Source organism: Mesocryomonas lacus, assembly GCF_055730135.2.
In genome coordinates this window covers 1-56,578 of record NZ_JBUZWE020000018.1, presented here as the reverse complement: position 1 = coordinate 56,578, position 56,578 = coordinate 1, and the positions used below count along the sequence as shown (strand labels likewise).

General features: G+C 68.1%; 47 protein-coding genes (1 of these 47 cut by a window edge). 27 read left to right on the top strand and 20 right to left on the bottom strand.

The window, feature by feature from the left end; all coding sequences use genetic code 11:
* The 3 genes from holA to leuS form a co-directional block, all read right to left on the bottom strand.
* Positions 1–699, bottom strand: partial view of a DNA polymerase III subunit delta gene (gene holA, locus ACZLZY_RS22890; RefSeq protein WP_472936375.1) — the 5' portion only. It extends 351 nt beyond the left edge of the window; 699 of the gene's 1,050 nt are visible here — the first part of the coding sequence; the start codon lies at positions 697–699; the stop codon falls past the left edge of the window.
* A 64-nt stretch (positions 700–763) separates the two neighbouring features.
* A complete protein-coding gene (locus ACZLZY_RS22885) occupies positions 764–1,315 on the bottom strand; it encodes a hypothetical protein (protein WP_472936374.1) in 552 nt (183 codons plus the stop codon).
* Positions 1,302–3,908 (bottom strand): leucine--tRNA ligase, encoded by a 2,607-nt coding sequence (leuS, locus tag ACZLZY_RS22880; RefSeq protein WP_472936373.1) that lies wholly within the window; start codon positions 3,906–3,908, stop codon positions 1,302–1,304. The genes ACZLZY_RS22885 and leuS overlap by 14 nt, the downstream gene beginning before the upstream one ends.
* Before the next feature lie 482 nt (positions 3,909–4,390).
* Between leuS and ACZLZY_RS22875 the strand changes: the two genes are divergently transcribed.
* From ACZLZY_RS22875 to ACZLZY_RS22865, 3 genes are all read left to right on the top strand, one after another.
* Positions 4,391–5,068 carry a YggS family pyridoxal phosphate-dependent enzyme gene (locus ACZLZY_RS22875; protein ID WP_472936372.1) on the top strand — a complete coding sequence of 226 codons (678 nt, stop codon included), beginning with the start codon at positions 4,391–4,393 and terminating at the stop codon, positions 5,066–5,068.
* Positions 5,069–5,270: 202 nt separating this feature from the next.
* Positions 5,271–10,151, top strand: coding sequence for an NAD-glutamate dehydrogenase (locus ACZLZY_RS22870; protein ID WP_472936371.1), 4,881 nt, complete (start codon positions 5,271–5,273; stop codon positions 10,149–10,151).
* Between the two features lie 333 nt (positions 10,152–10,484).
* Positions 10,485–12,167, top strand: coding sequence for a heparinase II/III family protein (locus ACZLZY_RS22865; protein ID WP_472936370.1), 1,683 nt, complete (start codon positions 10,485–10,487; stop codon positions 12,165–12,167).
* A 6-nt stretch (positions 12,168–12,173) separates the two neighbouring features.
* Here the strand turns inward: ACZLZY_RS22865 and ACZLZY_RS22860 are convergent, their stop codons facing one another.
* Entirely contained in the window at positions 12,174–12,794 is a 621-nt protein-coding gene (locus ACZLZY_RS22860) for a TetR/AcrR family transcriptional regulator (RefSeq protein ID WP_472936369.1), read from the bottom strand.
* Between the two features lie 167 nt (positions 12,795–12,961).
* Between ACZLZY_RS22860 and ACZLZY_RS22855 the strand changes: the two genes are divergently transcribed.
* The 3 genes from ACZLZY_RS22855 to purH all read left to right on the top strand — a co-directional run bounded on the left by ACZLZY_RS22855 (position 12,962) and on the right by purH (position 15,569).
* Positions 12,962–13,354 carry a RidA family protein gene (locus tag ACZLZY_RS22855; protein WP_472936368.1) on the top strand — a complete coding sequence of 131 codons (393 nt, stop codon included), beginning with the start codon at positions 12,962–12,964 and terminating at the stop codon, positions 13,352–13,354.
* A gap of 57 nt (positions 13,355–13,411) precedes the next feature.
* Positions 13,412–13,582: a hypothetical protein gene (locus ACZLZY_RS22850; RefSeq protein ID WP_472936367.1), complete on the top strand. Its 171-nt coding sequence runs from the start codon at positions 13,412–13,414 to the stop codon at positions 13,580–13,582.
* A gap of 322 nt (positions 13,583–13,904) precedes the next feature.
* Positions 13,905–15,569, top strand: coding sequence for a bifunctional phosphoribosylaminoimidazolecarboxamide formyltransferase/IMP cyclohydrolase (gene purH / locus ACZLZY_RS22845; RefSeq protein WP_472936366.1), 1,665 nt, complete (start codon positions 13,905–13,907; stop codon positions 15,567–15,569).
* A 168-nt stretch (positions 15,570–15,737) separates the two neighbouring features.
* Here the strand turns inward: purH and ACZLZY_RS22840 are convergent, their stop codons facing one another.
* From ACZLZY_RS22840 to ACZLZY_RS22830, 3 genes are all read right to left on the bottom strand, one after another.
* Positions 15,738–17,510, bottom strand: coding sequence for a methyl-accepting chemotaxis protein (locus ACZLZY_RS22840; RefSeq protein WP_472936365.1), 1,773 nt, complete (start codon positions 17,508–17,510; stop codon positions 15,738–15,740).
* A gap of 559 nt (positions 17,511–18,069) precedes the next feature.
* Entirely contained in the window at positions 18,070–20,010 is a 1,941-nt protein-coding gene (locus ACZLZY_RS22835; protein ID WP_472936364.1) for a methyl-accepting chemotaxis protein, read from the bottom strand.
* A gap of 171 nt (positions 20,011–20,181) precedes the next feature.
* On the bottom strand, positions 20,182–21,594 hold the full coding sequence (locus ACZLZY_RS22830; RefSeq protein ID WP_472936363.1) for an MFS transporter: 1,413 nt from the start codon (positions 21,592–21,594) through the stop codon (positions 20,182–20,184).
* Positions 21,595–21,929: 335 nt separating this feature from the next.
* On the opposite strand from ACZLZY_RS22830, the gene ACZLZY_RS22825 reads away from it, so the two are divergent.
* On the top strand, positions 21,930–22,061 hold the full coding sequence (locus tag ACZLZY_RS22825; protein WP_472936362.1) for a hypothetical protein: 132 nt from the start codon (positions 21,930–21,932) through the stop codon (positions 22,059–22,061).
* Positions 22,062–22,447: 386 nt separating this feature from the next.
* On the opposite strand, the gene ACZLZY_RS22820 is transcribed toward ACZLZY_RS22825, so the two are convergent.
* Together ACZLZY_RS22820 and htpX are read right to left on the bottom strand one after the other, a co-directional pair.
* Positions 22,448–23,917, bottom strand: a complete 1,470-nt coding sequence (locus tag ACZLZY_RS22820) for an RsmB/NOP family class I SAM-dependent RNA methyltransferase (protein WP_472936361.1) — start codon at positions 23,915–23,917, stop codon at positions 22,448–22,450.
* Positions 23,908–24,870: a zinc metalloprotease HtpX gene (htpX, locus tag ACZLZY_RS22815; RefSeq protein ID WP_472936360.1), complete on the bottom strand. Its 963-nt coding sequence runs from the start codon at positions 24,868–24,870 to the stop codon at positions 23,908–23,910. The genes ACZLZY_RS22820 and htpX overlap by 10 nt, the downstream gene beginning before the upstream one ends.
* A gap of 243 nt (positions 24,871–25,113) precedes the next feature.
* Between htpX and ACZLZY_RS22810 the strand changes: the two genes are divergently transcribed.
* Complete coding sequence (locus ACZLZY_RS22810) at positions 25,114–25,341, top strand: DUF1674 domain-containing protein (protein ID WP_472936359.1); 228 nt, start codon at positions 25,114–25,116, stop codon at positions 25,339–25,341.
* 556 nt (positions 25,342–25,897) lie between these two features.
* Here ACZLZY_RS22810 and ACZLZY_RS22805 read toward each other — a convergent pair.
* Entirely contained in the window at positions 25,898–26,395 is a 498-nt protein-coding gene (locus ACZLZY_RS22805) for a CAP domain-containing protein (protein WP_472936358.1), read from the bottom strand.
* A 311-nt stretch (positions 26,396–26,706) separates the two neighbouring features.
* On the opposite strand from ACZLZY_RS22805, the gene ACZLZY_RS22800 reads away from it, so the two are divergent.
* Positions 26,707–27,153 (top strand): thermonuclease family protein, encoded by a 447-nt coding sequence (locus tag ACZLZY_RS22800; protein WP_472936357.1) that lies wholly within the window; start codon positions 26,707–26,709, stop codon positions 27,151–27,153.
* 13 nt (positions 27,154–27,166) lie between these two features.
* Here the strand turns inward: ACZLZY_RS22800 and tolA are convergent, their stop codons facing one another.
* Positions 27,167–27,715, bottom strand: a complete 549-nt coding sequence (gene tolA / locus ACZLZY_RS22795; RefSeq protein WP_472936356.1) for a cell envelope integrity protein TolA — start codon at positions 27,713–27,715, stop codon at positions 27,167–27,169.
* A gap of 190 nt (positions 27,716–27,905) precedes the next feature.
* Here tolA and ACZLZY_RS22790 point away from each other — a divergent pair, with 190 nt between their 5' ends.
* Positions 27,906–29,204 (top strand): class I SAM-dependent methyltransferase, encoded by a 1,299-nt coding sequence (locus ACZLZY_RS22790; RefSeq protein WP_472936355.1) that lies wholly within the window; start codon positions 27,906–27,908, stop codon positions 29,202–29,204.
* Between the two features lie 10 nt (positions 29,205–29,214).
* Here ACZLZY_RS22790 and ACZLZY_RS22785 read toward each other — a convergent pair whose 3' ends face one another.
* The 6 genes from ACZLZY_RS22785 to ACZLZY_RS22760 form a co-directional block, all read right to left on the bottom strand.
* Positions 29,215–29,604, bottom strand: a complete 390-nt coding sequence (locus ACZLZY_RS22785; protein WP_472936354.1) for a type II toxin-antitoxin system VapC family toxin — start codon at positions 29,602–29,604, stop codon at positions 29,215–29,217.
* The gene (locus ACZLZY_RS22780) at positions 29,601–29,873 is read right to left on the bottom strand and encodes a type II toxin-antitoxin system Phd/YefM family antitoxin (protein WP_472936353.1); all 273 of its coding nucleotides are present in this window, start codon (positions 29,871–29,873) and stop codon (positions 29,601–29,603) included. The genes ACZLZY_RS22785 and ACZLZY_RS22780 overlap by 4 nt, the downstream gene beginning before the upstream one ends.
* A gap of 837 nt (positions 29,874–30,710) precedes the next feature.
* On the bottom strand, positions 30,711–32,660 hold the full coding sequence (acs, locus tag ACZLZY_RS22775) for an acetate--CoA ligase (protein ID WP_472936352.1): 1,950 nt from the start codon (positions 32,658–32,660) through the stop codon (positions 30,711–30,713).
* A 192-nt stretch (positions 32,661–32,852) separates the two neighbouring features.
* A complete protein-coding gene (locus tag ACZLZY_RS22770) occupies positions 32,853–33,485 on the bottom strand; it encodes a TPM domain-containing protein (protein ID WP_472936351.1) in 633 nt (210 codons plus the stop codon).
* Complete coding sequence (locus ACZLZY_RS22765) at positions 33,479–34,405, bottom strand: TPM domain-containing protein (protein ID WP_472936350.1); 927 nt, start codon at positions 34,403–34,405, stop codon at positions 33,479–33,481. Before ACZLZY_RS22765 ends, ACZLZY_RS22770 begins: the two co-directional genes overlap by 7 nt.
* Before the next feature lies 1 nt (position 34,406).
* The gene (locus ACZLZY_RS22760) at positions 34,407–35,000 is read right to left on the bottom strand and encodes a LemA family protein (protein ID WP_472936349.1); all 594 of its coding nucleotides are present in this window, start codon (positions 34,998–35,000) and stop codon (positions 34,407–34,409) included.
* Positions 35,001–35,133: 133 nt separating this feature from the next.
* Here ACZLZY_RS22760 and ACZLZY_RS22755 point away from each other — a divergent pair, with 133 nt between their 5' ends.
* The 16 genes from ACZLZY_RS22755 to lpdA all read left to right on the top strand — a co-directional run bounded on the left by ACZLZY_RS22755 (position 35,134) and on the right by lpdA (position 52,914).
* Positions 35,134–35,400, top strand: coding sequence for a hypothetical protein (locus tag ACZLZY_RS22755; RefSeq protein WP_472936348.1), 267 nt, complete (start codon positions 35,134–35,136; stop codon positions 35,398–35,400).
* Between the two features lie 5 nt (positions 35,401–35,405).
* The gene (gene pdxY / locus ACZLZY_RS22750) at positions 35,406–36,296 is read left to right on the top strand and encodes a pyridoxal kinase PdxY (RefSeq protein WP_472936347.1); all 891 of its coding nucleotides are present in this window, start codon (positions 35,406–35,408) and stop codon (positions 36,294–36,296) included.
* A complete protein-coding gene (locus ACZLZY_RS22745) occupies positions 36,296–37,138 on the top strand; it encodes a DUF429 domain-containing protein (protein ID WP_472936346.1) in 843 nt (280 codons plus the stop codon). Before pdxY ends, ACZLZY_RS22745 begins: the two co-directional genes overlap by 1 nt.
* A gap of 219 nt (positions 37,139–37,357) precedes the next feature.
* On the top strand, positions 37,358–38,014 hold the full coding sequence (locus tag ACZLZY_RS22740) for a carbonic anhydrase (RefSeq protein ID WP_472936345.1): 657 nt from the start codon (positions 37,358–37,360) through the stop codon (positions 38,012–38,014).
* A 328-nt stretch (positions 38,015–38,342) separates the two neighbouring features.
* Positions 38,343–38,885, top strand: coding sequence for a protease inhibitor Inh/omp19 family protein (locus ACZLZY_RS22735; protein ID WP_472936344.1), 543 nt, complete (start codon positions 38,343–38,345; stop codon positions 38,883–38,885).
* A 217-nt stretch (positions 38,886–39,102) separates the two neighbouring features.
* Positions 39,103–40,284, top strand: coding sequence for a cell division protein ZapE (zapE, locus tag ACZLZY_RS22730; RefSeq protein ID WP_472936343.1), 1,182 nt, complete (start codon positions 39,103–39,105; stop codon positions 40,282–40,284).
* 653 nt (positions 40,285–40,937) lie between these two features.
* Positions 40,938–41,900 (top strand): malate dehydrogenase, encoded by a 963-nt coding sequence (gene mdh / locus ACZLZY_RS22725; RefSeq protein ID WP_472936342.1) that lies wholly within the window; start codon positions 40,938–40,940, stop codon positions 41,898–41,900.
* Between the two features lie 90 nt (positions 41,901–41,990).
* Positions 41,991–43,184: an ADP-forming succinate--CoA ligase subunit beta gene (gene sucC / locus ACZLZY_RS22720; RefSeq protein ID WP_472936341.1), complete on the top strand. Its 1,194-nt coding sequence runs from the start codon at positions 41,991–41,993 to the stop codon at positions 43,182–43,184.
* Between the two features lie 196 nt (positions 43,185–43,380).
* On the top strand, positions 43,381–44,283 hold the full coding sequence (sucD, locus tag ACZLZY_RS22715) for a succinate--CoA ligase subunit alpha (RefSeq protein ID WP_472936340.1): 903 nt from the start codon (positions 43,381–43,383) through the stop codon (positions 44,281–44,283).
* Positions 44,284–44,564: 281 nt separating this feature from the next.
* A complete protein-coding gene (locus ACZLZY_RS22710) occupies positions 44,565–47,585 on the top strand; it encodes a 2-oxoglutarate dehydrogenase E1 component (RefSeq protein ID WP_472936339.1) in 3,021 nt (1,006 codons plus the stop codon).
* Between the two features lie 70 nt (positions 47,586–47,655).
* On the top strand, positions 47,656–48,909 hold the full coding sequence (gene odhB / locus ACZLZY_RS22705) for a 2-oxoglutarate dehydrogenase complex dihydrolipoyllysine-residue succinyltransferase (protein ID WP_472936338.1): 1,254 nt from the start codon (positions 47,656–47,658) through the stop codon (positions 48,907–48,909).
* 151 nt (positions 48,910–49,060) lie between these two features.
* Positions 49,061–49,669: a LysE family translocator gene (locus ACZLZY_RS22700; RefSeq protein ID WP_472936415.1), complete on the top strand. Its 609-nt coding sequence runs from the start codon at positions 49,061–49,063 to the stop codon at positions 49,667–49,669.
* Positions 49,662–50,423, top strand: a complete 762-nt coding sequence (locus ACZLZY_RS22695) for an SDR family oxidoreductase (RefSeq protein ID WP_472936337.1) — start codon at positions 49,662–49,664, stop codon at positions 50,421–50,423. The genes ACZLZY_RS22700 and ACZLZY_RS22695 overlap by 8 nt, the downstream gene beginning before the upstream one ends.
* A 59-nt stretch (positions 50,424–50,482) precedes the next feature.
* Positions 50,483–51,007: a hypothetical protein gene (locus ACZLZY_RS22690; RefSeq protein WP_472936336.1), complete on the top strand. Its 525-nt coding sequence runs from the start codon at positions 50,483–50,485 to the stop codon at positions 51,005–51,007.
* A 46-nt stretch (positions 51,008–51,053) separates the two neighbouring features.
* Complete coding sequence (locus tag ACZLZY_RS22685; RefSeq protein WP_472936335.1) at positions 51,054–51,455, top strand: MAPEG family protein; 402 nt, start codon at positions 51,054–51,056, stop codon at positions 51,453–51,455.
* Positions 51,456–51,498: 43 nt separating this feature from the next.
* Positions 51,499–52,914, top strand: coding sequence for a dihydrolipoyl dehydrogenase (gene lpdA / locus ACZLZY_RS22680; RefSeq protein ID WP_472936334.1), 1,416 nt, complete (start codon positions 51,499–51,501; stop codon positions 52,912–52,914).
* Positions 52,915–53,028: 114 nt separating this feature from the next.
* Here the strand turns inward: lpdA and ACZLZY_RS22675 are convergent, their stop codons facing one another.
* The 3 genes from ACZLZY_RS22675 to ACZLZY_RS22665 form a co-directional block, all read right to left on the bottom strand.
* Positions 53,029–53,181 (bottom strand): hypothetical protein, encoded by a 153-nt coding sequence (locus tag ACZLZY_RS22675; RefSeq protein WP_472936333.1) that lies wholly within the window; start codon positions 53,179–53,181, stop codon positions 53,029–53,031.
* Between the two features lie 140 nt (positions 53,182–53,321).
* On the bottom strand, positions 53,322–54,386 hold the full coding sequence (locus tag ACZLZY_RS22670; protein WP_472936332.1) for a TraB/GumN family protein: 1,065 nt from the start codon (positions 54,384–54,386) through the stop codon (positions 53,322–53,324).
* Positions 54,387–54,570: 184 nt separating this feature from the next.
* Positions 54,571–55,515, bottom strand: a complete 945-nt coding sequence (locus ACZLZY_RS22665) for a tyrosine recombinase XerC (RefSeq protein ID WP_472936331.1) — start codon at positions 55,513–55,515, stop codon at positions 54,571–54,573.
* Between the two features lie 249 nt (positions 55,516–55,764).
* Between ACZLZY_RS22665 and ACZLZY_RS22660 the strand changes: the two genes are divergently transcribed.
* Complete coding sequence (locus tag ACZLZY_RS22660; protein ID WP_472936330.1) at positions 55,765–56,199, top strand: OsmC family protein; 435 nt, start codon at positions 55,765–55,767, stop codon at positions 56,197–56,199.
* Positions 56,200–56,578: the final 379 nt, after the last annotated feature.

The window sequence follows — 56,578 nt, the reverse complement described above, 5'->3', positions numbered from 1 at the left end:
CTTGCGCACCTCGCCGGTGGCGGCCGCATCGATCGTCTCCTCCAGCGTGTCGGCCGAGACGTCGCCGACGATCGCCAGGATATCGGCGGCTTCGACCGCCGACTTGCCGTAGCAATAGAGGCAGAGCTTCTGCACCTCGCCGCGCGAGGCCAGCCGGTTGGCGCCGAGGCGCGCGCGCAGCATGTCGCGGGTATCGCGGTCGATCGACAGGCCGGCGAGCTTCAGCTCCTCGTCGATCATCAGGTCGAGAGCCCTGCCTTCGTCCTGGTAGCATGGCAGCGCCATGGCGGCCCGGCCGCGCTCGACGGCGACGCGCAAGGGTGCGCTCTTCTTGAGATCACCGGCCTCGATGACCACGGCCGCATCGCGCGGCGGGTCCTTGGCAAGATCCGTGACCGCGGCCGACAGCGCCTTGCCGGAACCGGTGCCGGCCCCGCGGATGCGGATCAGCCGGCGGCCGCCGAACATCGAGATCGTCCGCGCCTCGTCGAACAGCCGGCCGATGTCCTTTTCCAGCTCGTCAGCATTGAGACTGATGAAGGCGAAGGCGTCCTTCGGATCGACGCCGGAGAGAGCCGCGACCTTGGCCGCCCGCTCCGAGACGAGCCCCGCATCGGGGCCGTAGAGCAGCACGATGGGAAAGCTCGTGTCAGGCCGCGACAGAAAGGCCTCGACCTCACCCGCCTTCTTTTCCGCCATCAGGCGCGCCGCAGGTGGTTTGATGCCGGCGCGCGGCGGTGCAACCGTTTTGCGCCGGCAAGGCTCACTTGCGCAGGTCCTTGCGGATGGCGACGGCGGCGCCGAGCTGGACCTTTTCGGCCACTTCCTTCGCCGCCAGCTCGCGGGCGTCGATGAGGGCGCGCGAGGAGGCGAAGAGCTGCTCGGAGCGGTCGAACGGCACCGAGGCAAAGCGCAGACCGGTGCCGATCACCTTCTGATCGGACAGGCGAACGACCTGGTAGGTCGCGTCCATCCGGTAAAGGCTCGCGGCGGGAACACCCGAGCCGCGCTCGATCGAGACAACGTTTTCCTGCCCGGTCACGGAGTACCGGATCTCGTAGACCGGAGCGGACGGCGTCGTGCCGCCGTTGAGGCGGAACAGAAGCGCGTTGCGGAACAGCTGCGCCGTGCGGCTGTTGGCCGGCGCCACGGCGATCTGGCCGCGGAGGTCGCCGAGGCTCTGGCCGCCGGTGCCGCTGGCGAGTGCCGCCTGGCTGGATGTGCCGTACATCGGCGAGACGGTGCAGCCACCGAGAAGGACGAGGGCGAGAAGCCCGGCGATCCGCGGACGGAGCGCCCGATCAGACGACGACATTGACGATCCTTCCGGGGACGACGACGATGCGCTTCGGCGTCCGGCCCTCGAGGGCCGTCTGCACGAAGTCGAGTGCCATGACGGCGCTTTCGATCTCAGCCTTGCCGGCCTTGACCGAAACGGTCAAGTCGCCGCGCTTCTTGCCGTTGAGCTGGACGGGGAGAACCACCTCGTCGACGACCAGCAGCGCGGGATCGATCTCCGGCCATTTCTGCTCGGCGCAGAGGCCGCTGCGGCCGAGCACCGTCCAGCATTCTTCGGCAAGATGCGGCATCATCGGCGCGATCAGCCGCACCAGCACCGACAGCGCCTCGGCGACGGCGTCCGCGACGCCGGTGACGTCGCGCGCGTCGCCGGCGGTCGCCGCGGTCAGCGTGTTGACGAGCTCATAGAGCCGGGCGACGGCCTTGTTGAAGGCGAGGCGCTCGATGTCGTCGGCAACGCCCGACGCCGTGCGGTGCGCAGCGCGGCGGATCTCGGTCGAGCGCGGGGCATCGGCGGTGTCGCCAACGGTGGCGGCGAGTTTCGGGGCGAGCTCGGCGACGAGGCGCCAGAGCCGCTGGACGAAGCGGTGCGCGCCCTCGACGCCGGACTCGGTCCAGATCACGTCCCGCTCGGGCGGCGAATCCGACAGCATGAACCAGCGGGCGGTGTCGGCGCCGTAGGAAGCGATGATGTCGTCGGGATCGACGACGTTCTTCTTCGACTTCGACATCTTCTCGATCGCGCCGATCTCGAGGACGGCGTTGTCCGCCATCCGGGTCGCAGTGCGAACGCCATCCACCTCGTCGATGCGGATCTCGGCGGGCGAGACCCAGTCGCGGCCGTGCCGATAGGTCTCGTGCACGACCATGCCTTGGGTGAACAGGCCCTTGAACGGCTCGTCGATGGCGAGATGCCCGCAGGCCTGCATCGCCCGCACGAAGAAGCGGGAGTAGAGGAGGTGCAGGATCGCGTGCTCGATGCCGCCGATATACTGGTCGACCGGCAGCCAGGCATTGGCGCGCTGCGGATCGGTCGGCTCATCGGCATGCGGCGCGGTGAAGCGGGCGAAATACCAGGAACTGTCGACGAAGGTGTCCATCGTGTCCGTCTCGCGTAGCGCCTTGCCGCCGCACTGCGGGCAGGAGGCGTGGCGCCAGGTTGGGTGACGGTCGAGCGGGTTGCCGGGGCTGTCGAAGTCGATGTCGTCCGGCAGCTTGACGGGCAGGTTCTCGCGCGCCTCCGGCACGACGCCGCAGGCCTCGCAGTGGAGGACCGGGATCGGGCAGCCCCAGTAGCGCTGGCGGGAAATGCCCCAGTCGCGCAGGCGGAAATTGATCTTGCGCTCGGCCTGCGGCCGGCCGCCGAGATCGCTCGCCGCCAGCCGGTCGGCGACGGCGGCAAAGCCCTCTGCCGGGCTCATGCCGTCGAGGAAGCGCGACTGGAACAGCGTGCCGTCGCCGACATAGGCCTCGGTTCCGACGCTGAAGCTTGCCGTGTCGGCATCCGGCGGCAGGACGACGGGGGTGACCGGCAGATCGTATTTGCGGGCGAAGTCGAGATCGCGCTGGTCATGCGCCGGGCAACCGAAGATCGCGCCGGTGCCGTAGTCCATCAGCACGAAGTTGGCGACGTAGACCGGCAGCTTCCAGCTGGGGTCGAGCGGGTGCACGGCCTCGATTCCGGTGCGCATGCCGAGCTTCTCGGCGGTCTCGATCGCCGCCGCCGTGGTGCCGCCGCGCTTGCAGGCGAGGATGAACTCGGCGAGCACCGGATTGTCGCGCGCCGCGGCGGTCGCCAGCGGATGGTCGGGCGCCACCGCAAGGAAAGACGCGCCGAAAAGCGTGTCCGGCCGGGTGGTGAACACGGTGACGTCGGCCGCTGCGTCCGGCGCCTTCTCCAGCGCGAAGCGCACCAGCAGGCCTTCCGACTTGCCGATCCAGTTCTTCTGCATCAGCCGGACCTTTTCCGGCCATTCCGGCAGCGTGTCGAGCGCCGACAACAGGTCCTCGGCATAGTCGGTGATGCGGAAGAACCATTGCGTCAGGTCGCGCTGCTCGACCTCGGCGCCCGAGCGCCAGCCCTTGCCGTCGATCACCTGCTCATTGGCGAGAACGGTGTTGTCGACGGGGTCCCAGTTGACCTTGGACTTGCGGCGATAGGCGATGCCCTTGGCGAGGAAGTCGAGGAACAGCATCTGCTGGCGGTGGTAGTAGTCGACGTCGCAGGTGGCGAACTCACGGGACCAGTCGAGCGACAGGCCCATCGACTTCAGCTGGCCGCGCATGGTGGCGATATTGGCATAGGTCCATTCGCGCGGATGCACCTTGTTTTGCATCGCGGCGTTTTCCGCAGGCATGCCGAAGGCGTCCCAGCCCATGGGATGCAGGACGTTGAAGCCCTTGGCGCGCTTGTAGCGCGCGACCACGTCGCCCATCGCGTAGTTGCGTACATGTCCCATGTGGATGCGGCCGGACGGGTAGGGGAACATCTCGAGGACGTAGTACTTCTCGCCCGGCGCATCGTCCTCAGTCTCGAACAGTTTCGCCGCGTTCCACGCCTCCCGCCAGCGGGGTTCGGCTTCGCGCGGATTGTAGCGTTCGATGGACATGCGGAGGGCTCGTCGGTTTACGCCAGGCCCGATCGAGGGGCCGACGTCGGAAGGGATTGCCGTCGTTCAACACCGCCTGCGCGCCAGCGTCAACCGAGAGGCGGCTCAGCGCTTCACGCTGGACGCGGCGGCGGCTGTTGCGCTGAGATGCAGGCGGAGAGTTTCGAGAGGGAAAGCAGCACGCCGGGCCAGCGGCGGACCGGGGAGAACGGGCTTCCCCGGCTGTGGCGACAGCCTCGCTCTCGAAGAGGAGGTGATGCGATGTGGTTTCTGCCGCTGAGCATCACGTTGGAGGTGAAAAGGACCCGGAGGGGCTGGCAAGTCTTCTTCCGGGTCCAATTCATCGTCTGACCAAGGGTGTCGGCCTCGAGGACCTTTGGTCGCTTCGGCCGGCACCCACTCCTTTCATATACGCCATTCCGGCCCATATTTCAAAGTCGCGTCCGTTGCTCCCGTCGCCTCTCGCTTCTCTGAAAGCCACCATGTCCGTCCAGCAATACCAAGCCGTCACCGCCGCCATTCGCGACGCCGAAACCGCCGCGGGCCGGGCTTCGGGGTCGGTGACCCTTGTCGCGGTGTCGAAGACCTATGCGGCCGAGGCGATCGCCCCGGTACTGGAGGCCGGGCAGCGGGTGTTCGGCGAGAACCGGGTGCAGGAGGCGATGGCGAAATGGCCGGAACTGCGGGAGCGGTTCGAGGGGATCGAACTGCACCTCATTGGCCCGCTGCAGTCGAACAAAGCCGCCGAGGCAGTCGCCACTTTCGACGTCATCGAGACCGTCGACCGCGAGAAGATCGCCAAAGCCCTGGCCGGCGAAATCGCCAAGCAGGGCAGGGCGCTTCGGCTCTACGTCCAGGTGAACACCGGCGAGGAGCCCCAGAAGGCCGGCATTGCGCCGGACGAGGCGGTGGCCTTCGTCGCACGCTGCCGCGACGTGCACGGCCTCTCCATTGAGGGCCTGATGTGCATTCCGCCGGCGGACGAGGATCCGGCGCCGCATTTCCGGCGGCTGGCGGAACTCGCGAAGGCAGCGGGCGTCGCGAAGCTATCGATGGGCATGTCGGGCGATTACGCCGTCGCGGTGGCGGAGGGCGCGACGGGCGTGCGCGTCGGATCGGCAATCTTTGGCGCGCGCGATTATGGCCACGCGGCCGGTTAAAGGCGTTGGAGGCCGGCGGAAGAGGGAAGTCCGCCGGCGGGCAGCACGGGCTGACGGAGCGCAGCTTGCATGCAAGCCCCATCCGGCATCCTCTCGTCATCTTCGTCCGGCACAACCATGGCGATTCGCGGCCGGTTGACCGGCCGTCATGATGAATCAAGGCCGCGACGATCCGCGGCCGGACTCAGCGGGAGCGACGACCATGGGCCAGGCGAAGGCGAACATTCTGACGGGAATCCTTGGCGTCCTCGCCGGCGGCAGCCCGGCGGCGAGCCTTGCACCGCTGCTGTTCGCACGCCCGCCGGCCGAGGATCTCGCGGTGTTCTCGCCGAAGACGCTGGCGCTGGCGGCCGAACGCGCTGCGGTGGCGCTCGATGCGCACCGCCCGGCGATGCCGGTGGTCACCATCGAGCCGCTGCACGGCCTTGGGGCGATGGACCTCATCACCGTCGTCAACGACGACATGCCCTTCCTGTTCGACTCGGTGATGGCCGAGATCGCCGAGCGCGCGCCGGAAATCCTCTACATCTCGCACCCGATCCTCGACATCGTCCGCGACGGGGAGGGCCGTATCTCGGGCTTCACCGCCACCCGACCGGGGCCGGGATCGGGGGTAGAGAAGGCGGAGCGGGTCAGCCTGATCCAGGTGGCGATCGAGCGCGGCCCGCACAGCAATGCCGACCTCATCGCCGCGATCCTCAAAATCCTGCGCCAGGTCGGGCTTGCGGTCGGCGACTTCAAGGCGATGCGCGCCCGCGTCGGCACCGCCAAGCTTGCGCTGGAAGCGCGCGCCGCCATGCTCGACGGCACCGAGGCGGTGCGTGTCGTGGAGGCGGCGAAGCTCTTGGACTGGCTGCTCGCCGACAACTTCATCTTCCTCGGCGCGCGCGAGTTCGTCTATGTCGGCGCCGAGAACGAGGAGGCGCTGGAGCGCAGCGACGAGCCGGCGCTCGGCATCCTTGCGGACCCCGATGTGCGCGTGCTTGGCCGAGCCGGCCAGCCGCAGACGGTGACGCCGGAAATCCGCGCCTTCCTGCAGGCGCCGAACCCGCTGATCGTCACCAAGGCGAACAGCCGCACCACGGTGCACCGCCGCGCCTACATGGACTATATCGGCGTCAAGCAGTACGACGCCGCCGGAAACTTTGCCGGCGAGCTGCGCATCGTCGGCCTGTTCACCTCCACCGCCTACACCCGCTCGATCCTGACCATTCCCTATCTCCGGCTGAAGGCCGAGACGGTAATCCAGCGCTTCGACCTCGCGGCCGGCTCGCACAGCGCCAAGGCGCTGCTGAACGTGCTCGAGGCCTATCCGCGCGACGAGGTGTTCCAGATCGACGTCGACAGCCTCGAGCGGTTTGCCGGCACGGTGCTGGAGCTCGGCGAGCGGCCGCGCGTGCGCGTGCTGCCGCGCATCGACCGGTTCGACCGCTTCGTCTCGATCCTCGTCTTCGTGCCGCGCGACCGCTATGATTCCCGCCTCGGCGAGAGGATCGGCCATCTCCTCGCCGAAGCCTATGACGGCCATGTCTCGGCGGTCTATCCGGGCTTCCCGGAAGGATCGCTCGCCCGCATCCATTTCATCATCGGCCGCAAGTCGGGCCAGACGCCGGTGGTCGACGCCACCCGGCTCGAGGCCGAGATCGCCGAGATGGCGAAGGCCTGGGAGGACGGTTTCGTCCGGGCGGTACAGGATGCCGGCGGGACCGCCGATCTGATCCGCTTCGCCCCCGGCCTGCCCGAGAGCTATCGCGACGCGGTGGCGCCCGCCGAGGCGGTGACCGACACCCGCCGGATGGCGCGGCTCGGCACCGGCGACGCCCTCGCGATCGACTTCTACCGCCGCCCGGGCGATCCCCGCACGCTGTTGCGGCTGAAGATCTACCATCTCGGCAGCGCCGTGCCGCTGTCGACGCGGGTGCCGATCCTCGAGAACATGGGCTTTGGCGTCGTCTCCGAGCGGACCTTCGAGATCCTGCGGCCGGACGGCGCTTCGGTGCACCTGCACGACATGGACCTGGTGCGCCAGAGCGGTGGCGACATCGCGCTGGATGACGAGGGCGACGCGCTGCAGCAGACCTTTGCCGCCGTCTCGGCCGGGCAGATCGAGAACGATCCGCTGAACGCGCTGGTGCTGGAGGCCGGCCTTGCCTACCGCCAGGCGAACGTCCTGCGCGCCTATTCGCGCTATCTCAGACAGGCCGGCATCGCCTTCGGCCAGGACTTCATCGCCGCGACGCTCCTGCGCCATCCCGGCATCGCCAGCCTGCTCTGGCAGCTGTTCGATGCCGCCTTCGACCCGGCGCGGCCGATCCCCGCTGCCGAGACGCCGGTGGAAGCGGGTGAGGGGGCCCCGGCCGAACCCGAGGACCGGCTGAAGCAGCTGGCCGCCACGCGTGGGACGCTGCCCACCTACACCGCCATCACCGCCGCGCTCGACGCGGTGGAGAGCCTCGACGACGACCGCATCCTCCGGCGCTTCCTGTCGACCATTCTCGCGACGCTGCGCACCAATTTCTACGCCGTCGACGGCACCTCGGCCGAGGAGGGCTCGAAGCCCGGCCATGTCCAGCCGGCGCTCGCCTTCAAGCTCGACTCGCACCTCGTCGAGGGCCTGCCGGCGCCGGTCCCGTTCCGCGAGATCTTCGTCTTCGACGCCCGCGTCGAGGGCGTGCACCTGCGCTTCGGCCGGGTGGCGCGCGGCGGCTTGCGCTGGTCCGACCGAAGCCAGGACTACCGCACCGAGGTGCTCGGCCTCGTCAAGGCGCAGCAGGTGAAGAACGCGGTGATCGTGCCGGTCGGCGCCAAGGGCGGCTTCTTCCCGAAACGCCTCGGCGATCCGGCGAACCGCGACAGCTGGTTCGAGGCCGGCCGCTCGGCCTATGTCGTGTTCATCGCCTCGCTCCTGTCTGTCACCGACAACATCGACGGCGCTGATATCGTGACCCCAGACCGGGTAAAGCGCTTCGACGCCGAGGACCCGTATTTCGTCGTCGCCGCCGACAAGGGCACCGCGACCTTCTCCGACACCGCCAATGCGATCGCGCAGTCGAACGGCTTCTGGCTCGACGATGCCTTCGCCTCGGGCGGCTCGGTCGGCTACGACCACAAGGCGATGGGCATCACGGCGCGCGGCGCCTGGGAGACGGTGAAGCGGCATTTCCGCGAGATGGACCGCGACATCCAGACGACGCCGTTCACCGTCGTCGGCTGCGGCGACATGTCGGGCGACGTCTTCGGCAACGGCATGCTGCTCTCGCCCGAAACCCGGCTCGTCGCCGCCTTCGACCACCGCGACATCTTTATCGATCCCTCGCCGGATGCAGCGACGACGCTCGCCGAACGCCGGCGGCTGTTCGCCTTGCCGCGCTCGTCCTGGGCAGATTTCGACAAGACGCTGATCTCAGCCGGCGGCGGCGTCTTCTCGCGGCGCGAGAAACTGATCCGGCTGTCAAAGGAGGCCGCTGCGGCGATCGGCTGGGACCGGACGTCCGGCACGCCCGCGGAAATCATCACCGCGATCCTCAAGGCGCCGGCGGATCTCCTCTGGTTCGGCGGCATCGGCACCTATATCCGCGCGACCGCCGAGACCAATGCCGATGTCGGCGATCGCGCCAATGACGCGGTGCGCATCACCGGCGCGCAGGTGCGGGCGAAGGTGGTGGGCGAGGGCGCCAATCTCGGCGTCACCCAGCGCGGCCGCATCGAGTTCGCGCGGGCCGGCGGGCGGATCAACACCGACGCGATCGACAACTCGGCCGGCGTCAACACGTCCGACGTCGAGGTGAACATCAAGATCGCGCTGAAGAGCGCCATGGCCGAGGGTCGGCTGACGCGCGAGGCGCGCAACGTGCTGCTGGCGTCGATGACGGCGGAGGTCGCCGAGCTCGTGCTCAACAACAATTACGAGCAGTCGCTGGCGCTGTCGCTGGAGCAGCGCCGCGGCGTCTCGGCACTGCCGCTGCAGTCGCGCTTCATGACCGTGCTCGAAGAGGCTGGCCTGCTTAGCCGCGAGGTCGAGACGCTGCCGACCGAAGCGGGGCTCGCGGATCTGCGTGCTTCCGGCAGCGGGCTGACCCGGCCCGAGATTGCGGTTCTCGTCGCCTATTCCAAGATCGTCCTCTTCGACCAGCTGATCGCCAGCGACCTGCCGGACGATCCCTATCTCAGGGAGCGGCTGTTCGGGTACTTCCCGGCGCCGATGCGGGGCGGTCATGCCGCCGACATCGAAGGCCACCGGCTGGCGCGCGAGATCGTCGCGACGATCCTCGCCAATGCCGCGATCAACCGGCTCGGGCCGACCTATGTGACGGCGGTGCGCGAGGCGACGGGCGCGTCACCGGCCGAGATCGTCGCGGCCTTCGTCGCGGCGCATGACGGGCTCGGTGCCGATGCGCTCTACACCCGCATCGACACGCTGGACGGGCAGATCCACGGCGAGACACAGAATGCGCTCTACGAGGCCGTCGGCCAGTTCCTGCAGGCGACAACGCGCTGGTATGTGCAGAACGGCGCGGCCGGCCGCGGCCTGACCGCGGCGGTCGAGGGAATCCGCGACACGGTGGCGATGCTGCGGCCGAAACTTCTTGGCCTTGCCAGTGAGCGGGCGCGCGAGATCGCCACTGAGCGGCAGTCCAAATGGACCGAGGCGGCGGTGCCGGAGGCGCTGGCCGCCGACGTCACCTTGCTGCCGTTGGTGGCCTTGGTGCCGGACATCGCCGATGTTTCACGTGAAACATCGACGCCGCTGGAATCCGCCGTCGCCAGCTATTTCGGCATTACCCGGCTGTTCGAGATCGGCCGGCTCGAGATGGCGCTGCACCGGCTGGAGCCGACGGACTATTACGAGATCCTGGCACTGGAACGCGCCGGCAGCCAGATCGCCGGCGCCAGGCGGCGTCTCACCACACGGGCACTGGCCGATTTCGGCGCGGCCGAGGATCCCGTTGCCGCCTGGGCCGAGAGCCGCCAGGCGGTGGTCTCGCGCATCGTCGCGCAGATCTCGGCGCTCGCCGGCAGCGGCGACACATCGGTCGCCCGCCTGACCGTGGCGGCAGGGCTGCTGTCGGACCTCCAGGGCTAGGTCCGACGGCCAAAGCCGACGCGGCAGTAAGACACAGGACGACAGGGCGACATTCGTCGTCGGTCGGCCGCCGTCGCGGATGAGAGACGGTATCGCCGTCTGGTTCACAGGTATTTTGGGCCCTCAGAAAGAGGCAGTGCGCCGGCTTACCAGCGCCTTTGAAAGGCCGGCTGGCCGGCGCGCGATGCCGCTTTGCGCGGGGCATCCGAACGGTCAGGAACCCGATCTTATCATTGCGTTTACCTTGATCTGCGAAAGGTCTTCATGGTGGATGCAGCCGTGTTCGCCCGCAGCTCGCCTGCGTACGGGAACCGGCACGGGCAGGATTCGGGAGTGGCAGCGGAATTGGCGGATCGACCGCGCCTAGCGGCATTGATGATCTCGGAAGCCTGGCGGCGGGTCCGTCGGCGGCTGCGCATCGGGCCCTTGCACCGCTGGCGGTTCGCCGGCAGCGCGCCCGATCGCCTGCTGGTCACCCCGCCCGAACTGCGCCGCGGCGACCCGATCATCGCGGCCGACATCTATGCCGGCAAGTTTTACCTCGCCGGACAGCTGGTTGAGATCGACACCGGCTCGCCCTTCCAGGTGACGCCGCCCTCGCGCGGCTGGGCGGCCGAGCTGCATTCCTTCGGCTGGCTGCGCCATCTCAGCGAGGCCGGCGACGCGCTGGCCGCTGCCAACGCCCGCGCCCTCATCGCCGACTGGCAGCGCGAGACCGGCTTTTCACTGGGACCGCGCACGCACGAGGTCGACGTGACCGCCCGGCGGGTGATCGCCTGGCTGACGCATTCCAACCTGATCCTCGTCGATGCCGACTTTGCCTTCTACCGCAAGTTCCTGCGCAGCCTGTCGCGCGAGATGCGCTATCTCCGCTCGATCGCCGCCGAGGCGCCGGACGGCCTGCCGCGGCTCCGGGCGCGCATTGCGCTGGCCTTCCTGTCGCTCTGCATGCCGACCGGCGGCGGGCACATGCGGGTCGCCGCGCGCAACCTGTCCGACGAGCTCGACCGGCAGATCTTTGCCGATGGCGGCCATGTCTCGCGCAACCCGGCGGCCAATATCGAGATCCTCGCCGAGCTCCTGCCGCTGCGCCAGACTTTCGCCGAGCAGAACCAGCCGGTGCCGAAGGGCCTGATCCGCGCCATCGACCGCATGCTGCCGGCGCTGCGCTTCTTCCGCCATGCCGATGGCGCGGTGGCCCTGTTCAACGGTGCCGGCGTGTCCGAGGGCCAGCTGATCACCGCGCTGCTGCGCCATGACGAGACGCTCGGCGATCCGATCAGCCATGCCCGCCAGTCCGGCTACCAGCGGCTGTCGGCCGCCGGCACGGTGCTGATCGCCGATACCGGCCTGCCTCCGGCCTCCAACCTTTCCGGCGAGGCGCATGCCGGCACGCTCGCCTTCGAGTTCTCCTCCGGATCGAGCCGCCTGGTGGTGAACTGCGGCGCGCCGGCGCGGCAGGACGAGGACTGGCGCCGGCTCGCCCGCACCACCGCGGCGCATTCGACGCTGACGGTCGCCGACCATTCCTCCGCGCGGTTCTCGCAATCGGGCCTCGTCGAGCGGTTTCTCGGCGCGCCGCTGATCGCCGGGCCGACACGGGTGCCGACGACGCGCGAGGACAGCGATGCCGGCCAGCGCTTCACCGCCGCGCATGACGGCTACCGCCAGCGCTACGGCCTCGTGCACGAGCGGTCGCTGTTCCTGTCCCGCGACGGGCGGGCGATCGAGGGCACCGACCGGCTGTTTGCGGCGAGCGCCAAGTCGCCGCGGCCGCGCATGCCGGCAGCGATCCGCTTCCACCTCCACCCCGGCGTATCCGCCGAGCGCACGGCGGACGGCGTGATCCTCACCGCGCGCAAGGAGGTCTGGCAGTTCCACTGCGATGCCGACGTCGAGCTCGAGGACAGCATCTTTTTCGCCGACAGCGCCGGCGCCCGCCGCACGACGCAGATCGTCGTGACCTTCGACCCGGCGTCGCGCACGGACATCGCCTGGCGCTTCGTCAAGCGGTAGGCGGGATCAGGTGGGGCCGGTCAAACCGGACCCGCGGCCGTCCACCAGAAGCCCTGCCGCCATCAGGCAAAACACCTCGACGGCGACTGGCAGCACGGCGCTCGGCGTCTCGCTCGCGGCCACCCACAGGGCCGCGTTCATCGCCGCGCCGCTGAGGAGCCTGGCGGCCGCCTCGGTATCGACCGGCCTGACGATCCCGTCCGCGATCAGCCCGGCCACGGCCTCCCGCGTCAGGGCAAGGCAGGCGTTCTGGCTTGGCCATTGCGAGGGATCGCCGAGGAAGGCGGGCCCGTCGAGCAGCACGATGCGGCGAACCTCGGGATCAAGCGCCATTTCGATATAGGCCGATCCTTCCGCCAGAAGGCCTTCCCAGGCGGTCGGTGCTGCCGCCGCGGCCTTGTGGGCCGCTGCTGCCATCTCGCCGTCGATGGCGGCGACCACGGCGGCCAGCAGCCCCTTCTTGTCGCCGAAGTTGTGGTAGAGCGCCCCGCGCGTCAGCCCGGCAGCGGCGGTCAGCTCGTCCATCGACGCCGCGGCAAAACCCTTTTCAGCAAAGGCGAGGCGCGCCGCCGCCAGCAGCCTGGCGCGGTTTTCCTCCATGGTTTCGAGACGGCGCCTGGGCGGCATGATGAGCCTTCCTTTGAGATACGCAGTGCATAGAATTTGACATACGAGGCGTATGCCGTGTAACTCGGATACGCGTCGTATATCAGACATCGGCGCATTCTTGTAGCTTCCCGGCCTTCCCATCGCTTCTGGCTGAGGTGACCGCCGGCCTGACATCGGACCCTGCCATGATCCCGCGCGACACCATTTTTCCCGCCGACCGCCATGCTCTCTACGAACAGCACGGCTATTCCGCCGCCATCCGGTCGGGCGACCTGCTCTTCGTCTCCGGCCAGGTCGGCAGCCGCAGCGACGGCACGCCGGAGCCGGACTTCGAGCGCCAGGTCCGTATCGCCTTCGACAATCTCGCAGCGGTCCTGGCCGCGGCTGGCTGCAGCATGGCGGACCTTGTCGACGTGACGACGTTCCACACCGATCCCGAGCGCCAGTTCCCCGCGGTCATGGCGGTGAAGGGGGAGGTCTTCCCGGCTGCCCCTTATCCGAACTGGACCGCCGTCGGGGTCACCTGGCTCGCTGGTTTTGACTTCGAGATCAAGGTGATCGCCCGCATTCCGGGGTGAGGGCGCCAGCGCCCGCTCCGGCCTGACAAACGCCGAAAGCCCGGCTACACTCCGGCCATGGCCAAGCTCACTCTCCTCTGCCTCGCCCTTCTCCTCGCCGGCTGCGGCGGCATGAACCGCGCGGTCGGCGTCCTGCCGAACACCTTCGACGACCTCGCCGCCAAGCGTGCCGCCGCCCGGGGCGAGACCCCGCCGGCGCCGGCGCCGGGCGTGCCGCCGGCGGGCTGAGGCGGGCGCGGCTCTTCCACGTTTGATGCGATGTCCTGATAGGAAAGCGCCGCCCCTCATCCCGCTGCCGCGACCTTCTCCCCGGAGGGGGAGAAGAAGGCAGCGGTGACGTGGTGCAAGCTGAAAGCACGGCTTCTTCGCCCCTCCGGGGAGAAGTGGCCGGCAGGCCGATGAGGGGGCGCCCACGGCGGGAAGGACGCCGGCGCAGCCCGCCAGACCGCGCGCGCACGATGTTGCGGCGTTGTCACCGCAGGCTGCGGGCGGTATCAGGGCGGCAACAGCGGGGCCGGTCCCGCACGCCTCTCCTGAAGGATCCGCTCCCATGGCCGTCACCGCCAACGCCTATCCCGCGCCCGACCGCCTGCCGCTGAAGCGGGCGCTGCTGTCGGTGTCCGACAAGACCGGCCTTGCCGAGTTCGCCCGCGCGCTGGCGGCGGCGGGCGTCGAGCTGGTCTCGACCGGCGGCACGCGCAAGGCGCTGGAGGGCGAGGGGCTTGCGGTGCGCGACGTCGCCGAGCTCACCGGCTTTCCCGAGATCATGGACGGGCGGGTGAAGACGCTGCATCCGGGCGTCCATGGCGGACTTTTGGCGGTGCGCGCCGATCCCGCCCATGCCGAGGCCATGGCGGCGCACGGCATTGTCGGGATCGACCTCCTGGTGGTCAACCTCTACCCCTTCGAGGCGACGGTGAAGGCCGGCGCCGACTATGCCGCGGCGGTCGAGAACATCGACATCGGCGGGCCCGCGATGATCCGGGCGGCGGCTAAGAACCACGCCTATCTCACCGTCGCGACCGACCCCGCCGACTATGCGGCGATCCTCGAGGCGTTGACGGAGGGCGCGGGCGAGACGCCGTTCGCGCTGCGCCAGCGACTGGCGGCGAAGGCCTTTGCCCGGACCGCCGCCTATGACAGCGCGATCTCGTCTTGGTTCGCTGAAACGCTGAAGGATGCCGCGCCCCGCCAGGCGAGCTTTGCCGGAACGCTCGCCCAGACGCTGCGCTACGGCGAGAACCCGCACCAGACGGCGGCCTTCTACCGCAATGGCGACGAGCGGCCGGGCGTTGCCACCGCCCGCCAGCTGCAGGGCAAGGAGCTTTCCTACAACAACCTCAACGACACCGACGCCGCCTTCGAGCTGGTCGCCGAGTTCGACCCGGCGCGCACCGCGGCGGTCGCCATCATCAAGCACGCCAATCCTTGCGGCGTGGCGGAAGGCGCGAGCCTTGCCGAGGCCTATGGCGCGGCGCTCGCCTGCGATCCCGTCTCGGCCTTCGGCGGCATCGTCGCGATGAATCGCACGCTCGACGCCGAGGCGGCGCGGGCGATCGTCGAGGTGTTCACCGAGGTGATCATCGCGCCCGATGCCGACGAGGCCGCCATCGCCATCGTCGCGGGCAAGAAGAACCTGCGCCTTCTCCTCACCGGCGGCCTGCCCGATCCCCGCGCCCGCGGCACGATGGTGAAGTCGGTCGCCGGCGGCCTTCTGGTGCAGTCGCGCGACAATGGCGTGATCGACGACATCGAGCTTAAGGTGGTCACCAAGCGGGCGCCGAGCGAGGCGGAGATGGCGGACCTGAAATTCGCCTTCCGCATTGCCAAGCACGTGAAGTCGAACGCCATCGTCTATGCCAAGAACCTTGCCGCCGTCGGCATCGGTGCCGGGCAGATGAGCCGCATCGATTCCTCGCGCATCGCCGCCCGCAAGGCCGAGGACGCGGCGAAGGCGCTGTTGACCGAGCGCAGCGGCGCCGAGCAGGTGGCGGGCCTTGCCGCCGGCCATGCCATCGTGCCGCTGACGCACGGTTCGGTCGTCGCCTCCGACGCCTTCTTCCCCTTCGCCGACGGCCTGATCTCGGCGATCGAGGCGGGCGCCACCGCGGTGATCCAGCCCGGCGGCTCCATGCGCGACGCCGAGGTGATCGCGGCGGCCGACGCGCACGGGATCGCCATGGTGTTCACCGGCATGCGCCACTTCCGGCACTGAGCGCGCCGCTCTGCTGAGGGTCGCCCGGTCCGGCCGACGGATCCCGCGAAGGCTGGCGACGTCTCTAACGTTCTGACGAAAACGGCTGCGGCGCCCTCCATAATGGGGACGCCGCAGCCGTCTGTTGTTTGGGGACCGGTTTTACCGCCGGTCCGGGTTCACTGGGGATCAGAATTCCTCCCAGCTGTCCTCCTTCGAAGCAGCCGACGGGGCCGCGCCGCCTGTACCGGTATGGCGCATCTGCGGGATGGCGGCCTGGCTTGGCGAGGGGCGCCGGACGGGCGCGGCAACAGGACGGGGGCGCTGTGCGGCTTTTGGCGCCGGGGCGGCGGTCCGCTGGGTGTTGGTGCGGAAGCGGTCCATCAGCGTTGCCAACTGCTCGGTCTCGCCAAGGAGGGTCTGCGCGGCGGCGGTGGTCTCCTCGACCATGGCGGCGTTCTGCTGGGTGACCTTGTCCATCTGGTCGGCGGCGATCGCGACTTCCTTGAGGCTCGTCGCTTGCTCGCGCGCCGAGCCGGCGATGCCCGTGACGGTCGTGGACATCTCGCCGACGGTCGAGACGATCTCCTCCAGCGCGCGGCCCGACGCGGTGACGAGGTTGACGCCGCGCTCGACCTGGGTCGACGAGGTCGAGATCAGGTCCTTGATCTCCTTGGCGGCTTCCGCCGAGCGCTGGGCGAGCCCGCGCACTTCCTGGGCGACGACCGCAAAGCCGCGGCCGGCCTCGCCCGCCCGTGCCGCCTCGACGCCGGCGTTGAGCGCGAGGAGGTTGGTCTGGAAGGCGATCTCGTCGATGACGCCGATGATCTTGCCGATGGCATCCGAGGACTGCTCGATCTGGCTCATCGCCTCGACCGCCTGGGCGACGATGACGCCGCCCTTTTCGGCATTGGTGAGGGCGGTGGTCGCCGAGGTCTGGGCGGTGCCGGCCTCACTCGCCGTACCGGTGACGGCGCGCATGACTTCCGAGAGCGCCGCGACGGTCTCCTCGAGGCTGGCGGCTTGCTGCTCGGTGCGCTGGGAGAGATCGCCGGCGGCAACCGTGATCTCGTTGAGGCCGACGCGCATCGAGCCGACCGCGTCGACGACGGAGCCGAGCGTCTCTTCAAGCGCCGTCACGCTGTCGTTGAACTTCTGGCGGATCGGCTCGAACTCCGGCGCGACGGCCCGGTCCATGCGGACCGTGAGGTTGCCAGCCGAGAGTTCGTCGAAGCCAGCCTCGACGGCGTGGACGAAGAGTTTCAGATCCTCGGCCTTCGCATTGTCGATCGCCGACTGGCGATCGCGCTGCGAGGCCTGCGCCTCGCGGGCAGCGGCCGCCTCGACCTCAAGACGCTTGTTCTCGTTGGCGGCCGCCTTGAACACCTGCACGGTCTTGGCCATCTGGCCGACCTCGTCGCGGCGGTCCTGTCCGGCGATCTCGACGTCGAGCTTGCCGCCGGCGAGTTCTTCCATGACGCCGCGCAGGCGGTTCAGCGGACCGGTGATCGTCTTGCCGGAGATGAGGATGGCTGCCACGAGGGCGATCAGGCCGGCCGCGGCGGTGCCGCCGAGGATCAGCATCGAGAAGGTTGCGGTCTGAGCCGACAGGGCGTCGCTCTCCCGCTCGACCTTCGCGCTCATCTCGTCGTTGAATCCGCGGAGGGCGTCTGCCAAGGCGTTAATCCGCGGATCTATCGTCGCCATCTCTGCCATCGCCCGGTTGGTATCGCCGCCAAGGTCGGCGGCCAGCACTTTTTCCATCGCCGTCTCGACGGCGGTGATCTCAGTCGAGAAACCATCGAGCGCGGGCGTGCTCGCGGGGATCAGCGTCCGCGTCGAGACCAAGAGGTCCTGAGCTGTCTTCAGCGCAGTACGGGCGGCGGCCATGGCGCCCTTGGCCTCCGGGCTCGCCACGTCGTAGGCGATCTCCTGATACAGGGCGTAGCCGACGCGGTTCATGTTAACGTTTGCGCGTGCAAGCAGAAGAGCAGCACGGCTCTCGTTCGCGAGAAGGTTTGAATAGTCTAGATCAGAGCCGTTGAGGGCACGCGAAGAGAAGAAGGCTACGAGCATGCCGACCATGCTGACCGCGACGACCAGGGTCGCAATTTTGCTTGCGATCTTGAGGTTTGAGAACAACGCCATACCAACAGAACTCCAACGGGTATCCAGACCCGGATAATGATATGCAGCTAACATTTAAGGTCTGTTGAAGTTCAGGCTATCTTGGTGGGAATCGTCCAGGATGCCGAATGCCCGTTTTCAGGGTGAACGAAGGCTTGCCAAGCGTCTGTCCCAACGCGTTTTTGGCGAGCGGCTCCGACAGCATCACCCACCCGGTGCACTGGAGAGCCTCGTCTGAAATCGTGCACACCCGGCGCTGTCGCGTAGGGCGGAGACACGCACCCGCCGCCTTTCTGCCTTCGCCAAAACGGCTGCGGCGCCCTCCGGGATGGGGGCGCCGCAGCCGTCTGTCGTTTGGGGACCGGCGCTGGCGCCGGTCCGGATTGGCTGGGGATCAGAACACCTCCCAGCTGTCCTCCTTCGAAGCGGCCGACGGTGCCGCGCCACCGGTGCCGGTGTGGCGCATCTGCGGAATGGCGGCCTGGCTCGGCGACGGGCGCCGGGCGGGCGCGGCGACTGGACGGGGGCGCTGGGCGGTCCGGGCAGCGGGCGCCGGGGCGGCGGAGCGCTGGGTGCTGGTGCGGAAGCGGTCCATCAGCGTTGCCAGCTGCTCGGTCTCGCCAAGGAGCGTCTGCGCGGCGGCGGTTGTCTCCTCGACCATCGCCGCGTTCTGCTGGGTGACCTTGTCCATCTGGTCGGCGGCGATCGCGACTTCCTTCAGGCTCGTCGCTTGCTCGCGGGCCGAGCCGGCAATGCCCGTCACGGTCGAGGACATCTCGCCGACGGTCGAGACGATCTCTTCCAGTGCCCGGCCGGAGGCGGTGACGAGGTTGACGCCGCGCTCGACCTGGGTGGACGAGGTCGAGATCAGGTCCTTGATCTCCTTGGCGGCCTCGGCAGAACGCTGGGCGAGCCCGCGCACTTCCTGGGCGACGACCGCAAAGCCGCGGCCGGCCTCGCCCGCCCGTGCCGCCTCGACGCCGGCATTCAGCGCGAGGAGGTTGGTCTGGAAGGCGATCTCGTCGATGACGCCGATGATCTTGCCGATGGCATCCGACGACTGCTCGATCTGGCTCATCGCCTCGACGGCCTGGGCGACGATGACGCCGCCCTTCTCGGCATTGGTAAGGGCGGTGGTCGCCGAGGTCTGGGCGGTGCCGGCCTCGCTCGCCGTACCGGTGACGGCGCGCATCACTTCCGAGAGCGCCGCGACGGTCTCTTCAAGGCTCGCCGCCTGCTGCTCGGTGCGCTGCGAGAGATCGCCGGCGGCGACCGTGATCTCGTTGAGGCCGACGCGCATCGAGCCGACGGCGTCGACGACGGAGCCGAGCGTCTCTTCCAGCGCGGTCACGCTGTCGTTGAACTTCTGGCGGATCGGCTCGAACTCCGGCGCGACGGCCTGGTCCATGCGGACGGTGAGGTTGCCGGCGGACAACTCGTCGAAGCCGGCCTCGACGGCATGGACGAAGAGTTTCAGATCCTCGGCCTTCGCATTGTCGATCGCAGACTGGCGATCACGCTGCGAGGCCTGCGCCTCGCGGGCGGCCGTCGCCTCGACTTCCAGGCGCTTGTTCTCGTTGGCGGCGTCCTTGAACACCTGCACCGCCTGCGCCATCGCGCCGACCTCGTCGCGGCGATCAAGCTCGGGGACGGTGATCGCGAGGTTGCCGCGGGCGAGGTCGCTCATCGCCGAGGTCATCGCGGCGATCGGACGGGCGACGGCCCGCGACAGCATCCAGCCCATGATCAGAGCGAGGCCGATCGCCATTGCGGCTCCGGCAGCCAGCACCGTGTAGGCCATCGTGAACGACTCCTGCGCCGATGCGCGGCGGATCACCAGAAGGTCGTTCTCCGCCTTTGTGATCTCCGCGATGATGGCCTCGACCTCCGCGGTTTTCTGAGCGGCCACACCGGTCTTCACGAGTTCGATCGCCCTGCCAAGGGTCGCGGGGTCGCCGGCAAGCTTGATCTGCAGGTCACCGATATTGTCCTCGTAGTCCTTGCCCTCGACGCGCAGGTTGGCGATCCGCTGCTGCTGCGCCGGGTTGTCGGCAGTGAGCGCCGCGACCTGGTCAAGCCGGTCATTGAACAGCGTCACCGCGTTCTGGTAAATCGGCTTGAACTTGTCGTCGCGGACGATGGTGTAGGCGCGAACCGTCGAAATTTGGTCTTTGAAGGCCCCGCGGGCCTCTTCAATCGTGGACAGGACCGTCGTTGTATGGACGTCCCATTTGTTCGCCTGCTGAATGCCGGCAATGTTCAACCAGACAACGGCAGCCATTGCCCCCAACGCCAGAAGGATCGGCGCGAAGGTAATGATAATCTTCTTATTCAAGCTGATATGACGGGAAAGCATGGTCGACCTATTGCCAGAGAATCCTAAGGGTAGGTGGCTATTATCCTAGGGAAGTTAAATAACTCTCCGACATCTCCGCCATCGATTCCTGCCGGCCGGTGATCGTCACTATGCTTTACGCTTGGTAATTCCACCCTTCATCTTGCGTTTCTACAGTTTGGCGGAGCGGGTCGTCGGTCCCGGCGTACGCCAGAGCAGCGCCAGCCCGATCGCAAAGAAGACGAGGAGCGCCGACATGCCGATGCGGGCGGCGTTTTCGGGTGCGGTCCATTCTGCGGCGAGCAGCGTCAGTCCGGCGACGGAAAGCGTGGCGAGGAACGACGTCGCGCGGCCCGTCAGGGAGTAGAGGCCGAAATAGCGCCCGGCCTCCTCGGGGCTGACGGACTGCGCGAGCCATGCCCGCGAAGAGGCCTGGACCGGGCCGAAGGCCAGCCCGATCAGCACGCCCCAGCCGAGATAGGCGTGCTCGGCGGGGCTGGCGAACAGCCCGGTGCCGCCGTCTGCCGACGGCCAGGCGAGAAGGCCGAACAGCCCCGAATCCCGTCCGGTCGAGACGATGCCGAGCGTCGCCAGCGTCAGGCAGAGCACCGAGATGACGATCACCCGTTTGGAGCCGAGCCGCGCCTCGAAGCGGCCGGCGGCGAGGCAGCCGAGAATGGCGGCGACGTTGAGGAGGATGCCGAAGAGGCCGGTCTCGGTGACCGACCAGCCGAACATGCCGGCGGCGAACGCCCCGCCGAGCACCAGGAGGGCGTTGACGCCGTCCTGGTAGGCCATCCGCGCGAGGAGGAAGCGGAACAGCGGCTGGCGCGTGCGCGCTTCGCGAAAGGTGCCGACGAGATCGCCGAGGGCCGCGCGGATGGCCGGGCCGATCGCCTCGCGCGCCGATGCGTCCGGGGTGAACAGGAACATCGGCAGGATGAAGACGAGATACCAGAGGCCGGCGAGCGGCGCCGTGGCGCGGGCGCCCTCGCCGAGCGCCGGGTCGAGGCCGAACAGCGGCGGGATGCCGGCAAGCGTCAGCCCGGTCTCGGGGCTGGCCGCGAGGAGCGCCAGCGTCAGCGCCAGAAACACCATGCCGCCGAGATAGCCGAGACCCCAGGCGACGTTGGAGACGCGGCCGATCGAGGCTGGCGGAACGAGGCGCGGGATCATCGCATCGTTGAAGACGATCGAGAACTCCGCCGCCACTTGCGCAAGGACCAGAAGTGCCAGCGCGGCGAGGAGGCTGGTGCCGGGCGCGGCCGTCCAGAGCGCCAGGAGGGCGAGGATCTTCACGAGGGCAAAGCCCGCGATCCAGGGTTTGCGCCGCCCGGCGCGGTCGGCGACGGCGCCGAGAAACGGCGAGAACAGCGCGACGAGCACCGCCGCAGCCGCTGCGGCAAGGCCCCAGGCCGCCTGTCCCGCCGCCGGATCGCGCGCCATCTCAGAGACGAGATAGGGGCCGAAGACGAAGGTGATGACGACGGTGAAGAAGGGCTGGGCGGCGACGTCGAACATCATCCAGCCCCAGATCGCCTTCTGCCGGAGCGGTGACGCGGGAAGGGTTAGTCTCGAAGGCATGGCGGTTCTCTTGCAGGTTGGCGTCGCGGCGGACCGGCGCGACCCTAGAGCATCCTGCGGTGCGGTGAACTCGGCTTCTGCCGAAATAAACGGCCGCCACGCTCCACGCTTCCGCCGCCTTGTCCGCGATCGATGCCGGGAGTCGGGCTAGGGCGCTTTGCCGGGTTTTCGGGCAAGGACGCAGACGCCACCGCTCGCGCAGGCCTCCTGCCGGGAAAGGCTGTCTTCGCAAGGTCCGCAGCCTGCGGCATTGCCTATACCGCCCGGCTGAAATCAATTCCGCTCGTCCGGCCAATGCTGTAGGCTCGGCCATCGACAACCAAGAGGAAACGGTCATGGCCAAAGGTCAGATGCGCAGCAACAAGGAAACCCGCAAGCCGAAGGCCGACAAGACCAAGGCAGCGGCGCCGATGACGGTACCCGGCAAGTTCGCGGCCCCGCAGAGCGGCACCGACAAGAAGAAGTAAGCCGGCTTATTCAGTGGTAAGTGGCCGTTCGGTACGGCTGCCAGAGGGCCTTCGCATCTCCGTTCGGGAGAGGCGGGGGCCTTTTTGGTTTTGGGGGCCGCCGCCGCAGCTTTCCAACCTTGAACTTGCGTTTTCCTGTCCGTCGGCACGACGCAACCTCCCAGCGGTCGTCATCCTCGCGCGCAGCGCGGGGACCCATGCCTATCCGCTTCCTTTACCGCCCCGGAGGAGGAGGAGGTCAACCGATGAAGTTGCCCTCTCCGCGACGGCATGGGTCCCCGCCTTCGGCGAGGATGACGAGCGTGAGAGCTCGGCGATATCTTCCAGAGGTTGCCCCTCCACCGAGCCCGCCCTCCGGGGTTTCAAGCCCATGCCACCAATTGGCATCAGGCCTTGCGCAGCCGCGCGGCGAAGAAGCCGTCGAGGCCGGAAAGCTTGGCGACCGGGTTGGGCAGCATGGCGGGCGTCGTGCGCAGCATGCCGCGGGCGTCGATCGCCGTTTCAAGACCCGGCATTTCGGCGGGGAGGATGGGGTCGACGGCAAAACCTGGCGTTTCCGCGAGGAAGGCGGCGACCACGTCCTCGCCTTCCGAGGGGTCGAGCGAGCAGTTGGAGAAGACCATGCGCCCGCCCGGCTTCAGGATCGCGGCGGCGGCGCGCAGGAGGCGGGCCTGGACGCCGGCGAGCTTCTCCACCTCGGCGGCGTCCTTGGTGTAGGCGACGTCGGGATGGCGGCGGATGGTGCCGGTGGACGAGCAAGGCGCGTCGACGAGGATGGCGTCAAAGGGCTCCGCAGGCTCATAGGCCGCGAGGTCGACCACTTCGGTCTCCGCCTCGAGGCCGAGGCGGAAGAGATTGTCCTTCAGCCGCTTCATCCGGTTGGCGTTGATGTCGAGTGCGGTGACCTTGGCCCCGGCCATGATCAGCTGCGCCGTCTTGCCGCCGGGGGCGGCGCAGACGTCGGCGACGCGGAGGCCGGTGAGGTCGCCAAGGAGTTTGGCGGGAAGCGCGGCGGCGGCGTCCTGCACCCACCATTCGCCGGTCTCGAAACCGGGCAGGCCGGTCACCGGGCCGTCGAAATCGCCGAGCCGGACGGTGCCGGTCGGGAGCGCCGTGCCGCCGAGCTTCTCGGCCCATTCGGCCGGATCGCCCTTGACGGTGAGGTCGAGCGGCGGCGGGGTGAGGTGGGAGAGGGCGATCGCCTGGGCGGTCTCCTTGCCATAGGCCTCGACAAGCCGCGCCATCAGCCAGTCCGGCATGTTCTCGCCGGGCTTCGAGACGACGGCCATCGCCTCCTTCTCGCGCGACAGGCGGCGCAATACGGCATTGACCATGCCGCCGAAACGCTGGCTGCGGGAATCGACGTTGGCGGCAGCGACCGCGAGATCGACGGCGGCCGAATCCGGCACGTCGAGGAAGAGGATCTGCGCGGCACCGACATGCAGGATGTGGCGCAGCGACGCCGCGTTCGGCGGCAGCGGCCGGTCGAGGCAGCGGTCGAGCGCCCGCTCGATGGTGCCGCGAAAGCGCAGCGCCGTGAGAATGATCGCCTTGACGAGGCCCTGGTCGCGGATCTCCAGCGCTCGGAAGCCGGGATGGCCGCCGCGCGGGTCCAGCACGCCGTCGGCCGAGGTCTTCTGGTCGACGATGGCCGAGAGGAGCTTGGCCGCCACCAGCCGCGCGCCGAGGCCCGGCCGGTCGCCGGCAGAATAGCCGTCGGGCGTGAAGCCGCCGCCGGGGCCGTTCGTCAGCGGCTTGACATAGGTGCTCGGGCCCTTGCCAGGCAAAGGCTTCTTGCGGGGGGCGGATCTGGTTGCGTCGAAATTGCCGCCGCGGCGCTGGCCGGTCAACCCCATGGCCCCTTGGCCTTGCCGGCATCCGGCGCGCGACGATCGGCACCGCGCGACCAGGGGCCGGGGGCGGCGCCGTCGGTGACGCGCTCGGCCCGGGCCGGCTGGCTGACGCGCGGGCCGGAGCCGATGTCGGTCATCGCCTGCAGCGCGGCGATGCGGTTGCCGGTGTCGGGGTGGGTCGAGAAAAGGCTATCCATGCGTTGGCCACTCAGAGGATTGATGATGAACATGTGCGCCATGGCCGGGCTGCGTTCCGCCCGCTCGTTGACGCTGTGATTACTGGCGATCTTCTGCAGCGCCGAGGCGAGCGACAGAGGCGAGCCAGAGATTTCCGCGCCGCGCCGGTCGGCGGCATATTCGCGGGTGCGCGAGATTGCCATCTGCACCAGCATGGCCGCGAACGGCGCGATGATCATGGCCGCGATGACGCCGATGAAGCCGAGCGGGTTGCGGTTGTCGTTGCCGCCGGAAAACATAGCGAAATTGCCGAGCATAGAGATCGCGCCGGCGAGCGTCGCGGTGATCGTCATGATCAGCGTGTCGCGGTTCTCGACATGGGCGAGTTCGTGCGCCATCACGCCGGCGACTTCGTCCTGGCTGAGGCGGCGCAAAAGGCCCGTCGTCGCGGCGACCGCGGCGTTCTGCGGGTTGCGGCCGGTGGCGAAGGCGTTCGGCTGGTCCTCGTCGATGAGGTAGACCTTCGGCATCGGCAGGCCGGCATTGGCGGCGAGCCGCTCCACCAGATGGTAGAATTCCGGCGCCGTGCGGGCGTCAACCTCCTGCGCATTGTTCATGCGCAGCACCATCTTGTCGGCGTTCCAGTAGGACCAGAGGTTCATCACCACGGCGACGCCCAGCGCAATGAGCATGCCACCCTTGCCGCCGAGGAGGAGGCCGATGCCTATGAACAGGGCGGTCATGAAGGCGATCAGCATCGCCGTCTTCATCGTGTTCATGGGTTCTCTCGTGCTCCTCGCATCCCGCCGCCCATCGCAGCTGTCCCCTGCGACGTGGGGATGATCGGCGTTTCGTTCAATCTTCCAGCCTTGCGCGGCGGCAGGCGGCAGTCAGCGGCCACCGGGGTTGGCCGGGCCGATTGCCGAGCGGGCCTGCCAATCGCCGGAAAAATCGCTACATCACCGGCCATAGCACATCGTGCGGGCCGCCGCCCGGCCGATCTGCCCTTTGCGAGACGATCCATGTCCAACGAAATTGCCGAGCCCGCTGCCGTGGTGGCACCCACGGAAACCGAGACGCCCTCCGCCCGCCCGCTGACGCCCGCCGCTGAACGCGCGCTGGCCGAGGCCGAGGCGCGCCGCCGGGCGGCCGAGGCTGCGGCCCTGCCGCCGGAACAAGGCGGCCGCGGCGGGCCGGAACCGGTCCGCTACGGCGACTGGGAAAAGAACGGCATCATCTCGGATTTTTGAGGCGGGCGTAAAATCGAGGGCATCCTGCGCCGGGCAGGGAGGGGAGCTATCTTCCCCCGTCGGCGCATTCTGCTTGCTCACTCAGGTATCAGCGGGAACACACAACGACGTCTCAGCGGCGAAGACCTCAATCATGATCGATGTCGTCAGACGAAGCGCAGGCTGAAACTTTAGCGGCCGCTTCGCGCGGGTTAAAATCATTGGCGAGGAGCCCTTCAAGGTCAGGCGCAGGCCTTGCAGTAATGCGTGTCGGCGCGTCTTTCCGGTACCGCCGCTCCCCTCATCGGCCTGCCGGCCACTTCTCACCGGAGGGGCGAAGAACGCGGTGCCTTTTAGGCCGCATCACGCTGACGCTGCTTTCTTCTCCCCTGTGGGGAGAAGGTCGCGGCAACGGGATGAGGGTTGCGCCGTCCTTGCAGGATAACGGGACAGCGCGTTCTCCCGCCGTCCGCGCTTTTCCTTATCGCCCGACGCTCTGTTTCCTAAGGGGCTAAGAAGGCCGGCGTCGCTGTCGCCGTTCCGCCATCAGAGTTTTCCGGCCCGAGGCTCGGCGACGCTAGCGGCCGGCGGCGCTCGGGGCGGCGAAGACCTGGGTCCAGTAGGTGCGGCCGTTGGCGGTGCGGGCGCCGGCGAAGCCGATCTCGGTCATTGCGGGGTTGAGGAGGTTGGCGCGGTGGTGCGGCGAGGCGATCCAGCCGGCCATGGCGCGGGGATAGTCCGCGTAGATCTTGCCGATGTTCTCGGCGATCGTCGACCAGCGATAGCCCTCGGCCTCGATCCGGCTGTCCAACCGGCCGCTTACCGCGTGGTCCATGGTGTCGCGTGCCGCCATCGCCGCCGACTGGCGGGCGGCCACGCGCATCAGCCGCTCGTCGGTCTTCAGCGCCGCGAGCTTATGCTCGGCGCGGAAAGCGTTGACCGAGGCCAGCGCGGCTTTGCTGTCGATGGCGATCGCGGTGGTCGGGCCGGCGGGCGGACGGCTGGCGCAGGCACTGAGCGCGAGGAGAAGCGCTGCGGCGAGGCCGAGACCGAGAGAGCGGGAGAGAACAGGCACGTCGGGAGACTCCGGGGGAGGACGGGAGGCCGCTTGCTGGCACACCGCGGCGGAAGTTTGACGCGGCCATGTTCAGCTACATGGAGATCAAGCTGGCGATGGCCGGCGGCGCGGTGCATCCTTGCTATCTCGTCCTATCAGGGGGCGGAGCGCCTCTCCGGCTCCCGACCGCGCCAGGCTGGCATTAATCTGCACACCCTTTGCGATGGACCCCGGACAGTCTCCAGTCTGACGCTGATGCTATAGGGAACATTGACCTGCCGGCCTCGCCGTGATAGGAAAATGATCTCACGTCTACTCCGGATACCCTAATGTCCATGCTCCGCCTTCTTCCCGCTCTCGCGCTGCTCCTCGTCGCTAGCGCCACCAGCCATGCCCGCGACGACGCGATCAGCGGGCCGATCACGGCGGAGGTGGTGAAGGTGCGGGATGGCGACACGGTGGAGGTGACGGCGCATATCTGGCCGCAACAGACGGTGGCCGTCGCCGTCCGGCTGCGCGGCATCGACGCGCCGGAGATGTCGGGCAAGTGCGACGCGGAGAGACAGGCGGCCGGGGTCGCCAAGGCGCGGCTGGCCTCGCTGCTGGCGGGCGGCGCGGTGACGATCAGCAATGTCTCCGGCGACAAGTATTTCGGCCGCGTGCTGGCCGAGATGTCGGCGGCGGGCCATGCCGACGTCGGGGCGGTCCTGCTGCGCGAGGGCCTCGTCGCGCCCTATCAAGGCAAGGCGCGGCGCGACTGGTGCACCGGCGCCTGATCGGTCCGGCGGTTCAGAAATCCAGCGTGTCGAAGTAAAGCGTGATGTCCTTCCAGGACTCGTAACTCTCGGGCGGCAGCTTGTAGGGCGCGCATTTGACGATGGCGCGCGCGGCGCTTTCGGCAAACACCAGCCCCTTTGGCCCGGCCGGCTTGTCCATCATCATCGGCTGCCCTTCGAGATTGCCGTCCGGCAGCAGCTTCACCCGGATGCGGGCAATGCCGCCCTCGCCGGGATCGCCCTTCATCACCGGCATCGACCAGCATTTCTGAATCTGGCTGTCGAGCATGCCGGGCAGGAGTTCGGGTCCCGAGGGCATGCGGTTGGCCGGCATCGTCCCTTGCGAGGCGCCTTCGTCGATGGCGGTGCCGTCGGTCTGCGGCAGGCCGTCCGGCAAAGCGAGATCGGGCGGAAGAGTCGCGCCGGCATTTCCCGACGCTGGCGGGCTGCCGCCATCGAGGGTCACGCCGCCATCGAGCGGCGGAACGGCAGAATCCGTGCCTTGCGCGGCGGCGGGCCCGGCGATCAGGAGGGAAGCGAGGAGGAGGGTCGAGACGCGCACGAGATCGTCCTTGTCTGGCCGAGAAAGTCTGGCTTTGCGGCAAATTGTCTGAAGAGACAACCCTTCGGCATCTGGAATGTTTCACGTGAGACAATGCACGGCAGATACTGCCGCACTGTTTTGCTCCGCTGCGCCGTGACAGCGGCGCTGGTGGCAGCGTAGCCTCGGACGACCGAGCAAGGAGCGGGACATGGATGCCAAGGCAAGGCGGGTGCGGGCGTTCCGCGGGTTCATCGGGCATGCCCGGGAGAAGCTGGGGCTGACGCTGGGCTTCCGGCTCTGGGACGGCTCGACCGTGCCGGAGAACCTCGGCGCCAAAAGCCTTACCGTGGTGATCGGCGACGAGAACGTGGTGGCGGCTCTCGCCCGCCGTCCGACGCTCGACACCCTCGCCAACCTCTGGGTCGCCAAGCGCATCGACATCGCCGGCGGCACGCTGTTCGACCTCGTCCGCCAGAAGCCGACGGTGAAGACCCGCGATTTCCGCAAGACGCTGGACAAGGGCGCCGCGGTGAAGCTGGCGCTGAAGTTCCTGCTCTTGCCGCGCGGCGGGCCCTGGCCGCTGGAGACCGTGAAGGACGAACGCCCCAGCGATGGCAGCCCCACCGAGAACAAGGAGAACATCGCCTATCACTACGACGTCTCCAACGCCTTCTACGCGCTCTTCCTCGACACCGAGATGCTCTACTCCTGCGGCTACGCCACCGATTGGAATAATGATCTCGAACAGATGCAGCAGGACAAGCTGGAGCTGATCTGCCGCAAGCTGCGCCTGAAGCCCGGCGACAGGCTGCTCGACATCGGCTGCGGCTGGGGCGCGCTCGTCTGCTATGCCGCAACGCATTACGGCGTCACCGCGACCGGCGTCTCGCTGTCGGAGGAGCAAGTGACGCTGGCCCAGGCGAAGGTGAAGCGGCTGGGGCTGGAGGACCGCGTTTCGGTCCAGCTGCGCGACTATTCCACCGTCGAGGGCAAGTTCGACAAGGTCGTCTCGGTCGGCTTCCAGGAGCATGTCGGCCTCGACAACATGGCGACCTATTACAAGACCGTGCGCAAGGTGCTGGCGAAGGACGGGCTCTTCCTCAACCACGCCATCACCCGGCCGGCCAAGCGTACGGACAAAGTGTTCAAGCGGAAGCGGCCGGAATTCGCTTTGCTGACGAAATACATTTTTCCCGGCGGCGAGCTCGACAACATCGGCAACACGGTCCGGCAGATGGAGCAGCACGGCTTCGAGATCGCCGACGTCGAGGGCCTGCGCGAGCATTACCAGCGCACCTGCCGGCACTGGCACGACCGGCTGCTCGCCCGCTACGACGAAGCGGTGGTGGAGGTCGGCGAGGCGAAGACGCGGCTTTGGCTGGTCTATCTCGCCGGCTGCTCGATCGCCTTCGAGCGGGGGACGGTGTCGATCCACCAGACGCTGGCCAGCAAGCGCAAGCGCGGGCCGTCGGGCCTGCCGCCGACGCGGGCGGATCTGTATCGGTGAGGGATGGGAGTCAGGCGGGGAAGGCGGCGGTGATGTCGGTCTGGGCGAAGTCGTTGCCGATGAACAGGAGAGGACAGGCATTCGCATCGGCGAGTTCGTAGGCGAAGCAATCGCCGAAGTTCAGGCGAGCCGGGTGCTGGCCCTTGCCCCAGCGGCGGTAGGCTTCCGCAACACGGGTTGCCGATAGTGGCGAGACAGGTACGATATCGATCTTCAGGCGCCCGATCAGTTCCGCCATCTCCCTGCCGCTGTTGCGGCGTCCAGCGACGATGAGGGCTTCCGCCAACGTTGCGGCCGACATCAGGATCTGCGCCTCGGCCTTCAGCACCTCGGCGATGTCATTGGCATCTGCCTCGTCCTGGAGAATAGAGAGCAAGGCCGACGTGTCGACGACGATCATCCCGGCATCCCGTCCTCGTCATAGAGAAAGTCCTGGCTGCGAGCAGCACTTGTTTCCGGTTTTGGCCGTGACCGGCCGAACTGCCGCGCAGCGTCCAGCGCCTCGCGTTTTTCCTCAAGGGTTGCGAAAGGACGCGGGCTGTCGAGGCCGACAGCCACCAGCCTCACCGCCGGCTCCCCCCTTCGGGTGAGGATGATCTCGATGCCTGCTTCGGCATATTGGACGAGGTCAGGCAGCCGCTCAGCCGCATCGGTAAGGGAAATGCGCATGACCTCGCCCTCTTCGTTCGGGAAATGGTGGGCCCTCTGGAGGAGATCGTCAATTCGGCAATGCATTGCCGGACGACACGAACGAAAACCGATTACGCCACCAAACACAAAAGGCCGTTTCTCCTGAGAGAAACGGCCCCGTGAAGTCTTTCATGCCGGGGGTCGTCGGACCCTGCCCGCATATCTTAGGCGTGAGAAGGAGACTGCTCCACCGAAACACCGCGATACAAAGACCCAGCCGGCATTTGGAAATCACTCGACATTGGATCACCTCCTTTCACTGCGTTGAACACGAGAGAAAGTATGGGACTGGAATCGCGGCACGGCAAGAGGCTGCCGGCAAAAACGTCAGATTGGGGCAAGGCGCTGAGGCAAAAGGCAAAATGTCACAGGGACGCCGGGCTTGCGACTGCGGTGTGCGTAAGCGGGCGTCAGCGCGCTCGGTTACCCATTCGCGCTTAGCCGCCGAAGGTTGACGGCTCGAGTTCCTGCGACGGCACAACGCCTCAGTCCCGTCATCCCGGGCTTGACCCGGGATCCATTCCTCCGCGCTCGTCCAAATGGTCCGCCTCAGAACGGGAATGTCGACCGGACAGAGCGTGTTTTAACGGCTTGGCATGGATCCCAGCGAAACCGATGGTTTCGCGGAGATCAAGTCCGGGATGACGAAGCGCGAAGGTTTGCAGCATCCCGAACGAGGTGCAGACTCAAGCCGGGATGACGGATCGTCCGGAGCAGGAGCGGAAGCAGGCCGGATTGGGCGCCGGAGTGTGCATGCGCATAAGCCTCAGCGGGAAATCTTATGTCGCTTGTGGGGTCCGGCGCCCTATCCGCATCTCAGCCCTTCTTGTTCTGGCGGTTGTCGATGAGGTCGTCGACCACGGCAGGGTCGGCGAGGGTCGAGGTGTCGCCGAGGGCGGAGAAATCGTCCTCGGCGATCTTGCGCAGGATTCGGCGCATGATCTTGCCGGAGCGGGTTTTTGGCAGGCCCGGGGAGAACTGGATGCGGTCGGGGGAGGCGATCGGGCCGATCTCGTTGCGCACGTGCGCGACGAGCTCCTTGCGCAGTTCCTCGGAGGGCTCGATGCCCGACATCAGCGTGACATAGGCGTAGATGCCTTGGCCCTTAATGTCGTGGGGATAGCCGACGACGGCGGCTTCCGAGACCTTCGGGTGGGCGACGAGGGCGGATTCCACCTCGGCCGTGCCCATGCGATGGCCGGAGACGTTGATGACGTCGTCGACGCGGCCGGTGATCCAGAAATAGCCGTCCGCGTCGCGCCTTGCGCCGTCGCCGGTGAAATACTTGCCGGGATAGGTCGAGAAATAGGTCTGCTCGAAGCGCTCGTGGTCGCCGAAGACGGTGCGCATCTGGCCGGGCCAGCTGGTGGTGAGGCAGAGATTGCCCTCGGTAGCGCCCTCGAGCACAGCGCCCTCGTTGTCGACGAGCTCGGGGACGACGCCGAAGAACGGGCGGGTGGCCGAGCCCGGCTTCAGCGCGGTGGCGCCGGGCAGCGGGGTGATGAGGATGCCGCCGGTCTCGGTCTGCCACCAGGTGTCGACGATCGGGCAGCGCTCCTCGCCGACGACCTTGTAGTACCAGTTCCAGGCTTCCGGGTTGATCGGCTCGCCGACCGAGCCGAGCACCCGCAGGCTTTTGCGCGAGGTCTTCGTCACCGGGCCGTCGCCGGCGCCCATCAAAGCGCGGATGGCGGTGGGGGCGGTGTAGAAGATGTTGACCTGGTGCTTGTCGATCACCTGCCAGAAGCGCGAGGCGTCGGGATAGTTCGGCACGCCCTCGAACATCAGCGTTGTCGCGCCGTTGGCGAGCGGGCCGTAGACGATGTAGCTGTGGCCGGTGACCCAGCCGACATCGGCGGTGCACCAGTAGACGTCGCCTTCGCGGAGGTCGAAGACGTATTTATGCGTCATCGCGGCATAGACGAGGTAGCCGCCGGAGGTGTGCAGCACGCCTTTCGGCTGGCCGGTCGAGCCGGAGGTGTAGAGGATGAACAGCGGGTCCTCTGCGCCCATCGGCTCGGGCGCGCAGACGGGCTCGACGGTCTCGCGGGCCTCGTGCCACCAGATGTCGCGGCCGTCCTGCATGGCGATCTCGCCGCCGGTGCGCCGGACGACGAGCACGGTCTCGATTGTCTGCCCGTGCTTCTCGGCGATGGCGATGGCGCGGTCGGCGTTCTTCTTCAGCGGCACGGTCTTGCCGCCGCGCTTGCCCTCGTCGGCGGTGATGAGGACGGAAGAACCGGCGCCGGCAAGGCGGCCGCCGAGCGCATCCGGCGAAAAGCCGCCGAAGACGACGGAGTGGATCGCGCCGATCCGGGCGCAGGCGAGCATGGCGAAGGCGGCCTCCGGGATCATCGGCATGTAGAGGGTGACGCGGTCGCCCTTCTCGACGCCGCGCGCCTTCAGGACGTTCGCCATGCGGCAGACCTCGGCGTGCGCCTCGCGGTAGGTGATGGCGCGCGAATCCGCGGGGTCGTCGCCCTCGAAGAGGATCGCGGTCTGGTCGCCGCGGGTTTCGAGGTGCCGGTCGAGGCAGTTGGCGGAGACGTTGAGCGTGCCGTCCTCGAACCATTTGATCGAGACATTGCCGGGCTCGAAGGAGGTGTTCTGCACCTTGGTGAAGGGGGTGATCCAGTCGATCGCCTGCGCCTTCTCGCCCCAGAAGCCGTCGGGGTCGCTGATGCTCCGGGCGTACCAGGCGTTGTAATCGGCATCCGACAGGAGGGCGCCTTGCTTCCACTCGTCCTTGACAGCGATCGTCGTCATGATGGCCTCCCCGCCTGTTCCCGGCCGTCGGCGGCCGTGGTGCGCCGGCGTGACGCGCCGGTGCGTTTGCGGCCAACTTAGGAGCAAGCCGGCGAAGGGTCCAGCCGAGGGCGGCTCATACTTTCGCCGACCGCGGTGTCCGCTGCCGGCCCTCCGCGGAGGGGGCAGCCGCCGCCGCGCGCGGGAGCGCTGCTAGAGCTCGACCAGCCGGTCGGGCAGCTCGTTGGGGTTTTCGGTTCCGGCGGGGAAGTGCGCGGCGAGAAGCCGGCCGGCGGCGGCGATCGCCTCGACGAAGCCGTCGGCCAGCCGGTCGGCGCGCGCGGCCTCGGTAAGGGTCACGACGATGGCGTCCCACTCGGCCTGCGGCACCTTGGCGTGGATGCCGGCGTCGGCAACGACCTCGGCATGGTGCTCGGCGGCGGAGACGAAGATCAGGATGCCGGTGCGGGCCTCGGTGGCATGGAGGTTGTGCGCCATGAACTGCGCCATCGCCATCCTGTGGCTGCGCTCGGTCTTGAGGCCGGCGGGCACCAGCATCAGGCGGAGGGCCGGAAAGACGCCGAGGGCGAGGAGGATCGCCACGGCGCCAAGGGTCTGCACCGCCTCCAGCGCGAAGGCCGGGAGATGGACACCGGACAGGAGTGCGGCGAGGCTGGTGAGGAGGCCGGCCAGGAGCGAGAGGGCGAGGGCGGCGAAGGCCGAGGGAAAGAAATAGCCGTCGCTCTCGCGGGCGAGCACGGCGAAGATCTCGCCGGAAGTGGCCGTCTCGGCGCGGCCGATGGCGGCGGCGATGCGGGCGTGTTCTGCCGGGGTGAAGCCTACCATGAGCCGGACGAGCCTCCGCCGCCGAAAGAACCGCCGCCGCCGGAAAAGCCGCCGCCCGACGAGCCGCCGCCAAAACCACCGCCACCGCCGAAGCCGCCGCCCCCGAGGCCGCCCCGGCCGGACGAGCGGCTGGCGGCGGCGAGAGTCCAGACCATGCCGAGCCAGCGCCAGCGGTTCGGGCCGACCTTCTGCCCGAAGCGGCGGGCGAGCATGACCATCACCCCGCCGCCGAGGACGACGAGCCAGACGAGGACGAAAATGCCCATGAAGAGGAGGGTCTCGGTCGGCGTGCCCTCGTCGGTGGCGCGGCTGGCATTGCGGTCGGCGCGCGCCTGCAGTTCGGCGGCGTCGCCCGAGAGCACTTTCAGGATGCCGCTCGCGCCTTTCCGGATGCCGCCGGGATAGTCGCCGGCGCGGAAGGCGGGGAGGATGTCCTCCTGGATGATGACCTGGCTCAGCGCGTCGGTGAGCGTGCCCTCGAGGCCATAGCCGACCTCGATCCGCACCTTGCGGTCATCACGGGAGACGAGGAGCAGCACGCCATTGTCCTCGCCCGCCTGGCCGAGCTTCCAGGCGCGGGCGAGCTTGACGCCGAACTCCTCGATCGCCTCGCCCTGGAGGTCCGGCACGGTGGCGACGACGACCTGGTCGGAGGAGCTGCGCTCGAAGGCGGCGAGTTCCGCGTCGAGCGCGCTCCGGGTGGCGGCATCGAGCAGGCCGGCGGTATCGACGACGCGGCCGGTGAGCGGCGGCAAGGTCTGGGCGGAGGCGGGCGAGAGGAGGGCCGCGACCGCGAGGGCAAGGAGGAGCAGGACGAGCGGCAGCGGCGCCAGCCGGGCGCGCACGGCTGTCCAGCCGAACGCCCTGACGCTCGCCGTCGCCGGGCGGAGGGGCCCGGTGTGCGCGCCGACCGCCGTCATCTCAGTTGAACTTGACCGTCGGCGGCTGGCTGGCGGTGGGTTCCGCCGCGAACGTCTCCATCGGCTTCGATTCGGGATAGAACCAGCTGGCGAACCAGGAGCCGGGGACGGTCTTCAGCTCGGTGTTGTAGACGCGGACCGCCTCGATGTAGTCGCGCCGGGCGACCGAGATGCGGTTCTCGGTGCCTTCGAGCTGGCTCTGCAGGGCCAGAAAGTTCGCGTTGGATTTGAGGTCCGGATAGGCCTCGACGGTGACGAGGAGGCGCGACAGCGCGCCAGAGAGCTCGCCCTGTGCCGCCTGGAATTTCTGCACGGCGGCGGGATCGGAGAGCTGGCTGGCGTCGATGTTGGTCGCAGTCGCCTTGGCACGGGCCTCGACCACCGCGGTCAGCACTTCCTTTTCCTGGGCGGCGAAGCCCTTGACGGTCTCGACGAGGTTCGGGATCAGGTCGGCGCGGCGCTGGTACTGGTTCTGCACCTGGCTCCAGGCGGCCTTGGCCTGTTCCTCATAGGTCGGGATGTTGTTGACGCCGCAGCCGGCGAGCACCGGCAGGAGCAGCGCCAGCACGGCGAGGGTTTTCGCAAGCATCTTCATCGTCGGCTCCGGAGCGTTGTTCACCCCGTGTAGCACGCGGCCGTGATGACGGACAGGTTGCAGCGCGAAGGATGCACCTGCGCTTCCTGCCGTGCGGCTTGTTCTCGGCCGGCTTTTCGGTCACGCTCCCGGCATGAGCCAGACCCGAGACGACCCGCGCGACGCCGCCCGCCAGCGCGAGGCCGAAACCATTCTGCGGCGGGTGTCGCAAGAGACCGAGCCGCAGATCGGCGCGGGCGCCAACCGACTGCTGACCAACGTCTCCGCGCATCTGTCGGCCGTCGACGCCGATCCGGCGGACCCGATCGAGGTGCTGGGCACACGGATCGGGCGGATCCTCGGGCTCATCGCCTTCGTCGCGATGGCCGCCTGGCTCATCTTCACCTTCCTGGCGGGCTGATCACCATGAGCCAGACCTCCACCGCCCGCCAGGACCGGCCGGCCGTCATCTCGATCTCGAGCCATGTGGCGCGCGGCACGGTCGGCAACCGCGCCGTAGTGCTGGCGCTGGAATCGCTCGGCTTTCCCGTCTGGTCGGTGCCGACGGTGACGCTGCCCTGGCACCCCGGGCACGGGCCCTCGACCCGCATCGTCCCGCCCGCGGAGGATTTCGCCGGCATGGTCGACGATCTCGCGGGCTCGCCCTGGCTCGCCGAGGTCGGCGCCGTCATCACCGGCTATTTCGGCGATCCCGCCCAGATCGAGCCGGTGGCACGGCTGATCGAGGCGGTGAAGAAGGCCAATCCGCAGGCGCTCTATTTGCTCGACCCCGTCACCGGCGATGGCGGCCGGCTCTACCAGCCGGAGGCAACGCTGGCCGGCATCCGCGACCGGCTGATGCCGCTCGCCGACATCGCGACGCCCAACCGCTTCGAGCTGGAGTTCCTCACCGGCATGGAGTTCTCCAGCAATGCGCACCTGATCGAGGCGGCGAGCGCGCTCGGACCGGCGATCGTGGTGGTGACCTCGGCCTTTCCGCTGCTGAAGGGCGGCATCGGCAATCTGATGGTGGACGGCTACCAGGCGCTGCTCGCCGAGCACCGCGAGATCGCCAACGTGCCGAACGGGCTCGGCGACCTCACCGGCGCGGTCTTTTTGGCGCGGATGCTGTCGGGTGCGACGTCGGAGAAGGCGCTGCAGACGGCGACGGCGGCGGTCTACGAAATCCTCGCCCGGACCACCAAGCGCGGCGCGGACGAGCTGACGCTGGAGACCGATGCCGAGAGCCTGAAACACCCGATGGCGATGGTACAGATGCGCCGTCTGGTGCTGCCGTCGAGCGACCGGCGCGCCTGATGCCGGCGGGACCGGACGCTTCCGGCGCCAGTCCGGCGCCGGCCGGGGGCGAGGCCCGCTGCATTGCCGGCGTCGACGCCTGCCGGGCCGGCTGGATCGCGGTGATCGGCCGATTGCCGGGGGATGCCGACCCGGTCGACGCGCGCTGGCCGCAGCTGGTGGCGCGGGTGTTTCCGCGCTTCGACTTTCTCCTCGACGCCTTGCCGGCGGATGCGGTGATCGCGGTGGACATGCCGATCGGTCTGCCGGAGCGGATCGAGGGCGCGGGCCGTGCGGCGGAGAAGGCGGTGCGGCCGCTGCTCGGCGAGCGGCAGGCGAGCGTGTTCTCCATCCCCGCGCGAGCGGCCGTCGAGGCGGGCGGCGGGCCGTTCCGCTCCGAACTGCACCGTCTCGAGGCGCATCAGGCGGCCTGCAGCATCGCCGCCCGGCTGTCGCACCCGCCGCGCCGGATCTCGATCCAGGGATTCTCGCTGTTTCCGCGGATCCTCGAGATCGACCGCCGGCTCGCGGCCGAGCCGCTGAGGGCCGAGACGGTGATCGAGAGCCATCCGGAACTCGCCTTCGCCCGGCTGAACGGCGGCGCGGCGCTGGCGAGCTCGAAGAAGCTGATGGGCCGGGTGAACCCGGTGGGCATGCAGGATCGTCGGCGGCTCTTGATCGCCGCCGGCCTGCCGCGGGGTTTTCTGTACGAGCCGGCGCCGGCAGGGGCGGCGCAGGACGATTTTCTCGATGCCGCCGTGCTGCTCCTCGTCGCAGAGCGGCACGCCCGCGGAGAGGCCGTGCCGCATCCCGATCCGCCGGAGCGCGATGCGAGGGGCCTGCCGATCGCGATCTGGGCGTAGCGTGTTTTGCAGCCGACTGACCTTTCGGGAGAGGCCCGGTGCTGGCGTTACCGGCAGAGCGGACCGGCCGTCAGGAAACGGCGCGGGTTCCACGAAAAAGACAAACGCGGCCCGGAGAAGCGGAAGACCCGTATGGCTCATGGTGAGCCCCGGGAGCCTCGGGGGCGCCGGCGCAGCCGATCCGTTGAAGGCCAGAGTGCAATGCGGTAGGAAAACCCCATGAGCCTTATTCCCGACCACCTTCTCGCCGGCCACAAGGCCTTCATGACCGGGCGCTACCAGTCCGAGGAGCAGCGCTATCGCAGCCTTGCCCGGGAGGGCCAGGTGCCGGAGACGCTGGTGATCGCCTGCTGCGACTCGCGCGCCGCGCCCGAGACGATCTTCGACGCCGCACCGGGCGAGCTTTTCGTCATCCGCAACGTCGCCAACCTCGTGCCGCCCTATGCGCCCGACGGCGACTACCACGCGACCTCGGCGGCGCTCGAATTTGGCGTACAGGCGCTGAAGGTGAAGCACATCGTGGTGCTCGGCCACGGCCGCTGCGGCGGCATCAAGGCCGCGCTGACGCCGGACATGACGCCGCTCTCGCCGGGCGACTTCATCGGCAAGTGGATGAGCATGGTCGAGGAGCCGGCCAAGGTGGTGATGGCCAACGGGCTGATGACCGCCGGCGAGCGCCAGACCGCGCTGGAGCGGATCTCGATCCGCTTCTCGCTGCAGAACTTGCGCCGCTTCCCCTATGTCGCGGCCGGCGAGGCAGATGGCACGCTGACGCTGCACGGCGCCTGGTTCGACATCTCGACCGGCGAGCTCTGGGCGATGGACGACGAGACCGGCGATTTCCAGCGCCCGATGGTCGACGTGATCCCGGAATAGGGCGGGCCATCCCCCCTTCGCCGGCCTTGTCCCTCGGCCGGCCGGCGAAATGCTTAAACTTGTCGACAAAGCCACAGCGGGCCCGAATTGCACGCCGGTGGAACGCATTTCGGCTTGCGAAGCCCGGCAAAGCTCCGCTTTAACTAAAAAAGCGGCTCCTCTCCGCCGTGAACGGCGGTTCGGGGCCAGCGTCGCATCCGATCCGATGGGATGGCAGGTCCGAACTGTCGGAACGTGCGGTCCGCTCGGGATCGCATCGCGGCGAAATGGGTTAGGGGCATGATGGGCCAGCCGAGGCGGCGGGTCCATGCCAGGGGAAAGCCAAAAGATGACGCCGATGATCAAGACCGGAGCCGTGCTCGCATTGCTGCTGGCAGCCTCGGGCTGCACGCGCTCGATGTCGCCGGCGAGCGACAATAGCAGCCTGTCGCCACTGCGGCCGGCGCCGACCGGCCAGGTGGCCTCGAGCCAGCTGCCGCCGCCGCCGGCCCCGCCGCCGCCGGTTTCCACCACCATGCCGACCGAGACCCCGCCCGCAGCGACGCCTGGAACGCCGGCCGCAACGGCCCCGGTCCAGACCGCCTCGGCCGGACCGGTGACGCGCGAAGGCCTCGTCGGCGCCTGGAAGGTGTCGTCGGGCGGTGGCAACTGCCAGATCTTCATGGCGCTGACCAAGTGGACCGGCGGCTACCGCGCGGCCTCCCGCGGTTGCCCCGGCCAGGTCGCCGACGTCTCCGCCTGGGACGTCTCCGGCAGCCAGGTCGTGCTGAAGGATTCCAGCGGCTCGACCGTCGCCAGCCTGAACAATTCCGGCGGCACGCGGTATGACGGATCGACCACCGGCGGCCAGTCGATCAGCCTTTACCGGTAAGCTGAAGGGCACAGGCGAGGGTGCGCGACCGTCTCGCCGAGAGGCTCTGAGCGCCTAGCCCTTCCAGAACGAGTGCCGGCAGGCCTGCTGCATCATCTGAAACGTCGTCATCCCGGGTCAGGCCCGGGATGACGACATTGAGGGAGGCGGCTTCGTTTCAGGGGTTTGTCTTCTGTTCAAGCCAATCCTTGCCTCCTTCCAGCATCCGAGTTCCATCATGACCCCAGCCCCCGCACCGACCCGCCAGCGTCCCGGTCCGGTCAGGGCGGCGCTTGATCGGATGATCGAGACCGGCGAGATCGAGGCGGATCCGGCGCAGACGGCGCTGGCGAACCGGCTCGACGGGCTGGAGAAGGCGCTGTCGGCGACGACGCTTGCCTCCAAGCAGAGCGCGCTCGGCTGGCTGTTCGGCAAGTCGAAGCCGGCGGAAGCGGTGCGCGGCGTCTACATCCATGGCGAGGTCGGCCGCGGCAAGACGATGATCATGGACATGTTCTTTCGCTCGGCGACCGTCGCGCCGAAGCGCCGGGTGCATTTCCATGCCTTCATGGCCGAGGTGCACGAGCGGATCGGCGCCCACCGCGACGCGGTGAAGGCGGGCACGGCCAAGGGCGACGACCCGATGCCGCCGGTGGCAAGCGATCTCGCCAAGACCGCAAGACTGCTCTGCTTCGACGAGTTCTCGGTGACCGACGTCGCCGACGCGATGATCCTGTCGCGGCTGTTCAAGGCGATGTTTGCGGAAGGCGTGGTGCTGGTTGCCACCTCCAATGTCGCGCCGGACGATCTCTACCGCGACGGCCTGAACCGGGGTCTCTTCCTGCCCTTCGTCGACGAGCTCAAGCTGCATGTCGACATCATCCGTCTCGATGCCGCCGAGGACTACCGGCTGGCGGCGATCGGCGAAGAGAACCTCTACATCACGCCGCTCGGGCCCGAGACGGATGCGCGGATGGACGCCGCCTGGCAGGTGCTCCTCGCCGGACAGAAGCCGGCACCGGCCTCGCTGTCGGTGAAGGGGCGGATCGTACCGGTGCCGGCCGCGGGCAACGGCGCCGCGCGCTTCAGCTTCGACCAGCTGCTGCGGCTGCCGCTCGGCGCGCAGGACTATCTCGCCATCGCCCGGCGGTTCCACACCGTGATGCTCGACCGGGTGCCGGTGATGGCGGAGGCCGAGCGCAACGAGGCCAAGCGCTTCATCACGCTGATCGACGCGCTCTACGATTCCGGCCGGCGCGTGGTGATCTCGGCCGAGGCGCCGGTCGAGGCGCTCTACACGGCGTCGCGGGGAACCGAGGCCTTCGAGTTCGCCCGCACCATTTCGCGGCTGACCGAGATGCGCTCGGCCGACTATCTCGCCGCCGGTGGCGCCCAAAGCGCCGCGCCCACCGGGTCCTGACGCAAGTCGGCACCGGGCACTGCCGGCGGATCCGCCAGGTCGCCGCGGTTGCGGCCAGGGCTTTTGGCGCGGTTGAGCGCGGTGTCCGCCGCCGTGACCAGCGTCTTGCGGCCGAGGCCGTCGCCCGCCACGGCAAGGCGAAACCCGCGGTGTCCGCGGTTTTCTGACCGGCAAAGCTGAAGGCTTTGCCGCAGTCCTTCCCCGGATGCCCATGGCCGAGGACGCTCGAACGGCTGGGTTAAGACCCCGGTCACACCGCGGCGCTCCACGCGAAATCTCCTATCGTGCGATTGGGGATGTCGATGAATTTTTCTTTTCAGCGGCACAGCACGCGTTGGCATTGATCTCCCTCACGAAACACTCTTCCGTTTACGTAAGTGCCGGAGGTTCTAACCGTTTGAAAATGCTATAGTGCACTGCGAAGAGTTGAAAAATGGCGGCGACAGCTTTATGCCCTTTCGCGTGTACGGGAGTGCCACCTCTGTGCGCCCGACCGGGAATGCCGCTGCGGCAGGCCTGGCGGCGCGCCTCTCCCGAGAGACCTATCGCCTTTCGGCACGCCGGACGTTCTTGTCCTCCGCGTCGAACGGTCCCCGCGTGAGCCCGGCGCCTTCGGTTCCGGACCCGGCCAAACCAGGACGACGAAGGACAACATGGCCCGCAACAAGATCGCACTCATCGGCTCCGGCATGATCGGCGGCACGCTCGCCCATCTCGCCTCGCTCAAGGAACTCGGCGACATCGTGATGTTCGACATCGCGGAAGGCACGCCGCAGGGCAAGGCGCTCGACATTTCGCAGTCCGGCCCGGTCGAAGGCTTCGATGCCCGTCTCTCCGGCGTTAACGACTATGCCGGCATCGCTGGCGCGGACGTCTGCATTGTCACCGCGGGCGTTCCGCGCAAGCCCGGCATGAGCCGCGACGATCTGCTCGGCATCAACCTGAAGGTCATGGAGCAGGTCGGCGCCGGCATCGCGAAATACGCGCCCGACGCCTTCGTGATCTGCATCACCAACCCGCTCGACGCGATGGTCTGGGCGCTGCAGAAGTTCTCTGGCCTGCCGAAGAACAAGGTCGTCGGCATGGCCGGCGTTTTGGATTCCGGCCGTTTCCGTACCTTCCTCGCCGACGAGTTCAAGGTTTCCGTCAACGACGTGACCGCCTTCGTGCTCGGCGGCCACGGCGACACCATGGTGCCGCTGACGCGCTATTCGACGGTGGCCGGCATTCCGCTGACCGATCTCGTCAAGATGGGCTGGATCTCGGCCGAGCGCCTGGAAGAAATCGTCCAGCGCACCCGTGACGGCGGCGCCGAGATCGTCGGCCTCTTGAAGACGGGCTCGGCCTTCTACGCCCCGGCCTCCTCCGCCATCGAGATGGCCGAGAGCTACCTCAAGGACAAGAAGCGCGTGCTGCCTTGCGCCGTCGCCTTGACCGGCGAGTACGGCCAGAAGGACCTCTATGTCGGCGTGCCTTGCGTCATCGGCGCCGGCGGCGTCGAGCGCGTGATCGAGATCGAGCTGATCGGCGACGAGAAGGCGCAGTTCGAAAAGTCGGTCGCCTCGGTACGCGGCCTGATGGACGCCTGCCAAACGATCGCGCCGCACCTGGCGTAACTCCTTGCGGGCCGGGAAACCGGCCCGTTTCGCGTTTTTGAGCCGCGCGGGATTTCCACCCGCTGCCGCCGTTTCGAAAAGAGATTCCCGATGAACATTCACGAATACCAGGCCAAGGAAGTCCTCAAGAGCTTCGGCGCGCCGGTCGCCGCCGGCGTCGCGATCACCTCGGCCTCCGAGGCCGAGGCCGCCGCCCGTCAGCTGCCCGGCCCGCTCTACGTGGTGAAGAGCCAGATCCATGCCGGCGGCCGCGGCAAGGGCAAGTTCACCGAGCTCGGCCCTGACGCCAAGGGCGGCGTGCGCCTGTCGCGCTCGATCGAGGAAGTGGTCAAGAACGCCACCGAAATGCTCGGCAACACGCTGGTCACCAAGCAGACCGGCGACGCCGGCAAGCAGGTGAACCGCCTCTACATCGAGGACGGCGCCGACATCGACCGCGAGCTGTACCTCTCCATCCTCGTCGATCGCGCTGTCGGCCAGGTCGCCTTCGTGGTGTCCACCGAGGGCGGCATGGACATCGAGACCGTCGCGCACGACACGCCGGAGAAGATCATCAACGTCGCGATCGACCCGGTCGCCGGCGTCACCGACGAGAACGCAGCGCGCCTTTGCGACGCGCTGAAGCTCGAGGGCCAGGCCCGGACCGACGGCATGATGCTGTTCCCGATCCTCTATGACGCCTTCACCCAGAAGGACATGGCGCTGCTCGAGATCAACCCGCTGATCGTCATGACCGACGGCCGGCTGCGCGTGCTCGACGCCAAGGTCTCGTTCGACGGCAACGCGCTCTACCGCCACGACGACATCAAGGCGCTGCGCGACGAGAGCGAGGAAGACGCCAAGGAAATCGAGGCGTCCAAGTACGACCTCGCCTATGTCGCGCTCGACGGCGACATCGGCTGCATGGTCAACGGCGCGGGCCTCGCCATGGCGACCATGGACATCATCAAGCTCTACGGCGCCGAGCCCGCGAACTTCCTCGACGTCGGCGGCGGCGCCAACAAGGAGAAGGTGACCAACGCCTTCAAGATCATCACCGCCGACCCGAACGTGAAGGGCATCCTGGTCAACATCTTCGGCGGCATCATGAAGTGCGACGTCATCGCCGAGGGCGTCGTCGCCGCGGTGAAGGAAGTCGGCCTGAAGGTCCCGCTGGTGGTCCGCCTCGAGGGCACGAATGTCGAGCTCGGCAAGAAGATCCTCAACGAGAGCGGCCTCGCCATCACCGCGGCGGACGATCTCGACGATGCGGCCAAGAAGATCGTCGCGGCCGTCAAGGGCTGACCCGAACACGGCAGCGGTTCGCCAGGGACTGCGTCATCCCGGCCCTGAGCTCCCGGCTCAAGGCCGGGATGACGATATCGAAGGAAGCGGGTTCGCGACCATCGCGGCCGCTTCCTTCGCAGGAAATGGCAGACTTTGGCGCTGAAGCGCTTCGTTCAATTCTCGGCCCCAGCGCCGTTCAAATTCAGGAAACTTCATGTCCATTCTCGTCGACAAGAACACCAAGGTCATCGTCCAGGGCCTGACCGGCAAGACCGGCACCTTCCACACCGAGCAGGCGCTGGCCTATCACGGCACGCAGATGGTCGGCGGCACGCACCCGAAGAAGGGCGGCGAGACCTGGACGGGATCGAAGGGCGAGACGCTGCCGATCTTCACCTCGGTCGCCGAAGCTCGCGACAAGACCGGCGCCAACGCCTCGGTGATCTACGTGCCGCCGGCCGGCGCTGCCGCGGCGATCCTCGAGGCGATCGAGGCCGAGATCCCGCTGATCGTCTGCATCACCGAGGGCATTCCGGTGATGGACATGGTTAAGGTCAAGGCGCGGCTCGACGCGTCCTCGTCGCGGCTGATCGGTCCCAACTGCCCGGGCGTGATGACCCCCGACCAGTGCAAGATCGGCATCATGCCGGGCAATATCTTCAAGAAGGGCAATGTCGGCATCGTTTCCCGCTCGGGAACGCTTACCTATGAGGCGGTCTTCCAGACCACGAACGCAGGCCTCGGCCAGACCACGGCCGTCGGCATTGGCGGCGACCCGGTGAAGGGCACCGAGTTCATCGACATGCTGGAGATGTTCCTCGCCGACGACGAGACGCAGTCGATCATCATGATTGGCGAGATCGGCGGCTCTGCCGAGGAAGAGGCGGCGCAGTTCATCGCCGACGAGGCGAAGAAGGGCCGCAAGAAGCCGATGGTCGGCTTCATCGCCGGCCGCACCGCGCCTGCCGGCCGCACCATGGGCCATGCCGGCGCCGTGGTCTCCGGCGGCAAGGGCGGCGCCGAGGACAAGATCGCGGCGATGGAAGCGGCGGGCATCCGCGTGTCGCCGTCGCCCGCCCGTCTCGGCACGACGCTGGTCGAGCTTCTCAAGGGCTGACCTCGCCCGCGGCGCTCGGCGCTGCGGCTGGGAACGGTCAGTCCAGGGAAAGGCGGTTGCGGCAAAAGCCGCACACGTTTTCCGGGAAAGCCGGCAAAACGCCCGATTGTCGGGCGAGAGACACGTGTAGGGCGCCGGGTCGATCAGAGCCGGCGCTTGAGTGAACGGCGGAGAGCGGGAGGCACGAGGCCGATCCCCGTCCGCGATGACGGTCAAATCCTCCCCGTCTCCGATGACGGGTCAAATCCAAGGAGACGGCGCTTCCGGGCGCCGCGGCACAGATGGCACGCAACGAAGCGAACGAAACTCTCGCGCTGACGTCCTTCCTCTACGGCGGCAACGCCGACTATATCGAGGACCTCTACGCCCGCTACGAGAACGATGCGGCGTCCGTGCCGCCGGAATGGTCGGATTTCTTCGGTTCGCTGAAGGAGGACAAGGCGACCGTTCTGAAGAACGCCGAGGGCGCCTCCTGGACCAAGGCCAACTGGCCGATCGCCGCCAATGGCGAGCTGGTGTCGGCCCTCGACGGCAACTGGCCGGCGACGCCGCCCGCCAAGGGCGCCAAGCCCGCAGCGCCTGCCAAGAGCGCGGACAAGGCTGGCGACAAGCCGGCGCCGACGGCCGAGGCTGGTCTCAGCCAGGCCGCCGTGCTGCAGGCAACGCGCGATTCGACCCGCGCGCTGATGCTGATCCGCGCCTTCCGGGTGCGCGGCCATCTCCATGCCAAGCTCGACCCGCTCGGCATCGCCGCCCCGCTCGACGACGACTACAACGAGCTGTCGCCGAAGGCCTACGGCTTCACCGAGGCGGACTACGACCGCAAGATCTTCATCGACAACGTGCTGGGCATGGAGTTCGCCACGCTCCGGCAGATCGTCGACATCCTGACGCGCACCTATTGCTCGACGCTCGGCTTCGAGTTCATGCACATCTCGAACCCCGTCGAGAAGGCCTGGCTGCAGGAGCGCATCGAGGGACCGGACAAGGGCGTCGCCTTCACCCCCGAGGGCAAGCGCGCCATTCTCAACAAGCTGATCGAGGCCGAGGGCTTCGAGAAGTTCATCGACGTCAAGTACAAGGGCACCAAGCGCTTCGGCCTCGACGGCGGTGAATCGCTGATCCCGGCGCTCGAGCAGATCATCAAGCGCGGCGGCCAGCTGGGCATGAAGGAGATCATCCTCGGCATGGCCCATCGCGGCCGGCTGAACGTGCTCTCCCAGGTGATGGCGAAACCCCACCGCGCGATCTTCCACGAATTCTCCGGCGGCTCCTACAAGCCGGAGGACGTCGAGGGCTCGGGCGACGTGAAGTACCATCTCGGTGCCTCGTCGGACCGCGAGTTCGACCAGAACAAGGTGCACCTGTCGCTCACCGCCAACCCCTCGCATCTCGAGATCGTCAACCCGGTCGTGCTCGGCAAGGCGCGCGCCAAGCAGGACGCGCTGGTCGGTCGTACCCGCACCGAGATCGTGCCGCTGGAAGTGCGCCGCCAGGTCATGCCGCTGCTGATCCACGGCGATGCGGCCTTTGCCGGCCAAGGCGTCGTCGCCGAGTGCTTCGGCCTGTCAGGCCTGCGCGGCCACCGCGTCGGCGGCTCCGTGCACTTCATCATCAACAACCAGATCGGCTTCACGACGAACCCGCGCCTGTCGCGCTCGTCGCCCTATCCGTCCGATGTCGCGAAGATGGTCGAGGCGCCGATCTTCCACGTCAACGGCGATGATCCGGAGGCGGTGGTCTACGCCGCCAAGGTCGCGACCGAATTTCGCATGCAGTTCCACAAGCCGGTGGTCGTGGACATGTTCTGCTACCGCCGCTTCGGCCACAACGAGGGCGACGAGCCGGGCTTCACCCAGCCGATCATGTACAAGTCGATCCGCAGCCATGCGACGACGCTCGAAATCTACGCCAAGAAGCTGGTGGAAGAGGGCGTGCTGAGCCAGGAGGACGTCGACTCCCGCAAGGCTGAATGGCGCCAGCACCTCGAGGAAGAGCACGAGGCCGGGCAGAGCTATAACCCGAACAAGGCCGACTGGCTGGACGGCGCCTGGTCGGGGCTTCGCCGCGCCGAGCAGGAAGACGAGCCGCGCCGCGGCGTCACCGGCGTGCCGCTGAAGACGCTGAAGGACATCGGCAAGAAGCTGTCGGAGGTTCCCGAGAACTTCAACGTCCACAAGACCATCCAGCGCTTCCTCGACAACCGCTCCAAGGCGATCGAGTCGGGCGAGGGCATCGACTGGGCGACCGCCGAGGCGCTGGCTTTCGGCACGCTCGTCACCGACGGCTCGCCGGTCCGGCTGTCCGGTCAGGATTCCGAGCGCGGCACGTTCTCACAGCGCCATTCGGTGCTCTACGACCAGAACGACGAGACGCGCTACGTGCCGCTGGCGAACCTTGCCAAGGGCCAGGCGATCTACGAGGTCATCAACTCGATGCTCTCGGAAGAGGCGGTGCTCGGCTTCGAGTACGGCTACTCGCTGGCCGAGCCGAACGCGCTGACGCTCTGGGAGGCCCAGTTCGGCGACTTCGTGAACGGCGCCCAGGTGGTCATCGACCAGTTCATCTCGTCGGGCGAGGCCAAGTGGCTGCGCATGTCCGGCCTCGTGATGCTCCTGCCGCACGGCTATGAGGGCCAGGGACCGGAGCACTCCTCCGCCCGCCTCGAGCGGTTCCTGCAGCAGTGCGCGCAGGACAACATGCAGGTCGCCAACGTCACGACGCCGGCGAACTACTTCCACATCCTGCGCCGACAGATGAAGCGCGACTTCCGCAAGCCGCTGATCCTGATGACGCCGAAGTCGCTGTTGCGGCACAAGCGGGCGATCTCGGACCTGTCGGAAATGTCGGGCGAGACCTCGTTCCACCGCCTGCTCTGGGACGATGCGGAAATGAAAAAGGACGGGCCGATCAAGCTCGTCAAGGACGCCAAGATGCGGCGCGTCGTGATCTCCACGGGCAAGGTCTATTACGACCTGTTCGAGGAGCGCGAGAAGCGCGGCATCGACGATATCTACCTGCTCCGGCTCGAGCAGCTCTACCCGTTCCCGGCCAAGGCGCTGATCGGCGAGCTCTCGCGCTTCAAGCAGGCGGAGATCGTCTGGTGCCAGGAGGAGCCCAAGAACATGGGTGCCTGGTCCTTCGTCGACCCCTATCTCGAATGGGTGCTGGAGCACATCGGCGCCGACAAGCGCCGGGCGCGCTATGCCGGTCGCCCGGCGGCGGCCTCGCCTGCCGCCGGCACGATGTCGAAGCACCTGTCGCAGCTCGAAGCCTTCCTGGAAGACGCGCTCGGCAACTGAGCCGGGTGCCCCTCTGCCTCACCGTCTACCGCGGAACCCTCCCGCCAAAATCTCGAGAGATCGAACACCGATGAGCACCGAAATCAAAGTCCCGACGCTGGGCGAGTCCGTCACCGAAGCCACGATCGGCCAATGGTTCAAGAAGGTCGGCGACAGCGTGGCGCAGGACGAGACGATCGCCGAGCTCGAAACCGACAAGGTGACGATCGAAGTGCCGGCACCTGCCGCCGGCATTCTCGAGAACATCGCGGTCGCCGAGGGCGAGACCGTCGCCGTCGGTGGCGTGCTTGGCTCGATCGGCGAGGGCACCGGCGCGGCGCCCGCGCCCGCCGAGGCCAAGCCTGCTGCTCCGGCCGCTGCCGCCCCGGCTGCAGCCGCAGCCGCCCCGGCACCGGCACCGGCAGCCCCTGCCGCTGCACCCGCCCCAGCTGCCGCCGGTGGCATGCCCGCGGCCCCGTCGGCGCAGAAGCTGATGACCGAGAACAACCTCACCGACGTCGACGGCTCGGGCAAGCGCGGTCAGGTGCTGAAGGGCGACGTGCTCGCCGCCATCGCCCGCGGCCCCGCGGCCGCTGCCGAGAAGGCCCCGGCCGCCCCGCGTGCCGCCTCGTCGGCGAGCGAGGAGAGCCGGGAGGAGCGGGTGAAGATGACCCGCCTGCGCCAGACCATTGCCCGCCGCCTGAAGGACGCGCAGGACACGGCGGCGATGCTCACCACCTTCAACGAGGTCGACATGACCGCGGTGATGGAGCTGCGCAAGAAGTACAAGGACCTGTTCGAGAAAAAGCACGGCGTGAAGCTTGGCTTCATGGGCTTCTTCACCAAGGCGGTCTGCCATGCGTTGAAAGAGATCCCGGCTGTCAACGCCGAGATCGACGGCACCGATCTCATCTACAAGCAGTATGCCCATATCGGCGTCGCCGTCGGCACGGAGAAGGGCCTCGTCGTGCCGGTGGTGCGCGATGCCGACCAAATGACCATCGCCGAGATCGAGAAGGAAATCGGCCGCCTCGGCCTGATGGCTCGCGACGGCAAGCTCGGCGTCTCCGACATGCAGGGCGGCACGTTCACCATCTCGAACGGCGGCGTCTACGGCTCGCTGATGTCGACGCCGATCCTCAACGCGCCGCAGTCCGGCATCCTCGGCATGCACAAGATCCAGGAGCGCCCGGTGGCGATCAACGGCCAGGTGGTGATCCGGCCGATGATGTACCTGGCGCTGAGCTACGACCACCGCATCGTCGACGGCAAGGAGGCGGTGACCTTCCTCGTCCGCGTCAAGGACAGCCTGGAAGATCCCGAGCGCCTCGTCCTCGACCTCTGATCGCCCCATCGGGCCGTGGTCCGGACGGACCGCGGCCCGATGACCGTCTGGCCGGCCTTTTTGCCAGGGGACGGCGGCGAGCCTCAGTCTCGTCCGCCTGTGAGCTGAAGGAACCGCGTTGAGCCCCTATGTCGTCGAACTCGCCACGCTGATGGCCGTGTTCTCCGTGGTCATCGTGGTGCCCGGCGCCGATCTCGCGCTCGTCATGCGCCAGTCGATCACCCACGGGCGGCGGGCGGCGATCCTCACGAGCTTGGGCCTCGGCGCCTCGCTGCTGTTCCACGTGACCTACACGATCCTCGGGATCGGTCTCATCGTCTCGCAGTCGATCATCGCCTTCAACATCGTGAAATGGTGCGGCGCTGCCTACCTCCTCTACCTCGGCTATCGCTCGCTAAAGGACGCGAACCAGCCGATCTGTGCCGTCGACAGTGGTACAGAGGCGCGCGAGCCGATCTCCGACGTCCGCGCCTTCGCGATGGGCTTCGTGACCAATGCCCTCAACCCGAAAGCCGTCGTGTTCTTCCTGTCGCTGTTTTCATCGCTGATCAGCCTCCAGACGCCCGTCGCGGTGAAGGCGGGCTACGGGCTGGTGATGGCGAGCGCCTTGGTCCTCTGGTTTATCGGCGTCTCGCTGTTCTTCACCATCCCCGCCGTGCGCGACCGCTTCCTGCGGGCCGGGCGCTGGATCATGCGCGTCACCGGCTTTGTCTTCATCGGCCTTGGGCTGAAGCTGGCGACGGAGAAGATGCATGGTTGATCGCGGCGTTGTCATCGTCACCGGTGGATCGCGGGGCATCGGCGCGGCGGTCTGCCGTCTTGCAGGTGCTGCCGGCTATACCGTCGTGGTGAACTATGCCAGCCGCCGGGATGCGGCCGATGCCGTGGTCGCCGAGATCGAGGCGGCGGGCGGCAAGGCTGTGGCGGTCGCGGGCGATGTCGGCGTCGAGGCCGACGTGCTGGCGATCTTCGCCGCGGCCGATGCCCTCGGGACGCTCACGGCGCTGGTCAACAATGCCGGCGTCGTCGACCTTCCCTCGGCGGTCGCCGACATTTCGCTCGCGCGACTGGAGCGGATGTTCCGGATCAACGTCATCGGCAGTTTCCTCTGCGCCCGCGAGGCGGCACGGCGCATGTCGCTGTCGCGGGGCGGACAGGGCGGCGCGATCGTCAACCTCTCCTCGGCCGCCGCCAAGCTCGGTGCGCCCGGCCTCTTCGTCGACTATGCCGCCGCCAAGGGCGCGATCGACACGTTCACGGTCGGGCTCGCCCGCGAGCTCGCGGCCGACGGGGTGCGGGTCAACGCGGTGCGCCCCGGCATCATCGAGACCGACATCCACGTCTCCGGCGGCACGCCGGACCGCGTGGCCGAGATGACGCCGCAGCTGCCGATGAAACGGCCGGGGACGGCCGAGGAGGTCGCGAAGGCGGTGATGTGGCTGGTGTCGGACGAGGCGTCCTATTCCACCGGCGCGATCCTCGACGTCTCCGGCGGCCGCGCGGTTCTGCCATGAGCGGGGCAAGCGATGGTGGTGCTCGGCACGTGACGGCCGGGATAGGGAACGGAAGATCGATGCGCAGTGACCAGAAGGCGGCCATGCCGCAGAGGCTTTTGCGGATCATCGCGGCCGCGCTGCTCGTCGGCGCCGCCGTGCCGGCCTTCGCCCAGGACGAACCGGACTACCGTGACGACCGCTCGACTCCGGAGTCCGTCGTCGAATCGCTCTACAATGCCGTCACGCGAAAGGAATTCCTGCGGGCGCATTCCTATTTCCAGGCCAATGCCGAGGTGCCGCCGCTGGACGCCTTCGCCAAGGGCTATGCCGATACGGCCCGCGTCCGCGTTCGCCCGGGCAAGGCGACCGGCGACGGTGCGGCCGGCTCGATCTTCTACTCACTGCCAGTGGTGGTGGAATCGGTCTCGACAGCGGGGAAGGCGACCGTCTTCACCGGCTGCTACGAGCTGCGCCTGGTGCAGCCGGCAGTCCAGGCCCTGCCGCCGTTCCAGCCGCTCGGCATCGTCAAGGGCAAGCTGTCGGAGACGACGGCGTCCTTTGCCGATGCGCGCGGACAATGCGCCGCGGACGGTCTCGAATGACTCGCCACCCGACCTCGCTTGCCCGCTCCACCCGAAGGATCTTGCCATGACCGCTCCCTTGCCGATCGAACTCGTGATCCTCGCGCTGTCGGTCCTGCTGCTCTTCGTCCACATCGGCCTGCAAGGCATGCTGGCGACGCGCGAGCGTGGCAGCGCCTGGAACGCGGGGCCGCGCGACGGCGAGATGCCGAAACTCAGCCCGCTGGCGGGCCGCGCCGAGCGGGCGCTGTCGAATTTCAACGAGACGTATCCGGCCTTCATCGCCGCGGTCCTCATCGTCGTGATCTCCGGGCGGACCGGCGGCTGGTCGGCGTTCGGCGTCTGGCTCTGGCTCGTCGCGCGGCTCGGCTATATCCCGCTCTATCTCGCCGGCATCCCTTATATCCGCAGCCTCGCCTGGGTCGCCTCGGCCGTCGGCATCCTTCTCGTCCTCGCGGAACTCCTCTGAGATCCCCATATCCCGTCCATCATCGTGAACTGAAGAGAACATCATGTCTGACACCCTCTACGACCTCGTCGTCATCGGCTCGGGCCCCGGCGGCTACGTCGCGGCGATCAAGGCGGCCCAGCTCGGCCTGAAGGTCGCGGTCGTCGAGAAGCGCAAGACCTATGGCGGCACCTGCCTCAACGTCGGCTGCATTCCGTCGAAAGCCTTGCTGCACGCCTCGGAAATGTTCGAGGAGGCCGGCCACTCCTTCGCCTCGCTTGGCATCCAGGTCTCGCCGGTGCTCGACCTGCCGACCATGCTCGGCCACAAGGACAAGACGGTGAAGGCCAATGTCGACGGCATCGCCTTCCTGTTCAAGAAGAACAAGATCGACGGCATCTTCGGCACCGGGCGCATCGTCGATGCCGGCAGCGTCGAGGTGACCGCCGAGGACGGCGCTAAGCGGACGCTCGCCACCAAGGCGATCTGCATCGCGACCGGCTCGACGGTCGCCGGCATTCCCGGCGTCGACGTCGCCTTCGACACCACGACCATCGTCTCCTCCGACCATGCGATCGCGCTCGAGAAGGTGCCGGCGAAGATGGTCGTCGTCGGCGGCGGCGTGATCGGCGTCGAGCTCGGCTCGGTCTGGTCGCGGCTGGGTGCCGAGGTGACGGTCGTCGAGTATCTCGGCAAGCTCCTGGGCTCGATGGACGGCGAGATCTCCAACCAGTTCCAGAAGCTCCTGGCCAAGCAGGGCATGGCCTTCAAGATGGGGGCAAAGGTCACCGCGGTCGAGAAGACCGGGACCGGCGCCCGCGTCACGTTCGAACCGGTGGCCGGCGGCGCGGCCGAGACGATCGAGGCCGACGTCGTGCTGGTGGCAACCGGCCGCAAGCCGTTCACCGAGGGGCTCGGCCTCGAGGCGGTCGGCGTCGCGCTCGACAAAGCGGGCCGCGTCGAGATCGACGCGCATTTCCGCACCAACGTGCCCGGCATCTACGCCATCGGCGACGTGGTGAAGGGGCCGATGCTCGCGCACAAGGCCGAGGACGAGGGCGTCGCGCTCGCCGAAATCCTCGTTGGCCAGGCCGGCCACGTGAACTACGGCGTCATTCCGGCCGTCGTCTACACCGCGCCGGAAGTCGCCTCGATCGGGCGCACCGAGGAGGAGCTGAAGGCCGACGGCGTCGACTACAAGGTCGGCAAGTTCTCCTTCACCGCCAATGGCCGCGCCCGCGCCATGCAGCACACCGACGGCTTCGTGAAGGTGCTCGCCGACAAGGCCACCGACAAGGTGCTGGGCGTCCACATCCTCGGCTTCAGTGCCGGCGACATGATCCACGAGGCGGCGGTGCTGATGGAGTTCGGCGGCTCGTCCGAGGATCTCGCCCGCACCAGCCACGCCCATCCGACGCTGTCGGAAGCGGTGCGCGAGGCGGCCTTCGCCGCCTTCTCCGGCAAGCCCATCCACGCCTGAACCCTTTGGGGTTCCGCTGATAGCAAGAAGGCCCGGGAGGCAATCCCGGGCCTTCTCGCGTTTTGGGGGTGGTCGGCGTCTGGCGATTGGCCGGTGAGCGCCGTGCGCTTTCGCTCAGCCCTTGTCCGGGGTCGCCACGCTGCTTGAGGCGGTGGTGACGGGCTTGGCGGTCGAGGCGGTGTTGTGCCCGGGGCAGTCGGCGAAGGCCGCACCGGCAAGGCTTGCCGTGAGGCCGAGGGCCAGGGCGGCGGATACGAGGGATTTCATCGCGTCTCTCCTGTTGCCGTTACGCCAGCGAGTATGAACGCGTGCTGCCGCAGCGCAATCGGCGCTAAGTCACGATCTGGTGCACGCGCCGCGCACCTTGCCGACCGCCGGCATCCCTCTGTGCTCCAGAGCATGGCAGGTCAGTCGAGGCGCTCGACGGTGAAGCCGGCCTGCCGCAGCAGCGCGACGAGGCCTTGCTCGCCCGGCAGGTGCAAGGCGCCGACCGCCACCATCGTGCCGCCCTTGGCGAGGATCGGCTGCAGCCGTTCGGCCATCACATGGTTGCGCCGGGTGACGATGCGCTCCTCGAACGCCGTGTTGCCGGCAATCATCTCGGCCGTCATGCTGCCTGCCGGCATCGCGGCATCCGACAGCGGCGTGATGAGGGCGATGTGGCCGGCGAGATAGAGCTCGGTCATCGTCTCGAAGATCGCCGGCAGCTGGTCCTTCACCGCGAGCGTGGCAAGGAGGTTGTCGACCTGCAGCCCAATCGGCAGCGAGGCCATCGCCTCCAACTGCTCGCTCGCTTTTTCCAGCCCGAGCACCGGCTTGCCGGCGGCCTTCGCCTGTTGCGCCAGGCTGAGGTCGAGCGGTGCGGCGCCCGCCGCCAGCCGCGCCGTCTCGCAGGCGGGCATCATGATGCCGGCGGCAAAGAACCAGGGCTGCAGCGTCTCGATGGCCTGCAGCGGGATGCCGGCTGTGTCGAGGGCGGCGGTCAGCGTCGTGCGCTGGGCCGGGCTGATGTAGTCGCCGAGCCTTTTGCCCGCCGGCAGGTTGATGAGATCGGTGCGCGCGAGCACCGCGAGCTCCGCGGCAGCGCCGCCGAGAATGTCGGTGGTCTCGATGACCAGCGTTTCCGCCGCATCGAAGCCGGCCTTGGCGGGAGCCGGCAGCGCGAGGATGCGGGGATCGCTGAGATGCATGGTGCCGAACAGCGTGGAATCGGCGATGCCCTCCTTCTGCAGCCGGTAGACACGGCCCTCGCCGTTCGGCACCGCGGCGGCGATTTTCGCTTGTTCGTCATAGACGCCCGAGGCGCGAAAGCCCGGCAGGAGGCTCGTCGCCGTGCAGGCGGGATTACCGTCCGGCGCCGCCCTTGCGGGCGCGCCGACGAGGAGGAGGAGCGATGCGAACGCCGCGGGCACCAGCGCCCGCCAGAGCGTCGACAGGGCGGCCTGCGCCGGCGGGGGAGGGCAAGCGGACATGTCGGGCTCCATTGGCGCGGGACGTTTCGGAAAGGGCGCCTCGCGCCAAGACCTACCGCGCGAAAGCGACCGCGGGAAGGCGTGGGAGGTCGGGCTATCGGGACGCGCCCGGGGTTCAGTTGGCCCGCATATCCGACGCGCCGGTGGATCGACGCGTCCCTCCCGCCTGCCAGCGGCTGAGGGGTCAGCCGCGGCGCGCGCGCGGATGGGCGCTCTCGTAGACCGTCATCAGCCGGTCCCGGTCGACCGCGGTATAGTGCTGGGTGGTGGACAGGCTGGCATGGCCGAGGAGGTCCTGGATGGTCCGCAGGTCGCCGCCGGCGGCAAGGAGGTGCGTCGCGAAGGAATGGCGTAGCGCGTGCGGCGTCGCCGTGTCCGGCAGGCCGAGCGCGCCGCGCAGCTTCTGCATCTCGCGCTGGATGATCTGCGGGCGGAGCGGGCCGCCGCGGTGGCCGCGGAACAGCGGCGCCTCGGCGGAGAGGGCGTAGGGACAAAGGCGGCGGTACTCGGCGGCGGCGGCGAGCACCGCCGGCAGCAGCGGCACCAGCCGCGTCTTGCCGCCCTTGCCGCTCACCGGCATCGACCGGGCGCCGGGATCGCACAGTGCATCGCCCGGCAGGTCCAGCGCCTCGGAGATGCGCAGCCCGCAGCCGTAGAGAAGCGTCAGCACCGCGACATTGCGGGCGGAGATCCACGGCAAGGTGCCGAGCGCGCCGCCGTCTTCCGCCACCGACAAGGCGTCGGTCACGCTCAGCGGCCGCGGCAGGTTCTTCGCCTGTTTGGGCGCGCGCATCGCCATGGCGCCGGCGGTGGAGGCGAGGCCCTTGCGCTCGAGATGCCGCAGGAAGGAGCGAAGCCCCGCAAGGGCCCGGCCCATCGTCTTGGCGCCCGCGCCGTCGCGCCGCCGTGTGGCGAGGAAGGCGCGAAGGTCGGCAGGCCGGAGGTCTTCGAGGTCGGCGAGCTGCGCCGGGCGGCCGTGATAGGCGGTGAGAAAGGACAGGAACTGCCGGACATCGCGCTCATAGGCCTCGAGTGTGTTCTCGGCCGAGCGCCGCTCGTCCGCCAGCACCGTCAGCCAGCCGGCCTTTTCCGCGAGCACGGTGGGGGAGGCAAAGACGAGGAGGGACATGCGGGGATCTCCGGGTGCGGGCGGAACGCGCGGGCCTTCGGCAGCATCGCCGATCATCGTCTCCAGGAGGTTACCGGAGAAAGGCGCCCGCGTACGCCGGACATCGGCCAAATCTGCCGTTGCCGGAAAGGGGACGCTCCCCGCGACGGCGAACCCCCTCGGAATCGTCCGGCCGGCCCCTAGCTGAAAGGCCATGCCCGCATCTGGCGGGCGAGACCGCGGCTTCGGTCGCCATGAAAGGATTACGCCATGAAACGTCACGCAACCGCCATCTGGCACGGCGCCCTCTCCGACGGGAAGGGCGAGATCACCACCCAGTCGGGCGCGCTCGAGCACCACGGCTATTCCTTCAAGGGCCGCTTTGAGGACGAATCGGGCAAGTCGGGCACCAATCCCGAGGAGCTTCTGGCCGCCGCCCATGCCGGCTGCTTCGCCATGCAGCTCTCGCACATGCTGGCCGAGCACGGCACGCCGGCTGCGACGCTCACCGCCAAGGGCGTCGTGACCGTCGACCCCGCCGGTGGGGGCTTTGCCATCAGCTCGAGCAAGCTGACGCTCGAAGCCGACGTCCCTGGGCTCGACGACGCGGCGTTCCAGAAGCTGGCCACAGCCGCCAAGGACAGCTGCCCGCTGTCGAAGGCGCTCGGCGCCATCGAGATTTCGCTGGATGCCAAGCTCGTCTGATCAGGTCCTTCGGCTGCTGTGAGACGCAAGACAGGCCGCCGAAGCGTCGCGTAGGGCCAATAGGAATGCGGGAAGGAGTGGGGGCCCGCTGTGTCGCGCGGGTCCCCGCGACAAAGAAGGGGTCTGATGGCAAGAGCTACCTCCTGCCTTTTGGACATGCAGGATGCCCTCGGAATACGCACGGCATGCGCATTCCTTCAGCTTGAAATCGCTGACGAAAACGCCTTTGGGACGGCCTTCGAAGAGTGGTTCCCAGCGGAGGTGACGGCGCGGTGACGACAGCAGCCCCTGCGGGGCAGGGGTTAGCGGACTTTTCAGAAAAGTTTCGTCCCGTCGCAGATTTGTTGAAAACGGTCGTTGACAGTTCGAGAGGGCGTGG

What these genes read in the sequence shown, in the direction of transcription:
- acs (WP_472936352.1), bottom strand. Translation starts at nt 32,660, where the DNA reads ATGACGACGATCGCTGTCAAGGACGAGTGGAAGCAAGGCGCCCTCCTG.
- ACZLZY_RS22760 (WP_472936349.1), bottom strand. Translation starts at nt 35,000, where the DNA reads ATGAAGATGCTTGCGAAAACCCTCGCCGTGCTGGCGCTGCTCCTGCCG.
- ACZLZY_RS22825 (WP_472936362.1), top strand. Translation starts at nt 21,930, where the DNA reads ATGGCCAAAGGTCAGATGCGCAGCAACAAGGAAACCCGCAAGCCGAAG.
- ACZLZY_RS22695 (WP_472936337.1), top strand. Translation starts at nt 49,662, where the DNA reads ATGGTTGATCGCGGCGTTGTCATCGTCACCGGTGGATCGCGGGGCATC.
- mdh (WP_472936342.1), top strand. Translation starts at nt 40,938, where the DNA reads ATGGCCCGCAACAAGATCGCACTCATCGGCTCCGGCATGATCGGCGGC.
- ACZLZY_RS22740 (WP_472936345.1), top strand. Translation starts at nt 37,358, where the DNA reads ATGAGCCTTATTCCCGACCACCTTCTCGCCGGCCACAAGGCCTTCATG.
- ACZLZY_RS22710 (WP_472936339.1), top strand. Translation starts at nt 44,565, where the DNA reads ATGGCACGCAACGAAGCGAACGAAACTCTCGCGCTGACGTCCTTCCTC.
- purH (WP_472936366.1), top strand. Translation starts at nt 13,905, where the DNA reads ATGGCCGTCACCGCCAACGCCTATCCCGCGCCCGACCGCCTGCCGCTG.
- ACZLZY_RS22855 (WP_472936368.1), top strand. Translation starts at nt 12,962, where the DNA reads ATGATCCCGCGCGACACCATTTTTCCCGCCGACCGCCATGCTCTCTAC.
- ACZLZY_RS22745 (WP_472936346.1), top strand. Translation starts at nt 36,296, where the DNA reads ATGCCGGCGGGACCGGACGCTTCCGGCGCCAGTCCGGCGCCGGCCGGG.
- ACZLZY_RS22840 (WP_472936365.1), bottom strand. Translation starts at nt 17,510, where the DNA reads ATGAACCGCGTCGGCTACGCCCTGTATCAGGAGATCGCCTACGACGTG.
- ACZLZY_RS22780 (WP_472936353.1), bottom strand. Translation starts at nt 29,873, where the DNA reads ATGCGCATTTCCCTTACCGATGCGGCTGAGCGGCTGCCTGACCTCGTC.
- odhB (WP_472936338.1), top strand. Translation starts at nt 47,656, where the DNA reads ATGAGCACCGAAATCAAAGTCCCGACGCTGGGCGAGTCCGTCACCGAA.
- leuS (WP_472936373.1), bottom strand. Translation starts at nt 3,908, where the DNA reads ATGTCCATCGAACGCTACAATCCGCGCGAAGCCGAACCCCGCTGGCGG.
- ACZLZY_RS22875 (WP_472936372.1), top strand. Translation starts at nt 4,391, where the DNA reads ATGTCCGTCCAGCAATACCAAGCCGTCACCGCCGCCATTCGCGACGCC.
- ACZLZY_RS22850 (WP_472936367.1), top strand. Translation starts at nt 13,412, where the DNA reads ATGGCCAAGCTCACTCTCCTCTGCCTCGCCCTTCTCCTCGCCGGCTGC.
- pdxY (WP_472936347.1), top strand. Translation starts at nt 35,406, where the DNA reads ATGAGCCAGACCTCCACCGCCCGCCAGGACCGGCCGGCCGTCATCTCG.
- ACZLZY_RS22690 (WP_472936336.1), top strand. Translation starts at nt 50,483, where the DNA reads ATGCGCAGTGACCAGAAGGCGGCCATGCCGCAGAGGCTTTTGCGGATC.
- ACZLZY_RS22700 (WP_472936415.1), top strand. Translation starts at nt 49,061, where the DNA reads ATGGCCGTGTTCTCCGTGGTCATCGTGGTGCCCGGCGCCGATCTCGCG.
- zapE (WP_472936343.1), top strand. Translation starts at nt 39,103, where the DNA reads ATGACCCCAGCCCCCGCACCGACCCGCCAGCGTCCCGGTCCGGTCAGG.
- ACZLZY_RS22785 (WP_472936354.1), bottom strand. Translation starts at nt 29,604, where the DNA reads ATGATCGTCGTCGACACGTCGGCCTTGCTCTCTATTCTCCAGGACGAG.
- ACZLZY_RS22820 (WP_472936361.1), bottom strand. Translation starts at nt 23,917, where the DNA reads ATGGGGTTGACCGGCCAGCGCCGCGGCGGCAATTTCGACGCAACCAGA.
- ACZLZY_RS22670 (WP_472936332.1), bottom strand. Translation starts at nt 54,386, where the DNA reads ATGTCCGCTTGCCCTCCCCCGCCGGCGCAGGCCGCCCTGTCGACGCTC.
- ACZLZY_RS22870 (WP_472936371.1), top strand. Translation starts at nt 5,271, where the DNA reads ATGGGCCAGGCGAAGGCGAACATTCTGACGGGAATCCTTGGCGTCCTC.
- lpdA (WP_472936334.1), top strand. Translation starts at nt 51,499, where the DNA reads ATGTCTGACACCCTCTACGACCTCGTCGTCATCGGCTCGGGCCCCGGC.
- sucC (WP_472936341.1), top strand. Translation starts at nt 41,991, where the DNA reads ATGAACATTCACGAATACCAGGCCAAGGAAGTCCTCAAGAGCTTCGGC.
- ACZLZY_RS22860 (WP_472936369.1), bottom strand. Translation starts at nt 12,794, where the DNA reads ATGCCGCCCAGGCGCCGTCTCGAAACCATGGAGGAAAACCGCGCCAGG.
- ACZLZY_RS22810 (WP_472936359.1), top strand. Translation starts at nt 25,114, where the DNA reads ATGTCCAACGAAATTGCCGAGCCCGCTGCCGTGGTGGCACCCACGGAA.
- ACZLZY_RS22830 (WP_472936363.1), bottom strand. Translation starts at nt 21,594, where the DNA reads ATGCCTTCGAGACTAACCCTTCCCGCGTCACCGCTCCGGCAGAAGGCG.
- ACZLZY_RS22660 (WP_472936330.1), top strand. Translation starts at nt 55,765, where the DNA reads ATGAAACGTCACGCAACCGCCATCTGGCACGGCGCCCTCTCCGACGGG.
- ACZLZY_RS22790 (WP_472936355.1), top strand. Translation starts at nt 27,906, where the DNA reads ATGGATGCCAAGGCAAGGCGGGTGCGGGCGTTCCGCGGGTTCATCGGG.
- ACZLZY_RS22765 (WP_472936350.1), bottom strand. Translation starts at nt 34,405, where the DNA reads ATGACGGCGGTCGGCGCGCACACCGGGCCCCTCCGCCCGGCGACGGCG.
- ACZLZY_RS22735 (WP_472936344.1), top strand. Translation starts at nt 38,343, where the DNA reads ATGACGCCGATGATCAAGACCGGAGCCGTGCTCGCATTGCTGCTGGCA.
- ACZLZY_RS22685 (WP_472936335.1), top strand. Translation starts at nt 51,054, where the DNA reads ATGACCGCTCCCTTGCCGATCGAACTCGTGATCCTCGCGCTGTCGGTC.
- ACZLZY_RS22800 (WP_472936357.1), top strand. Translation starts at nt 26,707, where the DNA reads ATGTCCATGCTCCGCCTTCTTCCCGCTCTCGCGCTGCTCCTCGTCGCT.
- ACZLZY_RS22885 (WP_472936374.1), bottom strand. Translation starts at nt 1,315, where the DNA reads ATGTCGTCGTCTGATCGGGCGCTCCGTCCGCGGATCGCCGGGCTTCTC.
- sucD (WP_472936340.1), top strand. Translation starts at nt 43,381, where the DNA reads ATGTCCATTCTCGTCGACAAGAACACCAAGGTCATCGTCCAGGGCCTG.
- ACZLZY_RS22755 (WP_472936348.1), top strand. Translation starts at nt 35,134, where the DNA reads ATGAGCCAGACCCGAGACGACCCGCGCGACGCCGCCCGCCAGCGCGAG.
- htpX (WP_472936360.1), bottom strand. Translation starts at nt 24,870, where the DNA reads ATGAACACGATGAAGACGGCGATGCTGATCGCCTTCATGACCGCCCTG.
- ACZLZY_RS22675 (WP_472936333.1), bottom strand. Translation starts at nt 53,181, where the DNA reads ATGAAATCCCTCGTATCCGCCGCCCTGGCCCTCGGCCTCACGGCAAGC.
- ACZLZY_RS22665 (WP_472936331.1), bottom strand. Translation starts at nt 55,515, where the DNA reads ATGTCCCTCCTCGTCTTTGCCTCCCCCACCGTGCTCGCGGAAAAGGCC.
- ACZLZY_RS22770 (WP_472936351.1), bottom strand. Translation starts at nt 33,485, where the DNA reads ATGGTAGGCTTCACCCCGGCAGAACACGCCCGCATCGCCGCCGCCATC.